A 56,408-nucleotide genomic window follows, 5' to 3' on the forward strand; every position below is an offset into this window, starting at 1 on the left:
CACCCGATCGAGCTGGCCCGCGGACTGGGGTTCAGTCTCTGGGGTGTCGCCCTTGGCGTGTTCGCCGTGGCCACCGCCTTCACCGATCAAAACACCGTCTTTATGTCCGGGCTCAAGACGCTGTTTTGCGTCGGCGCCGGCGCCCTGGCGGTGGACGCGCTGACCACCGGCCTGCGGCACATTGTCCATTACCGGCACAGCGTCCTGATGATTTCCGATCAGTACATCGCCACGCTCTCCGGCGCCGCCGGCATCGTCCGGGCCTACCCCCGAACCAGCTGCCACGTTCATGACCTTCGCTACTCCTGGCTGGGCAATCGGCTAAACTACGGGTTGCTAAGGATCGATGACCCGAACGGCCATCACCTGATTGGCCTGCCGGTTCGGAACCCGGACTATGCCTTGATGGTTGCCAACCCCGGCGAGCCGCAACCTGCGGAGGCACATGGATAGTGAGTGCGCACGAGTTGGACGTCATTATGACCATCGCCTCGAGCATCAACCAGGTGCTTGAGGAATATCGGGATGACCCACGCCTGAGTGCCATTCACGGTCGCAGTTGTGTGTACCGGGCCGCCCTCACCCGCGCTCTTCTGACCCGTCAGGGCATTACAAACACGTTCTGGTCCGGCGGTGTTCGCTGGGCCGCCACCGGCCAACCGCCTCGCTACCTTGATTGTTTCGAGCGCGATGCCGCAAAAGGTGATCTTGGTGGCCACGTCTGCAACCTGGCTCAACTGCGCGACGGCACCTGCTGGTTACTCGACATTACCATGGACCAGTTTCACCGGTGCGCAACCATACGCGATGGAGTTGACCTTCCCGCGATTCAGCCTCCGCAAATCTTACTGGCCCTCACACCCAACAAGCGATTTGAAGCCATTAAGAAATCAGGCTGGCTATTTTACAGGGCCTTCCCAGGCACCAATACCTGGTGCGAATACCGGTATGAGAGTCTGATCGGTTTTCGCCGGCTTCGTAAATTGTACAACCAGGGCCAGGAGACCGGGCTCAACGCCCAGCGGTGGCCGGATGTTTACCGGGATATCCTGACGAGACTGGATTTCCGGCTTCACACTCTGGCAACGTTACCCTCCGTCGCTGACACCGCAAATTACTAAGAGCTATCGCTAACTCCCGGCAAAACCGGTTCGGAGGAACATTGAAAACCCCACCACTGCTTGAGCCCTACGAAAAAGGCGCCAAACGGCTCTGGCTGACACGACCCCACCCGATTGTTCTGATTGCCTGCCTCTTCTATCTATCGATCACGATCGTCTGCGGATACGTAATCTTTGAGGCGGTCTCCGGCGGATCTCGAAATTTCATTACCGGGCTGATTGTCTTTTTCTTCGGCCTACTCGCTCTGCAGATGCTCGGCCTGGCCACGATGCGCGGGATTACCTATTACACCAGCTACTTGATGGTGACCAACCATTGCGTGATCGTTCAGCAAGGTATTGCCCGCCAGCTCTCAAAGCTTGACCATTCGGACATTGAAAGCACCGGGACCAGCGAGACTCTGCTGGGGCGCCTGCTGGGCTATGGTCGATTGCTGGTGGCGCCGGCCTCCGGCATCAACCTTCCCACCTTTCCCCTGCGCAACCAGAATGAACTGGAAGTTCTCGTGAATGATTGCCGTACAGCCAGGGCACAATAACACTGAGACGTTGCCGCAGATTGCCTGTGAGATGTTTTTGTTTTATCATAATTCGCATGTCGATTTGTTTTTCTACAACACTGAATTCACGGACGGGTTATGAGTGAGATGCCCTATGATGTGGCGAGGCCGGGTTCCAATCGGACCAGAGAGCTGTCGCTGACGGATGCCAAACGATTCTTTCTGGAATTGGCTCAGGCAACGTGGTCCCCGGATCTGGATACGTGTGCTGATTACGAAGACTTGACCCAACACCTTCTTTATATCATTTCCAGTTATCAGGAGAACAAGCACTCCCTCGCCAAAGAGCTGTTTCTGTGGAAGAACCAACAGGACTTTTCAATTACGGAGCGTCTGGCCAACTTGCGAGCCAAAGTCGAAGAACTCTGTCCGCCAGACACTGAGGAAGGCAAAGCGCTTCAGAAGGACATCCAGGCTCTGCACAGCCATCTCAAACTGATTCAAAGCGAGAAAAACTCGTTCTATCACCCATCCCGGTACCAGCTGACCTATTTCGAAAACGGCATCCCGGTACCGCTCAACCCCTTGCGCATTATCCAGGTTCTTGAAGGAAAGGAAGGCCTGGTGAACCTGCATATCAATCACAACAAGCGTCTCTAATCTGGGACGCCTGCGGCCTACCCGCCACAACAGCACACATTGACTTGAAAACTGATCTCCGCAGAGGTAACCTTGCAAGGTGTACTCTAATGGTGCTTACCCATGTCCGACAAGACTTCCGAAGGCGTTCCCAGCGAACTGATTGAACCGTTGCAAGCTGCCTGGCGTGAATACCAGATGGCTCGGGGTGCCGTTCGCAAAAATCTTGTCGACGATGAAAGGGCCGGTTATCAGGGCATGGCACTTGATGAAGATGGGGAACCGGCGAACCCGCACGAATTGGCATCTCAGCTTTACACTGACTGTGAGCGAGAGGAAGGCGATGATCCCAAGCGTTCAAACCATGCTTTCGGCGTCATCGTGGTTTCCACCAAAACCCAGACCTCATTTGAATACCTTAACCGAACCAAGGCCGATCTGATTGCTGTCCTTGATGACCTCAAAGGGCATCCAAAATATTCGCTCGAGTCCATAAAGGCTGCCGCCGGCCTTACCCGCATTCATTACTACAAGATCAAACGGCCGGTGAAAGGCCTCAGTGGAGAGCGACCGGAGAGTGTACGCCTATCCATTGAGCAGAAGATCGATGTGGGTAAGCGCAGTGTTGAAGAATGCATGGAGCTACTCGAGGAGTTCGACACCACGCAGATGCACATCCAGGTGCAGCTTGATGCGTTACGCCGTGTTCCCCGATCGGAACCACTGGCCTACGTCTTCGAGACCTCGAACATGCGCATTCTGGCCAACGTTTCGTTCCCGAAGGATCCCAATACCGGGCGCCGGCGGCACATGAAGCTCCGTAGCGTTATGCCTTTTTATGTGACGTCTCAAACCCCCGACTGGGCTCCCGCTATCAAGCTGCCCAGTGCAGTTCGCCTAGAAGAGAGAGTTGAGCGCAAAGAGAGAAAGGATCGGCGGATTGATCCAACGCCTTTCCTGCCAAGCATCCACGTCCATCGTTATATCGGTTGAACACGCTCCCAGGCTTTCTGGAGCATTCTCCACCTGTTTAACGTTCGCTGAGCACCCCCACTTTAAATCCCAAAGCACTCGCCTCACTCATAAATTCGTGCACCCGGGCGTTATAGACCTCCCTGAGCTTCTTGCAACTTTTTGCCTGCCCACCCGGGGCAACGTCGCGAATCCCGTCCTTCTCCAAGACGATAACTTTGCCATCACCTCGATTCGTGAACGTATCAGAAAGGGCTTGAAGCATCTCCCGCAACTCTTCGACTGACTCGTAGTAAAGACTCTCTACAAGAAACGCTGCATCAATCGGAACGGTTAAGGTCTCTTCACACTCGCAAAGGGCATAATAGAAAGAGGTCATTTCGTCAGAAACCACATCGAAGAATTCAAAATATCCATCAATGGGGAATTCGTTTTCATTATTGAGGTAGACTCCACCGAGGGTATGCTTTCTCCCACAGGTATCAACGATGACATAGTGCAGACCGAATGGATATAAGATCGGAGCGCCATACCTCTCTGCCATCCACTCTTCACCAAACCCCTCTTTCAGCTCATTTACCAGTTCGTCACGCTGCTCTTTTAAATCCGATTCCTCTTGATCCTTACTCCATGCTATACCTTCCTCCGTAACCCACTGGCGGTACTCCTCCCGACGCTCAGGAATGCTCTCCTCAAACTCCGCAAGCAAGGGTTTTGAATGAGCCTCCCAGGCTTCCTCCCACTGTATCTTGAGCTCGGCTTCGTAATCTGCCCTACTCACGTCCTCTATAAAGCAGGTGTGCTCAACCTCTTGGTCCTCATACATGTCTTCAAGAACACCTTTACCAAAGCTCACCCGATTAATCCTCAGTGATTCGGAGACCTGGATAACGGCATTGTGGCGCTCTGCTGCCCGCAATGAAGAGTTGAGCGATAGGATAGGTTCGATTGGCCTTGGTTCAAACAGCATTTCGAGAGGATCGTTCCAGAACTCTTGCTTCAACAGCCAGGCTTCAACCATCTTCTCCAGGGTTAATCGAACGCTGGGCATTCTGTAAATCCAAAGCAAAGCTGGGCCTGTAACTTCTTCAGGTACGGAATCGAAGCGCCCTTCAAAGACCAACTGCTTTAGAGTGGATAAGAATTCGGGATCTTCGAAAAGCTTTTTAATAACTCGCTCTACTCCATGGAATGCTTCATCAGAAACCGACTTCCAGATTGTCTCGGGTGCCTGGACCATGCGGTTGTCTTCGGGGCTAAGCCATGGAGATGGGATGACAGAAAAATTGATGCGGTTTTTAAGGGGGCGCCTCATGAATTCGCTCACGGATGAGCTCAGCCACGGGGTTATATCAACGAACTCGCCAGCCTCGTTATAGAGATCTCGACTCACAGCACTGCGGATAATGTTCGGGATGATCTCCGGGAGCCCGCTATCGTTCAGAGCGGATTCGATATGAGCGTATTGGTTGCTAAAAAGAGCAACAACTTCAGGAGAGTCCGCCTTATCTTCTACAGCTTTCCGGACAATCGCTTCAGCATCCAAATGTTCATGGTAGATGTTATTCAGCCCCAAGCGGGGTCGTTTGCGGGAGAGGGCGAAATCCTACGCTAAGGCTTTGGCCAACGATATTCTCCGGTAAGATTGATGTGTTCCCAGGGGATAGGAGAAGTCGCTTGATATCTAGTATGACGTCTGTCGCACCTGCTTGATCGCGGCCGCGATAGCTAGATCGCGTTGCTCCTCTTCTCCATCCGCGTTCCAAGCTGCGGAAAGGCACCCATAAGCGTACGCCTGGTCGAGCAGGCGACGCGGATCGACGTCCAGCGCACGAGAGAATGCGTCCGCCATCTGTGCAATGCGTCTAGGATCGAGACAAAGGTCGTCTCTGTCAGCCGGATCGTAGAACATATTGGCGGCGCCAAAGCCCACTTCACCGACCAGACCGACGGGATCTATCACCAGCCAGCCGCGACTGGAGAACATGATGTTTTCATGATGCAGATCGCCATGTAGCCCACGCAGTTCCGAGGCATTGCTCATCATTTGATCGGCTATAATCGCCGCGTGGACGTAGTCAGTTTGACAACCTGCGTTTTGATCATCGCGCGCCCGCTGAAACAAAGCTGCAAAGCGATCCCGGATCGGGAGAAGGGCAGAAGGCAGGGGTTCCTCAGATGCGGCATACAGCTTCGCCATTAGTTCCGCTGCAATTTCGGTCGCCTGGTAGTCGCCGTGCTCGGCAACGATGTGAGAGAGCATTCGCTCCCCGGCATATTCGAGCAACATCAGATTGTTCTCACGACCGAGCAACCGGACTGCTCCCCTCCCATTGCGCCATACCAGATAGTCGGCCCCGCGCAGTTCATCAGCAATGTCTTCTATAGGTTTCAATCCCTTGACGATTGCAGGAGTCCCGTCTGGCAATGAAACTTTCCAAACGAGGCTGGAAAAGGTGTCCGCAATGAGAACAGGTTGCGAAACGTGCCAATGAGCAGGAAAAACAGGCGGCATGAACATCAACCCCAAGTCAGAGGGTCCAATCGCAGATAGAAGGCAAGGCGTTCGCGGTCGGGGGCTTCGATCCCCAATACATTGAATAGGACAGCGAAGGCGCGCTCTGCTTCATCTGGCGCTGCCCAGTTCTCTTCGGCGTTAGCAATCATGAGTGCCAAATCGGCATAGCGATCTGCTGTTCCGAGCCGCCCAAGGTCGATCAGACCCGTGCATTGAAGAGTTTTAGGGTCCACCATGAAGTTCGGCATGCAGGGATCACCATGGCAAACAACCATATCGGTGCGCTCTTGGTCGAGCCGCACCGGTAGCTCTCGTTCGACACGAGCCAAAAGATCGAGCTGCGGCGTACTCTTGTCCTCGTCCGGTAAGAAGTCGGGATTGACGGCATTGCGGGACACCACATCAACGGCGCGTCCGAACATTCGCGACAGCCTGCGCTCAAACGGACATTGATCAACCGATAGGCTGTGAACAGCGCCAAGTTGCTGCCCCATTGACGGCCACGCTTTGAGCAAATCCGCTCCAGACAGATCAGCCGCCGGTACTCCCGGAATTGCCGTTATCACCAAGCATGCACCCTCCTGTTCCTCCTGCCAGTTGATCACCTCGGGGCAAGCCACACCTCGACCTTTGAGCCAAATGAGGCGGTCACGCTCTCCAGCGAGCTCACCGCGGCGGGAAGCAGGTGCGATTTTCGCGAAGGCATGCCCGTCACCACGTCGAAAAACAAAATCACCAGATTCTCCGCCTCTGACAGGCAACCAGTCAGAATGCGATTCACCAAAAAAAATATTAGTTCGATTCAATGGAGGTTCCTTCAGTTTTCTGATGAAGCGCGGAGGTGGCTCAACCTGCGAAAAGAAACGAGTTGCTACGTAAGTCCGAGAACATGCTTTCCATGGTCTCTGAGCTCGCCTTTGGGACCGACATATCGGTAGAGAGTGACGCGCTCGATGCCGAGTTCCTTGCAGAGATCGGAAACTGAAGTATCGCGCTGGGCCATGGCGGCTTGCGCGAGACGCACCTGAGCTTTGGTGAGCGCGAATTTTCGTCCGCCCTTGCGACCGCGCGCTCTCGCGGAGGCGAGACCCGCCATGGTGCGCTCTCGGATCAGATCCCGCTCGAACTCGGCCAAGGTGGCGAAGATTCCGAACACCATGCGACCGGACGCAGTCGTGGTGTCGATCTGAGCGCCCTTTCCAGTCAGAACCCGCAGGCCGATCTTGCGGTCTGACAGCTCCTTCACCGTGTTGACCAGATGGGCAAGCGATCGTCCGAGGCGATCGAGCTTCCAGACCACCAGCACATCGCCGTCACGCAATGACTTGAGGCAGGCAGTCAAGCCAGGGCGATCATCACGACCGCCGGAAGCAAGATCATCATAGATATTGTGGCTCTGTTGCAAAAATCGTGAAGCTTGAGCATGCTTGGCGGAGATTGGACGGACGGAACGATGACGGATTTCAAGTGGCGCCATTTCCAGGGTGATGTGATCCTGTGGGCGGTGCGCTGGTATTGTCGCTATCCGATCAGCTATCGCGACCTTGAGGAAATGCTGGCGGAACGCGGCATTTCGGTCGACCATACGACGATCTATCGCTGGGTCCAGTGCTACGCCCCGGAGATGGAGAAGCGGCTGCGCTGGTTCTGGCGGCGTGGCTTTGATCCGAGCTGGCGCCTGGATGAAACCTACGTCAAGGTGCGGGGCAAGTGGACCTACCTGTACCGGGCAGTCGACAAGCGGGGCGACACGATCGATTTCTACCTGTCGCCGACCCGCAGCGCCAAGGCAGCGAAGCGGTTCCTGGGCAAGGCCCTGCGAGGCCTGAAGCACTGGGAAAAGCCTGCCACGCTCAATACCGACAAAGCGCCGAGCTATGGTGCAGCGATCACCGAATTGAAGCGCGAAGGAAAGCTGGACCGGGAGACGGCCCACCGGCAGGTGAAGTATCTCAATAACGTGATCGAGGCCGATCACGGAAAGCTCAAGATACTGATCAAGCCGGTGCGCGGTTTCAAATCGATCCCCACGGCCTATGCCACGATCAAGGGATTCGAAGTCATGCGAGCCCTGCGCAAAGGACAGGCTCGCCCCTGGTGCCTGCAGCCCGGCATCAGGGGCGAGGTGCGCCTTGTGGAGAGAGCTTTTGGCATTGGGCCCTCGGCGCTGACGGAGGCCATGGGCATGCTCAACCACCATTTCGCAGCAGCCGCCTGATCGGCGCAGAGCGACAGCCTACCTCTGACTGCCGCCAATCTTTGCAACAGAGCCAGCCTGCGTAAGAACCCCGCTTCCGGCCTATGGCCAAGCTCAAGCCTATCCTGTGATACTTCAATTTCAAAGACCGGGATTCGAAAAAATCCAGTCACTGGAGGTGTGAATGCCAAAAAGGAACGGGCGCGGAGAAGGAATTGTCTTTGAGCTATGATTGTGTATTATTCTGAATGCTTTATTGCGAATGTGACGTAATGGTGAATTTCTCATGAAGCCTTGATGCCCCGGCAGAGGAGATATTTTCTAGTTCGTCGGTGATGGGGAGGGCATTTCTCCGCACCCAATAACGGTTGCCGCGGTTCGCAGAGCAGGGTGCAATCAGACCTTTGTTGTCATGCGATAGTTCAAACACAAAAAGGCCCGAAGGGCGGCAACCCTTCGGGCCTCGATAGTCGTGCCGATTCATGCAGGAACCGGAACCATCCAAATATAGCGAATATCGTGGCGAATTTACAGACCCATCGCGTGAGGAGCCAAGGCTTGCACCGTGCAAGGTTGTTTCAACCTTCCTCAGCCGCCAACGGGCGTAACAATCGACCTCGCCTTTCACCGTCTGGACGGCTGGTTCTGGATTTTGGGTCCACCGCGATTTAATCTTCACGCAGGGGCGGTACGCGCCGCCCCGGGGTGTGGAAACCCCTAACATGGCGGTTTGGTGCCCGCCGGCTTGGGCACCGCAATCCTTGATCCTGCGGGTCGGGGAGCCTGTGACGCATGTCCAGGCGCCTCGGTGCTAAAGGTCCAGGAGCCGTCCATGTTCGGCTTTCCAACTCCCCGACTGCGTGGATCGAGGCTCGTTTGCGGGGGCGTACCGCGGACACGGGCCTTCGGGGATGCGGCCGATGTGCCACGCGAGCGATCCTCGAGCGCAAGCTCATCAGAAGCTCGCTGAGTTGCGAGCAGTCTACGAAGCATCCTTGGTCAACCTCGCTCCTTCAGCCTGCGATAGATTGAAGCTTTGGACGAGAGCGTCACTCGGCCGGATACTCGACGTTTTAGGCGAACGTCCGCACGATCAAGCACAGAGTAAATCGGCTGGATCGAAGGTGTTAATCTGCTAGATATATGAAACGATGCTCCGGACAGTGGTCAAAATTCTGTCCGGAGCATCGGCCGGCAGAAAATTCTGCGGCTGGTGCCGTATAGGTTGCTATCTGTTGAGATCAAGATAGCAACGGATTATTACAGAAAGTAGTTGGTCGCGTTGGCGTTCCGGCTATGAAGTTGCCGATGCTATTGGAATTTCGACGCTCACAGCAGTGCTTCGATGCCCTTCCGGCGGATGACGTTCAGCAACGCCAGCGCTGGCCCTTTGGCCTGCTTGGTGCCGCGTTCGAGCTGTGAGACGTAACCAGTCGTTAGATTCAGATATTTGGCAAGCGCCGCTTGGCTAAGATGCGCTCCTTCACGCACGCTGCGGATTTCTTCCGGGCTGATCGGCGCAGCCGTGGCCAGTGTATTCGATCCCAGGTGGCGGGCGGTGATCTTCTCATAAGTGCCATCGCCCAACAGTCCGGCACCATGCAGGTCCTCCGCCGTTTCCAGCAGGGCCGTGGTCAGATTGCTAAGCTTCTTCGCCATTCTCAACCTCCTGTAGTTTGCCATCACGTACGGCTTCATCGAGGACGTGATCGCCCTGGGTCAGCAAGTCGGCGGCAATGTCTCTAAGGGTCTGCAATTCGTCGTCGTCGATGTTCTCACGTTCGTTCTTGGCAAAGCCGTAGAGAAAGAACGCCCGGTTCTCCGTTCGATAGGCCACGATCATACGAAACCCGCCTGATCGGCCTTGGCCTGGTCGAGCGACCCGTTGCTTGATGAGGCCACCACCCAGATCGGCGTCGATGATTCCGCGCTCGGCCCTTTCGATGGCTTCTTTCAAACTCGCGTCGTTGATCCGCTCGCGCCGGACAAACCGCGACACCCATTTGGTCTTGAAAATCCGCACAGCGTCATCCTATAGCACTAAATACTATAGCACATAGACGCATAGTTCAACCCCTATGGGCGCCTGCCGCTGCGCGGCACCGCGGCTCTAGTCGCTTCGCTCCCCGAGCCCGCAAGCGGTCTCGGCCTAACGGTGACGATCCGACTGGCGCGGGCGAGAACCGCTGCGCGGATCTCGCCCAGATCGATGCCGGCGCAGACGCGCCGGGGTGGGGGAAGGGGGTTCCGACCCCCTCCCCCCAGCAAGGGCGACCAGGTCGGCCGTGGCTCAGTCGCTTCGCTCCCTGCGCCCGCACCACCCGACCAGCTCGCCCTTGCCCCCCTCGCCCCCCGCTGTTCGCCACGAGGCAGGGTTGCAGGCGGGGCCTGCACCCGTGCAGCCAAGGAAGGACGCAACAATGACGAATGTCGCGCATGATGCGCTTGGTGGATTGCTGATCGACAAAGGCTTTGCCCCGAGCGACTTCGTTCTTGATCTCAATCGCAGCCTGACCGTGCCTCACAACATGGCGCTACCAGCCCCGTGGAATCTCCCGTCGCGGCTGTTCCGGTTCCCGATCGAGGTAAGCGAGGCTCGCGGTAAAGGACGACGCATCGGCCTTATGCACCCTCTGCTAGGCGAACACCCTTTCGTCCAACTCGTCGCGGCCGAGCTGGGCGCGGCGCTGGACCCGAATGGCGCCCCGAACGCCTATGGCTACAGCAAGCAACGGACGGCCCTATGGTGGCACGCCGTCGACCTCATCAGCGCAGGAAAATGGCGGGAGCTGTTGGAAACCAGGCGGTTCACCACTGACTACGATATCGCCGGCGCCGTCGTCTATGGCCTCGACTTCTCTCCGCACGATGCCGAGGCCCGTTGCGGTTATATCAGCATCACCGAGGCGCGTCAGATTATGCGCGCGATCGGCAGCGTCGAGCCCGGCGACCGTGCTGCGATCCTGCACAGCTTCTCCGCTCCAAACATCTGCCGGCAGGAGAGCGGCAAGGAACATTGGCCGATCAATTCGGCTGGGGCCTTAGACGTCGAGTCCCGTGCATGGGGGCGCATCCTTGGCATCGAGGCGGGATGGTTCAAGCACGATCGCGCCGGATTTCTAACGTGGACCGAGGCGGGCCGCGATCGATACGCAGCCGGCGAAGCGGCAACCTTCACCGAACGCAAGACCGGGCAAGTCGCCTTCGCCTTCTGAGCGAGCACGCGCGCCGATCGAATGCTACCGGAGTAAATAAAACTACATGTAGCCTTTACATCTATTGACAATTTCATTCTGCTAAGCTATTGTCCTCTCGTCGGTTTGAGGAACCGATCCGGTTCAGATGCGGCGGCAACCGCACCTAATCGGCTAACTCATGCAGGAGTTCGTCATATGCAGCTTTCCAGCCGCTTCGCTTCGCGCAGTCCCGCCCTCCGTTCTGCTCGCCCCCTCGCTGATGACGAGATCGCGCGCGTCGCGCCGTCGATCTTTGCCGTTGAACCTCATGGCAGCCGTTCGGAGCGCTACACCTATATTCCCACCATCGATGTGCTGCGGGGGTTACGCAAAGAAGGGTTTGAGCCCTTCATGGTTGTTCAGACCCGTGTTCGGAACGAGTCCAAGCGTGAACACACCAAGCACATGATCCGGTTGCGTCATGCGGACCAAATCATCGGCCGAGAGGCCAACGAAATCATCCTTCTCAATAGCCACGATGGCAGCAGCAGCTATCAGATGCTCGCCGGCATGTTTCGGTTCGTTTGTCAGAACGGTATGGTTTGCGGCGACACCCTCGCCGACTTCCGTGTCCCGCATAAGGGGGATGTGATCGGCCAGGTCATCGAAGGCGCCTTCACGGTCCTCGACAGCTTCGAGGCCGCGAACGAGCAGCGCGAGGGAATGCAGGCACTACGCCTGACCGATGGTGAGCAGGGCGCATTCGCCCGTGCGGCGCTGGCCCTCAAATACGATGCCGAGGAAGCCCCCGCTCCGATCAGCGACGCCCAGCTTTTGACGCCGCGCCGGATCGAGGATCGCGGTTCCGACCTCTGGACCACCTTCAACCGGGTTCAGGAGAACCTGACCAAGGGCGGCCTGATCGGTCGGACGCCACGCGGTCGTGCGACGCGCACCCGCCCCGTCAACGGGATCGACCAGAATGTGAAACTCAACCGCGCCTTGTGGGTGTTGGCTGATGAACTGCGCCGCCTGCGGGCCTAACCGTCTGCCGGGTGTGGCCTCGGCTACACCCGGTCCGAAGAATCAAACAGCCGATTTTAGGAGGCTATGGCGCGAAGGGGCGTGAGCCAAGGCTGTCATCTCGTCAACAATGGCGTATGCTTCGTTTACATCTCTTGACATAATCGAGAGTGAGCAAGGGATACGAATGGCGAGCGGTTCAAGCATGACAGCAGAGGAGTTCGACGCGCTGCGTCCGTTGGTGGGACGGCTCGCGCTCGATACCGTCGAGATCGCCCGTGCGGTCTTGGTGGACGGTATGAAGACCTCCGAAGCCGCGAACCGATACGGTATGACGAGGCAGCGCGTGCATGGGATCGTGCAGCGCTTCCGCGCTGCGGCCCAAGAGGTTCCGACAGGCTGGCGGCGCATCGAGATATGGTTGCCGCCCGAACTGGCGGTACAAGTCGAGGCGATGGCCGAAAAAGCGCGTGCCGATTACGCCGCCGGCGCTTCCAAGGGCAGCTCCGGATCGGCATAGACCCCGTTCGGACTTGGCCGCTGGTTTACCGGGAAATATCCGTAGAGCGTGGCCGGGCTGACCTTGAGTCGTCGCGCGGTTTCCGCGAATGACACCGGCGGATCGGCTGATAGCATCGCCCGCGCAACTACCAAATCCTTGTCCGTAAGCTTGCGTGGCCGCCCACCCTTTCTTCCTCGGGCACGTGCCGCCTCGAGGCCGGCTTTCGTCCGATCGCGGATAACGTCGCGCTCGAACTCGGCCAGTGCTCCGAATAGGTTGAATGTCAGCCGGCCCGCGCTTGTGGTCGTGTCGATCGTCTCGCTCAGCGAGCGTAATTCAATCCCGCGCTTGCGCAGACTCTCTGTCAATCGGCGTCCAAACGGGACCCACTATCGGCGTGCAAAAGGGTACCACCTGTCGCGATGGCGTGGCGTTGATATGGGGCGCGGATTTCGCGCTGGCGCTGGCGTAGGGAGGGCGTAGCCCGACCGGAGGCAGCGCCAGCGCGAAGCAAATTTTTGTCGGGGTTTGGGGCCGGGTCAGTTGCGGTGTTTGAAGCGCCAGCTGTCGTTGCCGGTCTCGATGATATCGCAATGATGTGTGGTGCGGTCGAGCAGCGCGGTGGTCATTTTGGGGTCACCGAACACCGTGGGCCACTCGCCGAATGCCAGGTTGGTGGTGATGATCACCGAGGTCGTTTCGTAAAGCTTGCTCATCAGGTGGAACAAGAGCTGGCCGCCGGAACGGGCGAACGGCAGGTAACCCAGTTCATCGAGTACGACGAGTTCGATGCGGCTCAACTGGGCAGCGAGAGCGCCGGCCTTGCCGATGCGCGCTTCATCCTCGAGCCGGGTGACCAGATCGACGGTGTTGAAGTAGCGGCCACGCGCGCCGGCGCGAACCACGTTGGCGGCAATGGCGATGGCGAGGTGCGTCTTGCCGGTTCCGGTGCCGCCGACCAGCACGATGTTGCGCCTGCCGGGCAGGAATGATCCGGCGTGCAACGCGCGGACCAGGTCCTCGTTGATCGGTGTGCCGTCGAACACGAAGGCATCGAGGTCCTTGATCACCGGCAGCTTGGCGGCGCTCATGCGGTAGCGGATCGAGGCGGCATGACGATGCGCGGCTTCGGCGCGCAACAGATCGGTGAGGATCTCTGGCGTGGTGCGCTGGCGTTGGATGCCGGTGGTCACCGCCTCGTCGAAGGCCCCCGCCATGCCCTTGAGACCCAGAGCCCGCATCGCATCGATCATCTCATGCCGCTGCATTGTGGCCTCGCACCGCTTCACCCTTCAACGTGTCATAGATCGCGCAATCGGCGCGGGGCGGATGCTTGAGCTTGAGATCGACCACGACACTCAGCGGCTGATCCGGTGGTGGTTCGCGGCGGCGCGCCAGGATGTTGAGGATCACTTCGTCGCTGGCAGCGCCGGTATCGAATGCTTCGTTGATCGCGGCCTCTACCGCGTCCAGTCCATCGGTGGATATGGCGGCCAGAACCCGCACAAACCGGCGATCGGCTTCGTCGCTGCTGCCCAGCTTGCGTCGCAATCGCGCCAGCGCAGGCGGCAGAACCCAGTCCTGGAATGGCGCGCCATTACGCAGTGCGCCCGGCTTGTGCACCAGCACCGGCAGATAGTGCCAGGGGTCGTAAATCGTGCGGTCGCGCCCGAAGTGGCGCGTGTGTTCGGCGACAACCTCGTCCCCCATCCGCACGACGATTCGGTCAGCATAGGCGCGCACTTGGACCGCGCACCGCGCCGCCTTGGCCATGACCGAATAGCGGTTGCGGTCAAAGCTGATCAGGCAGGTGCCGGTAACCGCATGGGTGGTCTCGTGGAAGCCGTCGAACGGCGCCAGCATCGGCTGCAGCGCGGGCCGCTCAGCCTCCAGCACCTGCGCAACGGTCATGTCCTTTTGCTCGGGGTGTGGGTGCATCGCCGCCCAGCGCAGGCACTCGGCCTCGAGCCACCCGTTCAGTTCCTCAACGCTGGCAAACTTCAGCCGGGGCTGGAAAAAGCGACCACGGATCGTCTGGACCTGGTTCTCGACCTGACCTTTCTCCCACCCGGCCGCTGGCGAACAAGCCGTGGGCTCGACCATGTAATGATCGGCCATGATCAGAAACCGGCGGTTGAACACCCGCTCCTTGCCGACGAACACCGTCGTCACCGCGGTCTTCATGTTGTCGTAGATGCCCCGCAGCGGCACCCCGCCAAAGAACGCAAATGCACGGGCATGCGCGTCGAACACCATCTCTTGCGTCTCGCGCGGATAGGCCCGGACATAGACCGCCCGCGACGCGCACAGCCGCATATGCGCCACCTTCACACGCATCGGCTTGCCGGCGATCTCCACGTCCTCGTGGCTCCAGTCGAACTGGTACGCCTCGCCGGGCTTGAACAGCAGCGGAATGAAGGCAGACATATCACCGCCAGGATCTTTGCGGCGGGCATCCGCCCAATGCCGTGCGTAGCGGCGCACCGCATCATACGAGCCCTCAAAACCTTCCCGACGCAGCAAATCGTGGATCCGCGTCATCCGAAGGCGGTCGCGCCGATGCCGCGCCTCGTTCTCGCTCAGCAGTATATCGAGCCGTTCCTGAAACGGGCCGAGCCGCGGCCGAGGCTGAACCGTGCGGTGATAGTCAAACGCTCCTTCAGGCGCATTGATCGCCTTGCGCACAACCTTGCGCGACAGCCGCAAATCCCGCGCAATCTCACGGATCCCCTTGCCGCCCGCATGCTCGCGCCTGATCCGCACAACTGTCTCCACAACCAACATCCCGATCTCGCCACCTGGAAAACCAGATCGCTGCCTAAACCATCGGAATGGTGGTTCCCTTTTGGACGCCGATCACCCCGCTATCCGGGCCCTTTTTGCACGCCGATCCACACTCTCGACCGTTTCGATGAGTTGGGTCAGTGAACGTGCGAGGCGATCCAACTTCCAAACGACGAGAGTGTCACCTTCGCGCATATAGTCGAGGGGGCTCTGTTGCAAAGATTGGCGGCAGTCAGAGGTAGGCTGTCGCTCTGCGCCGATCAGGCGGCTGCTGCGAAATGGTGGTTGAGCATGCCCATGGCCTCCGTCAGCGCCGAGGGCCCAATGCCAAAAGCTCTCTCCACAAGGCGCACCTCGCCCCTGATGCCGGGCTGCAGGCACCAGGGGCGAGCCTGTCCTTTGCGCAGGGCTCGCATGACTTCGAATCCCTTGATCGTGGCATAGGCCGTGGGGATCGATTTGAAACCGCGCACCGGCTTGATCAGTATCTTGAGCTTTCCGTGATCGGCCTCGATCACGTTATTGAGATACTTCACCTGCCGGTGGGCCGTCTCCCGGTCCAGCTTTCCTTCGCGCTTCAATTCGGTGATCGCTGCACCATAGCTCGGCGCTTTGTCGGTATTGAGCGTGGCAGGCTTTTCCCAGTGCTTCAGGCCTCGCAGGGCCTTGCCCAGGAACCGCTTCGCTGCCTTGGCGCTGCGGGTCGGCGACAGGTAGAAATCGATCGTGTCGCCCCGCTTGTCGACTGCCCGGTACAGGTAGGTCCACTTGCCCCGCACCTTGACGTAGGTTTCATCCAGGCGCCAGCTCGGATCAAAGCCACGCCGCCAGAACCAGCGCAGCCGCTTCTCCATCTCCGGGGCGTAGCACTGGACCCAGCGATAGATCGTCGTATGGTCGACCGAAATGCCGCGTTCCGCCAGCATTTCCTCAAGGTCGCGATAGCTGATCGGATAGCGACAATACCAGCGCACCGCCCACAGGATCACATCACCCTGGAAATGGCGCCACTTGAAATCCGTCATCGTTCCGTCCGTCCAATCTCCGCCAAGCATGCTCAAGCTTCACGATTTTTGCAACAGAGCCAGAATAGTAATTTCGTCGACTAAAAGGGTTAGCCGTTCAGAGGTGAGGCAAATGTGAAAGGGCGCGACTTTATCAAGATTAAAGATTAATCTTGTGGTAGCCGCTCGGGCGGCTGGCATATCAAGTGCTGTGGCAATGGCCCCAAGCCTGCTAGCACACTCGCGCATCTCACGAAATCGATCGATTTCCAGCAAGCCGAAGCGTTGGCTTTCAATGGCTTCGCGTCGCATGAGGACTAAATGCTTATGCGCGCCAGCGAGATAGGTAAGGGAGGCCAGCAGATGATGAACGTCGATCCGAATCATGTTCCTGCGGCCCGATTTATGAGGGTTGGCGTTCACACCCGCTCATCAAACGCTATGAGGATGCGCTGTCTCAGTGCAAGAAGGTAGACGGCTTGCACGGTGCAAGACGAAGTAAATAAATAGCATGGGCGCCTTTACAAACGTTGACATTTCGACGCCGTAGACTTAGTGTGACCGTGTCGGCTCAGGTGGGTCGGCCCGGCTTCATAGCGGCGGCAACCGCTGTGACGACGGTTAGTCCATGCAGGGACGTAATATGAAAACACTAGTAGTCATGAACGAGAAAGGCGGTGTCGGAAAGACCAATATCGTCGCTCATGCGGGATGGTATTTTTCTGAACACCTACGCACTCTAGTGATCGACCTCGACCAGCAAGCCAATCTCACGAGAACGCTAGGCGCGCATGTCGGCCGCATCGAAAGCGTCAGCTTGTTCGAAGAGCCCACGAAAATTCCAAGTGTCGGATCGCTGACCGTAACACGCTCGACTCGCGATCTCCTGGGCGTGGAGGGAGCTGGCCGCGACTGTATCGAAACGTTCCGTGATAGCTTGACGCTTAATGCCGACGATTACGATGTATGCGTGATCGACACGCCCCCAGCCCTTACCAATCGGACTTTCGGTGCCTTGCTCGCGGCAGATGCCGTGATCGCACCGATCGGCATGAACGATTATTCCATTCAAGGTGTGACCGAGCTTCTGCGTGCCATGAAGGGTGTTGCACAACACTATCGGCGCCCCGCACACCTCTTTCTTGGGCTCTTGCCGTCGATCTACGACCGCAAGAGCCGCCGTGAACGTGAGCTATTCGAGAGCCTAGCTGGAGAAGTCGGCAAGCTTCTTTTTCCAGGTGTTGTTGCCAAGCGCGATCTCTACTCCCGGTCAGCAGGAGAGAGTGAGCCCGTGTGGAACATGAAAGGAGCATCCGCGCGCGACGCGGGGGATGAAATCCGCGGTGTCTTTGCGACGATCGCGCATAAGATGGAGTTGGGCGAATGAGCAATCAACACAACAAGAGCGCGAAGCCACGCGCATCATTCGCAGCATCATCCTTCGGCAACCTACGTGCTGCCACCGGTGAGGGGCAAGGTGAAGCGCTCCGTATCCTTCTTGCCGATATAGACGAGGACCCGAACCAGCCGCGTAGGAGCTTCGATCAGGCGGAGCTTGAGAGCCTGGCTGAGTCTATCAAACTCAAAGGTGTGGTACAGCCTATCGTTGTCCGGCCTCCGGTGGATGGACGCTATATGCTGGCATTCGGTGCGCGCCGATATCGTGCTTCTAAGCTCGCAGGTGCTGCGGATATTCCAGCGATTGTCCGGGCCGCGAGCGATGATGATTATGCTGCTCAGGTGATCGAGAATCAGCAGCGTGCGAACCTGAGCAACAATGAACTTGCCACAGCCATCGAACAGCTTTCAGCGGCTGGCCACAACAACAAGCAGATCGGCACCATCTGCAACCTGAAAGATTATCAGGTCGCGGCGTTCAAACAGGTCGGCAAGTTCCCCGATGAGTTGCGCGAACGGCTCGATAACGCCGACATTCGGGCACTCTACGATCTATTCCGGCAGTGGGGTAAGACGCCCGCGGAGATCATTGACGCCCTGCCCGACGCTGAAACCTTCATCACCATCACCGAGGCGCGGCGGATCATCGGCAGCATCACGGGCAAGCCGACCGGCAGCATCGTTTTGGATCTAGTGATCCCAGCGCCGCCCCCTGCCCCGATTCCCTCCGCTGCTCTACCCCCAGTTCACGACGGTAAACCACAGGAGGTTGAAGAGCGCGCCCCTGCCCCGACGCGCCAGTCTTCGGAGCCTTTGCACCGTGCAAGCCCTCCCCCTGCCCCTCCGCAACGGTCAATCGAAGCGGAGTGGGATGCGCGCCGGGAGGCAGCGCAGGTTTCTACCTCGACCAAGATCGATACGCCCGTTTTTATTGTGAAGGTCGGCGATGGTGAGACTGGGCAGCTCGTGCTGGACCGTCGCAGCGAGCGCGAGGGGTGGGCGCTTGTCTCCTATACAACCGGCATCGAGGAGGTTGAGGCTTCCGAGCTGCGGATTGTCCGCATCGAGTAGCAGGAGGACGGACAGCTATGACCGATAGAGGATCTAGCTTGTCCATCCGCCGTCCCGCCGCTCTGGCGGGACGGTTTCTCTTCGGTGTGGTGCGGATATGCTGGGGGGTGATCTGCTTCCTGTTTTGGGGGCTCATTATCCTCACAATTCCGTTCGCGCGCCTGCTCATCCTCCTACCGCTCTCGTTCACGATCATCGGAAGCGCTGGCGCTGCGGTCTTCTTCGCCTGGCAGGGCGCATGGGCCGACGCCGGGTCGGCCGCGCTGATATCGTTCGTCGCAGCGCTCTTGTTCGGCGGCTACAGCTATTGCGCCGAAAAGATGGACCCCACCGTTGGCATGATGCCGCCGTTCGCGTTCTGGCGATCTGACTGGCGGTACGACTGATGCACGACGACGAGCTGGACGATCTGCGCGCGCGTGTCGATTGCCGAGCGGTCTTAGAGAAAGCCGGTTGGGAGCTGGATGCGGCCGAGAGCACCGCTCATGCCGTGAAGTATCGCGGCGGCTCCGCAGCGATTGTCATCGTAACCCATGAGGGCAAAGGCTGGTTCGATCCACTCAACGACACACGCGGCGACGTTCTTGCTCTCGCTCAGCGCCTGTGGGGTGGCACATTGGGCCACGCTCGCAAAGCACTTCGGCCCCTTGCCGGCCTTTCGCCCCAGATGCGACCGAGCCAACGGGAGAAGCGCCCGCCTACACCGCTCGACGCACCTAAGACATGGTCACGCGCCCATCAGCTCAAGCCAGGATCCCAGGGGTGGACGTATCTGACTGGTAAGCGCGGTCTACCAGCGGCGACAATCGAACGCGCGTTGAGTGCGGACCTGCTGCGCGAAGGCATCTATGGTACAGTGTGGGCGCTCCACCGCGATAGTGCAGGCTGTGCCTGTGGCTGGGAGATGCGCGGACCGCAGTACAAGGGGTTCGCGAAGGGCGGCGACAAGGCGTTGTTCTGGATCGGAGAGTTGGCAAGCGCCCAGCGGATTGCCGTGACCGAAAGCTGGATCGATGCATTGAGCCTCGCAACTTTGGAGACATGGCCAGACGGAACGGCCTATATCTCGACAGGCGGTGGCTTCGGGCCGGGCACCGCTGACGTGCTTCGTGAGCTGTTGCCGAGAACGGCGCGGCTGGTGGCGGCTACAGATCAAGGTAAGGGTGGAGAGTTGCTGTCCGATCGCCTGCACGAGCTGGCCGCAACCGTCTGCGCTGGCTTCGGTAGGTTGCGGCCGACGGCAAAGGATTGGAACGCCCAGCTCACCAAGAGCTGACAGGCAGTCTTGCACCGTGCAAGATCACCGAGCGCATAGCCCCTCCCCTCCTCTTGCCCACGAGGACCAAGGCGAAGAACGAAGTTCTTTGTCTTGGGACTAGGGCAGGATATGTTTGATGGGAGCAGTGTATTACAGTGGCCCCATGAGCGGACGGAACGGACAGGAGCTTTTATCAACGTGGGTGCCGGCGGACGTGGCTGCGGCCTTTAAAGCGCACGCCCGCGGAACGGACGGCGGCACGTCGGCCGCGTTGCGTCGCCTTGTTTACGAGGCGACGACGGGGCTCGCTCCAGCCGCGCCAAGAGGAGCTGGAACCGGCACGCAGGTTGGGGTTCGTTTAAAGCCTGAAGAACGCACCGCACTGGCCGAGGCGGCACGTTCGCGCGGGACGAGTCCGGCAAATTGGCTGCGTTCGTTGGCGATCGTTCATTTGATGCGACAACCACAGTGGAACACGGCCGAAATCGAGGAACTGCGGCTGCTGTTTCGTGAGGTTCGCGCGATCGGGAACAACGTCAACCAGATCGCGCATGCTCTCAACATTGCCGTTCAGACTGGCAAATATCCGCCCTATCAGGGGGCGGCAGCTCGAGAAGCGGCAGAGCTGTTGCGCCTCGAAATGCGTCGCATCGTGGCGGTGATGACGGGCAACTTCGAATATTGGGGAATGCCCGACAAGTAGACGGCCGACAGATTTAGTCGACAGGCGGGGCCGTAAGCTCAAGGAGCATCAATTGCTACGCGGAAACGGCTAATTTATGGCCGTGAAGAAAGGGTTGCTGTGTCAAGCTACGCTTTGCATCCCGCTTTCGCGAGATGAATGGTTTGCGCTTTCTTGTTGCCGCAGGGCTCGCATGGCCAACTCGATATGTTCGATCGCTTTGGCATATTGAGGTGACTCCAGTAAGGCCAGGACCTCCCGTAGCAAAGAGAACGCCACGGAGAGGTCATTTATTTCCGGTTCCATACCCTTCACTCATTTATCTATTCACGTCGGCAGCTACAGCTATTTTATGTAGACGCCATAACCCGTAGATAAAGCCTTTGTCGGCTGGCTTAACCTTCGACCGTGCGATCGAAAGTTCGACGCATCAATCCAAGGCCAACTGCGGCGATCAAGGCGCAACCCAACGCGAACGCACATACGCCCACCCAAGACCAAGACGCCCACATAAATCCCCCGGCGGCACTTCCAACGGCACCCCCCGCGAATGTGAACGCCATATAAACAGTGTTAACGCGACTGCGCACTTCCTCGCCAATAGCAAAAATTCGGGCTTGATTTGCGATCTGACCGGTCGAAAGAGAGAAGCTTACAAGATTAGCTCCGACGACCAAGGCGATATAACTGTCGCGAAGAGCTAATACGATGATGAATGAGAATGCAGTCAACGCTATCGAGAATGCATTCACCCTATCATAGCCAAACCGATCTATAAGTTGTCAATGGCCATTTATTTTGACCCACCTTTGGCCAATAAAATTGACCCACCTTTCATAGTCTAGCCTGTAACTTTCTGCTTCAGTCGATAGCTTTCTCCTCCCAACATAAAGATGTGTGAATGGTGGATAACCCGGTCAATGATCGGCACCGCCACGTTGTCGTCGTGGAAGAACTCGCCCCAACTGGTGAAGTCCTTGTTCGTGGTCAGGATGATGGACCGGTATTCGTACAGACTGTTGATCAACTGGAACAGGTTGTAGCGGGCCTGCCGGGTCATGGGCAGGTAGCCCAGCTCATCGATGATCAGCAGGTCGTACTTGGCCAACTGGCTGACCCGCTTTTTCAGTTCCCCTTTCATCTCGGCCAGTTCCAGTTCTTCCACCAGATCCAGGGCGTTGCGGAACAACACCCGGTAGCCGGCTTCCACGGCTTTGTAGCCAATGCCGATGGCCAGGTGGGTCTTGCCTACACCGGGCGGGCCGATGAACACCAGGTTGTTCCGTTCGTCGATGAACTGGAAGTCCAGCAAGGCATTTACCTGACGTTTGGTAATGGTGGTCTGGTGCCGGTAGTCGAAGCCCTCCAGGCGCTTATCGGCGGGGAACGCAGCCATCTTCCGGTTCCGGCGGATACGCTTGTCCTGGCGCTGGATCAGTTCGTGTTCGGCAAGCCGGTCCGCGAAGCTCAGATAGGACATCTCGTTGGCTTCAGCCTCGGCCAGCAGGTTGGTCAGTTCGTCGGCGGCCGCGCTCAGGCGCAGACTGCGGTAACGGGACACGGTCTGTTCAAGCTGGCTCATGGGTCACCCCCTGGCCACTGGAGTGGCCAATACGGCGATAAGCACTCAGATCCAGTGCTTGCTTGGGTTCTGGCAGCGGTTCCGGCTGCCGTTCCCGCAGCGTAGCTGCCTGGGCTGCTTCCAGATAACTTTGCAGCCGTGTGGCGGTCATGCCGGGACGCTCTGCGAGAGTCGTGAGCAACACCGGATCCACCGGCGCATGGCGCTTGAGCAGATCACGGGTAGCCACTAACTGATCCTTGTAGATCTTGGGCTCGGAACACTTGAGCTGCTGGCACAACCGTTGCCCGATTTCGCTACCGATCATCTCATTGATCTTGCTCTCAAGGGTGGTCACCCGCTGGGCATGATCGCGGTAGTGATGGGTGTTCTTGAACACTTTGCCCTTGTCTGAACACAGCGCATGGCTAGCGATGACGTCGCCTGTGTTCAGGTCGCTGATGTGGAGTTGGCCGCCGGACTCCAGAACACCCACTCGGGCCTGTTGCCAGGCCATGGGCACAGAGTACTTGTTGGCCTTCCAGGCGATCAGGCCGGTCTTGTCGGCCCGCCGTGTCTCGTGGGCTACAGGCTGCACGCAAGCTGGTGACAGGTAAGCCTCCAGATGTTCTCGCTCATCCCGTTCGAAGCGTTCCCGGGGTGGTTCGCCGGTAGTGCCATGGATCCGGACATTGGCCACGCTTTCAACCCAGTCCTGCACGTGCTGACGCACGTGTTCGTGATCCCGGAAGACCTCACCGTAGAGGCAATCCTGCTTGACGTACTTCACGCCGGCTTCCACCTTGCCCTTGCTCTCCGGGTCGTAGCCTTCGCAGGCATGGATCCGGAACCCGGCCGTGGTGGCATATCCATGGAACTGTTGGTTGAGGGTCAACTCCCGGTACTGTTCGTTGATTACCACCAGCTTGGTCTGATCGTAAACGCACTCCTCCGGCAGGCCACCGAAGTAACGCAGGGCTTCGTCATGGAGTTGGATAAAGGTCTGGGTGTCCAGTGGGCGGAAGGCCAGGCCCACGTACATCAACCGCGAGTAAGACAGCACGAACACCACAAAATGCAGCGTGCGTTCTTCGCCACCGATCAGCACGCCGCGCAACTCACCGGGGTCCACCTGGCACTGAACACCCGGCACATCGTCCAGAATGGGTTCGTAGTAGCGCATCTGGGCCGAGGCCACTTCCTCCTTGAGTGCTCGCACATAACGGCGAATGGAGCGATCTGAGGCCGGTAAGTCGCCGACCTTTGCCTGAAGCTTACGGGCAATCTTGACGGCGCTGAGCTTGGGAAATTGCTTGAGCAAATGCACCAGGTAATCCCGGTGATCGTCGAGGCGCTTGCTCCGCGAGGGATCTGCAAACCGTTCCGAAATCGCATCTACCTCCATCCGCAAATATTTACGAACGGTATTCCGGGACAAGCCCAGTTCCTGACTGATGGCGCGGATCGACAGCCCTTTGCCGTTATCGTGCAGTGCCTTGATCTTGTGTATCACAACCCACTCCTTCACTGACATGCCCCCGGCCATCGATAAAAGCGGGGGACAGTAGCTGGTTCTATGGCCTGACGGCCACTCGGAGGTGGGTCAAAATTAGGGTATACGGATTTAATGGTTGATTGGGCATCTTCACCCCACCAACCTGATACCACCCTCAGATGGTTGATAGATCGACCCCGTAGTTGAGTTCCTCTGCGAAGTCCGGCAGTCCGTAACCGATGGTTTTCTTGTGGAACGGAGAGACCTTTGCAGTCGGGGGCTTCTTCTTGTGCTTCGTGGTGTACAGCATTCGTGCCCGCATCACCTCGAAGGAGTAACCACGCCCTTCACGGTTCTTGTCCTTCGCCAGTCGGTTGATGGACTCCGTGTAAGCGTTGGTGACGGGCATGTCCGTCTCGAAGTAAGTCATGATCTCTTCGCGCCAGTTGCCTACAGCCCTGACCAGATCGCTCCAGACTTCCTTCTGGCCCTTCGGAATGGTGGCTATCCAGTCGTCCAGGGCGGCTTCTGCCTGTGGCCGTGTGGTGGCATTCCAGATGCCGTAGAAGCGCTCCTTGTGCTCGTAGGCGGCCAGCAGTTGCGGGAATGCGCCAGTCCAGGTCTCCATAATGAGGCGTTCCCGGTCTGATACTTCGTGAGCGCGTTTCAGCAGGAGTTTCCGGTCTCCCTTGAGAGTCCGGCTCTGGGAGGGTTTCAGCTCCTTTCTGAGGCCCTTGCGGACCTTTTCCAGGGCATCGTTCGCCATGCGCACCACATGGAACTTATCGACCACGATACGGGCCTGGGGCAGCACAGCCTTGACCGCTGCCCGGTAGGGGTTCCACATGTCCATGCTGACGATCTCGACCTTCTGCCGGTCTTTCAGCTTCATCAGGTAGTTGGTCACCACGTCCTGGCGGCGGGTGGCCAACAGGTCGAGCAGGGTTCGCTCCTCAATGTTGGTCAGAATGCAGCGGTAGCGCTTGTTCAGGTATAGCTCGTCGATGCCCAGAATGCGGGGCGTCTCGAAGCGGTGCCAGCGCCCCAGGAACTCGGCGCGGGCGTTGAAGATGTCGCGCACCGTCTTCTCGTCCAGGCCGGTCTGTGCCGCCACAAAGGTGTAGGGGTGGTTGAAGGATTCCTTCTCCACGTACTCATGCAGCCGCAGTGTCATACGGAATCCGTCCACCATCTCCGGTAGCTGGGGCCTGAATGTTGTCTTGCAGGCCCGGCAGGTGTATCGGCGGCGGACCACCCAGAGAGTGACCCGCTTACCGTGGATGGGCAGATCACGATAGGGAACGTCACGCTTGCCGAACCGTACGAACTCACCCTGCACGCCGCATTCCTCGCAGGCGATGGGATCGGGCGCGTCCACCTGGAAGTGCATTTCGTCGTCGGTGGATTTGCAGCCCAGCACCTGGTACTCAGGCAGGTGCAGGATGTTGTCGGGCATTTCGGTCATGCGGTGTTCTCCTCATGGTGGAAGCTCCATAGCTATTGCGACAGATTCCCATTAATCATCAGTGTGGCGCAGTACGGGTTTGGCAGACTGCGCCGTAAAGGGAAGAAGAACCGGTCAATGCAAGGGACTATCGCCAAGTGTGGAAACCTGTCCTTTCCTGGCGTTGACAAGTAAGGCCACGATGATGGCTGCGATGCCAAGAGCAACCCCGCTCGCCGCAAGTCCCAAGCCATAACCCTGAATCAGCGCATCACCGGCTGACTGCACCAGTTCGGCATCGCCGACTTCCCGACCGCGATACAGAGAAGCAAATGCCTCGGGCATCCGACTGGCCGTGACGGAGACAGAAATGCTCGAAAGGATAGCCAGCCCCAACGCAACACCAATCTGTTGCGACGCGTTGAACAACGCCGATGCGATGCCGGTCTCCTGTGCTTGCACACCCTTCACGGCCGTCAATGCCAGCGCAATGACCGCTCCCACGAAACCGAAGGCGGTGAGGAAGGCGGCTGGCATGAAGTGCCAGCTATAGTCGAGTTGTTGCCCGATGGTCGAAAGCCAGAACAATGCAGCGCTAGCGACCAGCGCAGCCGGAGCTGCGACCTCGCGCGGCGTAAAGCGCATGACAAGCTTTGAACTGACAACAGCACCAATGATGATACCCACCCCAAAGGGCAGAAACGCCATGGCGGTCAGGGTCGGGCTATAGCTGAGGATGTGCTGCAAATAGAGCGTCAGCAAATAGATCATGCCCATGGGGCCGAAGCCCAGCAGCAGCATGGCCAGGTACGAACCGGATCGGTTGCGATCCTTGAACAAGCGGAGCGGCAAAAGTGGATCACTGCTGCGCGACTGTAAAACCAAGAACAGCGGCAGCAGGATAGCCGTAGTGGCGAATGCAATGAGCGTAATGCCATCGGTCCAGCCATGTTCACCACCACGGGTAATTCCATAGACGAGTGCTGCCATGCCGATGATGCTGGAAAGCGCTCCCGTCAGGTCGGGGCGTCCCTTGTGCAATTCCGCTTCGACAAGTGTTCTCGAACCAGTGAGCACCGCCAAACCGATGGGTACATTGATGAAGAACGCCCAACGCCAGCCAAGCAGGCCTGTCAGAAATCCTCCAAGAATCAATCCAGCAATAATGCCAAGGCCAGACATTGCTCCGTAGACGGCCATGGCCTTGTTGCGCTCCTTGCCTTCCGGAAAGGTCGTGGCGATCAACGCCAGGGCATTGGGCGCTGTCAATGCTGCGCCGAACCCTTGGAGGCCGCGCGAGGCAATCATGCTCACGGTGTCCTGGGCCAGGCCAACGAGAAGCGATGCAACCGTAAAGATCGCCATGCCGACCTGCAACATACGCCGACGTCCATACAGATCGCCCAGCCTGCCACCGAACAGGAGCAATCCGCCAAAGGCGAGAATGTACGCATTGATCACCCAAGGCAGGTTCGCTGCCGAGATTCCGAGGTCATTCTGGAGTGTTGGCAACGCAATATTTGCGATCGTATCGTCAAGCACCACCATGAGCTGGGCGGTGGCGATAACGGCCAAGGCCAGACCGAGTGGGCGCTCTGGTCTGCCTGAGTGAGAAGGGGACTCTGTGGATATCGATTAACTCCTTTGTGTTTAGTGCGATTACCGAACACCGGTTGCGCTGACTTTTCACAAAAGGGTAATCGTTCCAATGGTTGGAAGGTCAAGGCTGCGTTTGCATGCCTTGCACAGAGAGACTGTCGGCATCGGCCAGGTCTTATCAATAGCCGTGCATTTGGCAGCCCGTCGGCACAGAGCACTCGACAAATCAAAGTCTGAGGCTCCGCAGTTGACCTTACCAGCGTTGGAAAGACTAGATTGGTCGCTGGGACGATCAGGTTCCTCAATTCTCTGATTCTGTGAAGGAGTTCGATATGTATCGATTCAACGTTAACGGCATGACCTGTGGCCACTGCACATCCGCCGTCGAAAAAGCCATTAAAAGTATCGACCCACAGGCGGAAGTATCTACAGATATAGAACACGCCGAGGTCACCGTGCGCAGCCAGGTCAATGAGGCGCGTATCAGTGATGCCATCCGCGAGGCTGGGTACGATAATCAGCACCTTGCCGGGTAATCATTCAGGTCAGGGCAAGGACGCCGCTTCTGAAGTAGACGCGTCAGCGCTTCTCTTTCCCGCGACGTTGCGTGCAATTGGGTTCAATCCCGATAGCCCCGAAGCGCGTGGAATTAAGTTCTCGCTCACCCTTAGGCGTTCCTTTCACTACGCCATCCCCGGCCAGACCGCTGATAATCGGGCAGTCCGGCCGAGCGTCGCCCTGGCAGTTTTCCGCCAGGTGCTTGAGTGCACGGCTCATTTCCTGGAGTTCGCGCGCCTTGAGCTCAAGCTCCGCGACATGCTCAAGCGCAAGACGTTTGACGTCGGCGCTCGCACGACCCCGGTCGCGCCAGAGCGCAACCAGTTTATTCATCTGCGCCACCGAAAACCCGAGATCCCGTGCGCGCCGGATGAAGCGCAGGGTTTGCACATCCTTGTCCGAGTAATCCCTGTATCCAGCTTCAGTTCGCAACGCTTCCGGAATCAAGCCGATCGATTCGTAGTAGCGGATCATCTTCGCCGATACACCCGATGCCTCCGCTGCCTTTCCAATATTCATAGCCATGCCTCTCCAGATAACATCAAGCCTGCACTGTGGCAGGCTCGGTTGTCCTTATTTCGCTTGTGCAAATTCCACCTGTCTCTGCGACACGTCGTTGTCGTCCGTCCCCATGGGTGAGCGGAAATGACGCAATCTCAGTGCATTGCCGAGTACAAACACCGACGACAGTGCCATGGCGCCGGCAGCGAAGACGGGCGAAAGCAGGATGTCGTAGGCCGGATAGAGCACACCTGCCGCGACCGGAATCAAAGCCGTGTTGTAGGCAAACGCCCAGAACAGATTTTGTCGGATGTTGTCGATGGTTGCCTTCGACAAGGCGATCGCCTTTGGCACACCTTGCAGGTTACCCGACATCAGCACCACATCAGCCGCTTCAATGGCAATGTCCGTACCTGTGCCAATGGCAAGACCTACATCCGCTTCGGCCAGAGCGGGAGCGTCGTTGATGCCATCACCGACGAACGCCACCTTGCCGTGCTCTCCCTTAAGGCGGCGCACCGCGTCGACCTTGCCGTCCGGTAGCACTTCCGCCACCACCTCGTCGATCCCGAGTCGCGCCGCGATGGCCTTGGCCGTGTGGGCGTTGTCGCCGGTGATCATCGCGACCTTGAGCCCGAGATCGTGCAGGGCCTTGATGGCAGCAGGCGTCGTTTCCTTGATCGGGTCGGCAACGGCGATAATCGCCGCAAGCTTGCCCTCTATCGCAGCATAGAGCGGAGACTTACCCTCGTCGCCGAGGCGTTTGGCGACCTTGGAGAACGCCGCCACGTCGTGACCGAGTTCGCTCATGTAGCGGTCAGCACCTATCTCGACCCGCTTGCCACCGGCCTCAGCCTTCACGCCAAAACCCGTCACCGATTCGAAGTTCGACACGTCCGGCAGTGAGATGTTCTCCGCGGCGGCGTTCACGATCGCACGGGCGATCGGGTGTTCGGACTTGGCCTCGACGGCCGCGATCAGACCCAGGACGTTTGCACGTTCGAATCCAGCAGCCAGTTCCAGGTCGGTCAAGGCGGGTTTGCCTTCCGTCAACGTGCCCGTCTTGTCAACGGCGACGACCTTGGCGTCCTTGAGCAGTTGCAGCGCTTCGCCCTTGCGGAAGAGCACGCCCAGCTCGGCACCGCGGCCGGTGCCCACCATGATCGAGGTCGGTGTGGCCAGCCCCATGGCGCAAGGGCAGGCGATGATCAGGACCGCAACGGCGTTGACCAGCGCGAAAGTGAGCGCGGGCGACGGGCCGAAATAAAGCCATGCAGCGAAGGTGAGCGCGGCCACGGCGAAGACCGCCGGCACGAAATACATCGTCACCTTGTCGACCAGCGCCTGAATCGGCAGCTTCGACCCCTGCGCTTCTTCCACCATGCGGATGATCTGCGACAGAACGGTGTTGCCGCCGACAGCCGTCGCACGGATGGCGAACGCGCCTTTCTGGTTCACCGTTCCGGCCACGACCTCGCTGCCGTTCGTCTTGGAGACGGGGATCGGCTCGCCGGTGATCATCGATTCATCGACATAGCTTTCGCCTTCGATGAGTTCGCCATCCACCGGGATGCGATCGCCGGGACGAACCTCGACGATATCTCCCGACAGGACGGAATCGATCGGCAACTCGACCGTCTTTCCGTCCCTGCGCACACGGGCCATCTTGGCCTGAAGGCCGACCAGGCGCTTGATCGCCTCGGAGGTGCGTCCCTTGGCGCGAGCCTCCAGCAACCGGCCGAGCAGGATGAGAGTGACGATAACAGCGGCGGCCTCAAAGTAGACGTTGACGGCTCCGTCGGGCAGGAACCCCGGCGCGAAGGTCGCCACGAGCGAATAGCCATAGGCTGCCATGGTGCCGACCGCGACCAGGGAGTTCATGTCGGGGGCAAGCCGCCCGAGGGCCGGAAACCCCTTGTGGTAAAAGCGGATGCCCGGCACGAACAGAACGATGGTTGTCAACACGAACTGGAGATACCAATTCGTCTCCATGCCGATCGTTGAGGCAATCAGGTCGTGCATGCCAGGAATGAGGTGTGAGCCCATCTCCAGAATGAAGACAGGCACGGTCAACACCGCTGCAATCGTGAAATCACGTGTCAGTCCACGGCGTTCCGCGTCCTTCTTCTCGGTGCGCTCATCGGTCTCGCCCCGACTGCTACCCGTAGCAGCCGCGATTACCCTGGCATCATATCCCGCGTTCTCGATAGCCGTCACCAAGGCGGTCGCATCGGCGCTGCCCTGGATCGTGGCTCTTTCAGTCGCAAGGTTGACAACGGCACTGGTGACGCCGGGCACAGCCTTGAGCGCCTTTTCGACGCGACCGACACAGGACGCGCAGGTCATACCTTCGATGGAAAGCTCTGTGGTCTCAGCAGGCACCGAATAGCCAGCTTTCTCGATAGCGTTGATGAGTGATCCGCGGTCGAGTGGCGAAGCGGACTGGATATCGGCACGTTCGGTCACCAGGTTCACCGTAACAGTGTCAACGCCCTCGACCTTCTTGAGTTCAGCCTCCACGCGCCCGACGCAGGAAGCGCAACTCATACCTTCGATGGGAAAGCTTGTCACCGTCACAGCCGACGGATTCAATTTGTCTTGAGTATGCATCATTCGTCTTCTCCACAAGCATCTCCTGATGATATTCCAGAAAGATAAACCTTCCTATTGTGGGAAGGTCAAGCGCTAAATTTCCTGATGCATAGTTACCACACCCAGTACTTACGGGAACATCGAATCCGGGTTTAGGTTGAAAACTCCATACGAGTGTTGTCAGCAGTCAGTGGCACATCGGACAAATTCGCGCTAAGGGAGCGTTCGAGGTAGACAGAAGGATGCGCGATGAATTCTCTAGTACCACAATCCTTACGCATTTGTTCCAGGCCTCGCCAACCAGTTTTTCCGTTGGGAAAGTGTAATTTGTGATTGCACGCCAAAGAGAAAATCAACCAGCTAATCCGAATACCCCAAAATATTAATGGCCAGTAGTGGGTCATTTTAATTGGCCACTAACATATAAGTCCGCCTGCCAAAAGGGAGGCTAGGCCGCCAATGCCGCCCCAAAGCGCAAACAGACCGGTTTCTGCTAAGTCGAAGTTGAAGGGGGCCTGCGCTAGTTTGAAGCTGATTGTCGTCCAGAATGCCGAAAACGCGGCAAAAACGACGGCACCCAAAAGACAAGAAAGGCGGAGGTCTCTTTCTCTACCGAACAAGTGCAAGAGCGACGAAATAAGTGAAAGATAAGGAATAGGTTTAATTGCTGACCTTCGTCGGGGTAATATAACCGGAAGGATAACCGCTGATATCACCATTAGGATTGAAGCGATGAGGTATACGTTCCGCCATCTCAGCGAATTGGCGCCTATGCCAGCGAGCATTCGGGAAAATAGGATGCCGAGTACGAGACCGGTCTGTACCGCTGCTATTACTCGTCCTCGTCTCTCAGGCCGGGTAAGACCGGCTGCAAGCGGTAACACGATTTGGGGTACACATGTACCCATACAGATCACGAAGCTCAGAGTGGCCAGGACACCAAGAGAGGGTGAGAACGAAGCGGCAAAGAGGGCTAGCGCGACACCAGCCAGGAGGTACCTAACCAGCGACCGTGGTTCATTTCGATCCCCGAGAGGAACAACTAGAACGATGCCCAGCGCGTAACCAAGCTGAGAAACCGTCGCAATTGATCCCGCTTCTTGAGGACTGGTTCCAAATTCTGCCGCTATGGCGGGTGACGTGCTCCCCTGAAATGTGACCGATTTTGAGTAGAGTCCGACGCGAAGGAGTCGGACGGATATGAAGCGGAGCAGGTTCAGCGAAGAGCAGATCATTGCGATCTTGAAGGAGCAGGAGGCTGGGATGGCGACGGCGGACGTGTGCCGCCGCCATGGGATCAGCTCGGCGACGTTCTACAAATGGAAGTCGAAGTATGGCGGCCTGGAGGTGTCCGAGGCACGGCGACTGCGCGCACTCGAGGACGAGAACGCGAAGCTGAAGAAGCTGCTGGCCGAGGCGATGCTGGACAACGTGGTGCTGAAGGATCTAGCCACAAAAAAATGGTAACGCCCGGCGCTAAGCGGGAAGCCGTCGCTCATGCTCGTGAACACCACGGGCTGAGCGAGCGTCGGGCGTGCAACCTGGTCGGTGTGAGCCGGCGGGTGATCCGGTATCGATCGTCGCGGCCGGACGATGGTCCGCTGCGGCAGCGTCTTCGCGAACTGGCGGCGGAGCGTCGCCGGTTCGGCTATCGGCGTCTGGGCTATCTGCTGGCGCGCGAGGGCATTACGCCCAACCACAAGAAGCTGTTGCGGGTATATCGCGAAGAGAACCTGCGGGTACGCCGCCGCGGTGGCCGCAAGCGCGCCTTGGGCACTAGGGCACCGATGGTGCTGCCGGATGGACCGAACCAGCGCTGGTCGCTCGACTTCGTCTCCGATACCCTGACCTGCAGCCGGCGGTTCCGCATCCTGTGCGTGGTCGACGACTACACGCGGGAATGCCTGGCGCTGGTGGCGGACACGTCGCTCTCGGGCGTGCGGGTCGCGCGGGAGCTGACGCGGCTGATCGGCATGCGCGGCAAGCCGCATACAGTTGTCAGCGACAACGGCACCGAGCTGACCTCGTCGGCCATCCTGCGTTGGTCGCAGGAGCGGCGGGTCGAGTGGCACTACATCGCCCCGGGCAAGCCAATGCAGAACGGCTTCGTCGAGAGCTTCAACGGGCGCTTGCGCGACGAATGCCTCAACGAGACGCTGTTCACGTCGCTGCCGCATGCCCGGTTCGTGCTTGATGCCTGGCGGCATGACTACAACCACGTAAGGCCGCACTCGAAATTGGGCGGGAGAACCCCCGCCGAGAAAGCCGGTAAACCTGTCTGGGAGCATGCCCCCAGACAGGTTGCCATCACCTCAACTAACCATCATGTAGGAGCCGGACTCTACCTCTGACTGGTAACAATCAGGGGAGCACGTCACGGGCAACATGGACTGGTTGAAGTACACGTTTGCCACAGTCAATGCGGACGCGACAGCCATTAGGCTTATCGCTAATCCGCTGAGCTGATCCTCGGACCTGATATTCATGCCTTGGCACCATCAGCGACCTGAGAGTGTGGCCCCAAGACTTGTGCCGCCGCCGAAATTGCGGCGATTGCTGTGGGAACACCTGCAACAATCGCTACCTGGGTAAGAACGCCGAAAATCTGGTCTCGGGTTGCACCCGCGCGTACCGCAGTGGGGACATGAAATTTGATGACATCAATTCCCGTTGCGCCCAACGCCGCGCCGGCTGCGATGATAACGAGTTCCCGGGTTTTCAAATCCAAATCGGTGCGGCTGTATACATCGCCGAAGACCCACTCAATCACATAGCGACCAAAATCAGGCGAGCTATCCTTAAATCCATCAAGGTATGCCTCCGTGGGAATGCCGGTGACTGCGGCGAATGTAGCAGATCCCCTGGCGAAACGGTCCTTTGAGACCTCAGCAGGCAAAGCGACGCTGGAATTTACGACTGACATGCTCTATCTCCTCGTTTGCACTGCACCGTGCAGTCTCCAAAATATACATTGCACAGTGCAGTGCAGTCAAGGGCTCTGTTGCAAAAATCGTGAAGCTTGAGCATGCTTGGCGGAGATTGGACGGACGGAACGATGACGGATTTCAAGTGGCGCCATTTCCAGGGTGATGTGATCCTGTGGGCGGTGCGCTGGTATTGTCGCTATCCGATCAGCTATCGCGACCTTGAGGAAATGCTGGCGGAACGCGGCATTTCGGTCGACCATACGACGATCTATCGCTGGGTCCAGTGCTACGCCCCGGAGATGGAGAAGCGGCTGCGCTGGTTCTGGCGGCGTGGCTTTGATCCGAGCTGGCGCCTGGATGAAACCTACGTCAAGGTGCGGGGCAAGTGGACCTACCTGTACCGGGCAGTCGACAAGCGGGGCGACACGATCGATTTCTACCTGTCGCCGACCCGCAGCGCCAAGGCAGCGAAGCGGTTCCTGGGCAAGGCCCTGCGAGGCCTGAAGCACTGGGAAAAGCCTGCCACGCTCAATACCGACAAAGCGCCGAGCTATGGTGCAGCGATCACCGAATTGAAGCGCGAAGGAAAGCTGGACCGGGAGACGGCCCACCGGCAGGTGAAGTATCTCAATAACGTGATCGAGGCCGATCACGGAAAGCTCAAGATACTGATCAAGCCGGTGCGCGGTTTCAAATCGATCCCCACGGCCTATGCCACGATCAAGGGATTCGAAGTCATGCGAGCCCTGCGCAAAGGACAGGCTCGCCCCTGGTGCCTGCAGCCCGGCATCAGGGGCGAGGTGCGCCTTGTGGAGAGAGCTTTTGGCATTGGGCCCTCGGCGCTGACGGAGGCCATGGGCATGCTCAACCACCATTTCGCAGCAGCCGCCTGATCGGCGCAGAGCGACAGCCTACCTCTGACTGCCGCCAATCTTTGCAACAGAGCCGATATTGTCCCGTTCGACACCTGCGGCGCGCAAGGCGTCGTGCTGCAGGTCGAGAGACTGCGAGCCATCGGCTTTGGAGACGCGGGCATATCCGATCAGCATGTATCACAAACGTTGGTTTGAGGCGGCGCTTCGGCCACGATTGCATTGACCTCTGGAAATGTATCTCAACCAGCTTCATAAACAAAGCGTCTTGAACGCTATCAGATTTTGAAAAAGGAACATGTATGCCGCGTCGCGTCACTCTAACCGATCGGCAGAAAGACGCGCTGTTGCGCTTGCCGACTTCACAGACGGATTTGCTCAAGCACTATACGCTGAGTGATGAAGACCTTGGGCATATCAGGCTGCGTCGGCGCGCTCACAACAGGTTCGGCTTCGCCCTGCAATTGTGTGTCCTGCGCTATCCCGGCCGGGTGCTGGCTCCAGGCGAACTGATCCCTGCAGAGGTCATCGAATTTATCGGAGCGCAGCTTGGCCTGGGTGCCGACGATCTCGTAGACTATGCTGCCCGCGAGGAAACACGGCACGAGCATCTTGCCGAGTTACGGGGGCTCTACGGCTTCCGCACCTTCTCCGGACGTGGTGCGAGCGAGCTGAAGGAATGGTTGTTCCGAGAAGCCGAGATGGCGGTGTCGAACGAGGATATCGCCCGTCGCTTCGTAGCCGAGTGCCGACGCACCCGCACTGTCCTTCCCGCGACATCCACGATCGAGCGGCTTTGTGCCGCGGCTCTCGTCGATGCCGAGCGACGCATCGAGACGAGGATCGCCAGTCGGCTGCCTATGTCGATCCGAGAACAGTTGCTGGCATTGCTCGAGGAGACGGCTGATGATCGGGTGACCCGTTTTGTGTGGCTGCGCCAGTTCGAGCCTGGCTCGAACTCTTCGTCGGCCAACCGGCTGCTCGACCGGCTCGAATATCTGCAACGCATCGATCTCCCCGAGGATCTGCTTGCCGGCGTTCCTGCCCATCGGGTGACTCGTCTGCGCAGGCAGGGTGAACGGTATTATGCCGACGGCATGCGCGATCTCCCGGAGGACAGGCGGCTTGCGATCTTGGCTGTTTGCGTCTCGGAATGGCAGGCGATGTTGGCCGACGCAGTGGTCGAAACCCACGACCGGATCGTCGGCCGTCTCTACCGTGCTTCGGAGCGTATTTGCCATGCAAAGGTCGCAGACGAAGCGGGGGTGGTGCGTGACACCCTGAAATCCTTCGCCGAGATCGGGGGCGCCCTGGTCGATGCACAGGATGATGGCCAGCCGCTGGGCGATGTCATCGCGAGTGGGTCAGGGTGGGACGGCTTAAAAACCCTTGTTGCAATGGCAACCAGGCTGACCGCCACCATGGCCGACGATCCGCTCAATCATGTGCTCGACGGTTATCACCGCTTCCGCCGATACGCTCCACGCATGTTGCGCCTGCTCGATCTGCGAGCTGCGCCCGTTGCACTGCCGCTTCTGGAAGCGGTGACGGCCCTTCGTACCGGTTTGAACGATGCCGCGATGACCAGCTTCTTGCGGCCCAGCTCGAAATGGCATCGCCACCTTCGGGCCCAGAGGGCTGGCGACGCTCGCCTATGGGAGATCGCGGTGCTGTTCCATCTGCGCGATGCGTTCCGCTCCGGAGATGTCTGGCTTACTAGGTCCCGGCGCTATGGCGATCTGAAACACGCACTCGTTCCGGCACAATCCATCGCGGAAGGCGGTCGTCTCGCTGTGCCATTGCGGCCGGAGGAATGGCTGGCAGACCGGCAAGCTCGCCTCGACATGCGGTTGCGCGAGCTTGGCCGTGCCGCTCGCGCAGGCACGATCCCGGGCGGGTCGATTGAAAACGGCGTTCTGCATATCGAGAAACTCGAAGCCGCCGCGCCGACAGGCGCCGAAGATCTGGTGCTCGATCTCTACAAGCAGATCCCGCCCACGCGCATCACCGATCTCCTGCTGGAGGTGGATGCGGCGACCGGCTTCACCGAAGCGTTCACCCATCTGCGCACAGGAGCACCCTGCGCTGACCGGATCGGGCTAATGAACGTTATCTTGGCGGAAGGGATCAACCTCGGCTTGCGCAAAATGGCGGATGCGACAAACACCCACACCTTCTGGGAATTGATCCGCATTGGACGGTGGCATGTCGAGGGCGAAGCCTATGACCGGGCGCTGGCCATGGTGGTCGAGGCACAGGCAGCGTTACCCATGGCCCGGTTCTGGGGCATGGGCACGTCGGCTTCGAGCGACGGACAGTTCTTCGTCGCTACAGAGCAAGGTGAGGCCATGAACCTGGTCAACGCGAAATATGGCAATACCCCGGGCCTGAAAGCCTATAGCCACGTCTCCGACCAATATGCGCCGTTCGCAACCCAGGTGATTCCTGCAACGGCAAGCGAAGCGCCTTACATCCTCGATGGCCTGCTGATGAACGATGCTGGACGCCATATCCGCGAGCAGTTCACCGACACGGGCGGCTTCACCGATCACGTCTTTGCCGCATGTGCCATTCTCGGCTACCGGTTCGCTCCGCGCATCCGCGACCTGCCATCCAAACGGCTCTACGCGTTCAATCCGTCGGCCGCCCCGGCGCACCTGCGAGCGTTGATCGGCGGAAAGGTCAACCAAGCCATGATCGAGCGCAATTGGCCCGACATCCTGCGCATCGCCGCCACCATTGCTGCCGGGACCGTCGCGCCAAGCCAGATTCTGCGGAAACTCGCCTCCTATCCGCGGCAGAACGAGCTCGCGACAGCCCTGCGGGAAGTCGGTCGCGTCGAGCGCACCCTGTTCATGATCGACTGGATTCTGGATGCCGAACTCCAACGGCGTGCCCAGATCGGGCTCAACAAAGGCGAAGCTCATCATGCGCTGAAGCGGGCAATCAGCTTCCACCGCCGCGGTGAAATCCGCGACCGTTCCGCCGAAGGCCAGCATTACCGCATCGCCGGCATGAATCTGCTCGCCGCCATCATCATCTTCTGGAACACCATGAAGCTCGGCGAGGTCGTTGCAAACCAGAAACGCGATGGAAAGCTGCTATCGCCCGATCTCTTGGCCCATGTTTCGCCGCTCGGATGGGAACACATCAATCTCACCGGAGAATATCGCTGGCCAAAGCCTTAGCGTAGGATTCCGCCCCCTCCCGCAAACGACCCCTCCTATCCGCGGCAGAACGAGCTCGCGACAGCCCTGCGGGAAGTCGGTCGCGTCGAGCGCACCCTGTTCATGATCGACTGGATTCTGGATGCCGAACTCCAACGGCGTGCCCAGATCGGGCTCAACAAAGGCGAAGCTCATCATGCGCTGAAGCGGGCAATCAGCTTCCACCGCCGCGGTGAAATCCGCGACCGTTCCGCCGAAGGCCAGCATTACCGCATCGCCGGCATGAATCTGCTCGCCGCCATCATCATCTTCTGGAACACCATGAAGCTCGGCGAGGTCGTTGCAAACCAGAAACGCGATGGAAAGCTGCTATCGCCCGATCTCTTGGCCCATGTTTCGCCGCTCGGATGGGAACACATCAATCTCACCGGAGAATATCGCTGGCCAAAGCCTTAGCGTAGGATTCCGCCCCCTCCCGCAAACGACCCCCAAGCGCCCAGCCGCCAGCCCGGCCAGGTGCGCCAATGAATCATAAGGGGCAATCCAACCTCCTTTGCCATCAGGCGACAATTTGACTAGCGCTTTATTGTCGTGGTTTCGGAAATAGCTCGCTGGTTCCTCGTAATGTCTGTCAGGCACTTGAAATCGCTCTTCCAGAGATCGGATCTTCTGGAGGGCAGAGGAATCAGAGAGCAGGATTTGAAGTTCATCGGCCGTAAATTGTGTGCCTTTTGGCCATGGCAGAAAGCACAGTGGCTTTGCGTATTCAATGCGGTGCTCTTCACTCAGTAGTTGGCTGAGTTTGACGTCAAATTTGGGGATTAAAGGCTGGGGCAGTGAAGCGATGAGGCCATTGGAAGATCTGTGGTTAAGGGCCCTGGCGACAATTTCTCGTACGGAGCTTAGCTTAATGCTATTGCCGGAAGTAGCGACGACATCCTCTCGGATGGCTTTTACGAGTGCATTGAAGTCACTCTTGGAGTGAATCAGCATAGAATTCTCCTCGCAGTATTGGCCCCCGCTTAAACCACTGCGCTGAGAATAGGGATGCGTGCTCAACAAGCCGTGGCGATCAGTGTCTACAAGTCAGAAATTCGAGTCGAGGGAACTCGGGCTGGTTCTGTATGCCCTGTCACCGCAATGACAGAACCATGTTCACCCAGGCAGGCTTTAAAGTCTAGTTTTGGAAAGGAAGAGATAATTCTGCGGAAAATAAAAAGGACACAAGAAAAGGGGCTGTTGAAACAGCCCCCTGAAACGTACTGAAGCGATTGGTTAGCCGGCCGCTGCGACTTCTTCTTCAGCACCCTCACCGCCAACAGCCCTGACCTCGTGCAGAGGCGGGAAGTCGTCAGTGACAGCTGAGTACACACCGTGGGATACCCGCTGAATGACCACCGAGAAGTTCAGCTTGCTCCGAATGTTGTACCGGTCAGTTTCCCGCTCTTTGATAGCGGCCATGATATCGCTGTCCCGGGATTCTGGATTCTTTTTCAGGAACTCCCAGATGCGGTATTCCATACTGACTTTCATGGTCTGCTTTGGATCAAGCTTGATTGCACGCTCGAAGATCTCTGGGTTCTTCGTCGGCTTGCAAATGCCTTTTTCCACACCGATCTGAGCAATGGCTTCGGGCGGAATATCCACTTCATTCTTCATGGCCTTGCGCGACCGGGCAATCTTGGAGTGCAGCCAGCGCATGTTGCACTTCTTTCGCACGGAGAAAATCCGGCGCAGGCGAAGTTCAACAGGGTTGCGCCCGGCTTTCTTCAGCAGGAAGAAGCCGTTTCCACGTTCGTCATCAGCCCCGGTTAGCCATACGAAATCTGGCTGCGCTTCCAGGGCAGCAACCACCAATCGGGTCTGGTTCGACGCCAGTTTATGGCCGATCGCGACCTCTTGAGTGATCTTGTTGACGGTGCTGGCGCCCAGGGTTGTCACTTCTTCCCGGGCCTTTTTTACAATGTCTTTGACCACGTTGGGGCTGGTCGTTTTAACAACAAATCGGCGCTTGCCCTCTTTGATAACTTCAACGCCGACCTGGACCGTCAGCTGCTCCAGCATATACAGGAGAGCTTCGATGTCGATGTCTTTCTTGTCGGTGCACCCTTCCATATAAAGGATGTGTTGCGCGTCCTCTTCGCTACAAGGAGCACAGGCTTCCAGGAAGTGCCCTGCATACACGGCCGACTTCAATGATTCGAAGGCGCTTTCATCGGTTCTGATCAGGTCGTTAATCCGGTCAAGACCTTTGATGGACCGCTGACGTACGGCCTCTTTGGTCACCCCAAAATCTTTAGCAATGTCTTCGAGTTTTTCCCGGGGTTTGCAGTTGAACCCGTTGTGACGCAGCATCACTTCTTTGGTTGTTTCGTCAATGCCTTCCGTACGGTCGAGCAACTGCTCCAGCTCGGTCTCGATTGGCGAAAATGTTTCAGTCATTCGATCCTACTCTTAATTAGCGGTGCGCTGCGTTACTTCTTTTTTCTTCTCCGCCGCGACACGATTTTTTTTGCTGTGCCTCGCTTTTAAATACTTTCTCACACGAATTATTATAGTTTTAGGTTTCAATTTTTCTAAGTTTTCAAGCGTAGTTTACTATATTTGAAACTTGCCTCGTAGCTTTTTTTATTTTCTTTCGTAAATTCCTAACTTTCGGTCACACCTCCTAAGCCCGCTCCCCATGCGGCCTTAGGGGTATTCCACAGAACCGCCAATTCGTTTTGACTTGTCGCATTACATAAGTTAACTTATCAGCTCACCTTTAAATGATATTTCTACTATGGCGACGAAAACTATCAACCCGCAGCTAAGCGCCTACTATGAGCAGCTGCGCCATCCGATGCCCGACTTCTTGAATGATATTGGCATTCACAACATCCATGACCGCGCAAACATCCGTTACAACGAGCGTCTGTGGCAGAAGGTCAAGGAACTGAACGAAGGCAACCAGGAACCGACCATCTCAGAATTCCGCCATATTGCTGCGGAAATTCGTCGCCAAATTGACATTGAACTCTACGAATGTGATGACCCTGACCGCTTGTCGATTGAGGATATTTGTCATCGCATTTGGGATGCCCAGATCGGCATTTCACCCGTTAGTATGCCTTCAGAAGCTACAGTAGCAGATAGTGACAGCGAACAGGGAGATGAAAGTGGTGATTACAACCTCGCCATAAGCATTTCCATCAGCGTGCGGGGACTGTCACGGCGGGAAGCAAAGTGGATAGAGTACTGTTTCCGGGATCACAACCCGGACCTTTCAGCCGGGGACCACACCATTGCGCTTCTCTCGACAATGGGAGTGGATAGCATTGAGCGGATTGATCGATGGCTGCCCAAGAGAATCCGCACGCAACTTCTCGGCCACATCAGCAGCAGCGCCCAGACCGATGAGAACGACCTGACGCTCCCCCTTAAATATCGAATGAAGTTATTTCTTCGACAAATTCTTTAACGGCACCGGTCGCAGTTTAATCTGCGGTCGGCCGGCAGACTTCCGCAATGCCTCCACACCCATCCAAAGAGCTACGACCCCCAGGACCGCAGCTCCAGCAATCAAAAAAGTTACCATAGTCAGTTCCTCACACTTCCCCGTGCTTCCAACATACGCATGATGGTCGAAACCGGGTTTTCTCGTGGGTAGCCGTCAACACGAAGGCCATTGGCCGCCATCAGTGTTGGCGTGCTTGTTACCGCCAGCCCGTTCTCCTGAGCCACGGCGATGTCTCGAATATTCTGCAAATAACCATTTCCACACGTCGGCGCTTCCTCCAGGCGTTCACCAGCGTAGGCCCGATCGAGCAGAGTGCGACGTTCATCCATGGTGGGCGCACACAGTACTTTGCTCATTACCTCGGCTTCGGCCGCCTCCATTCCGCGGCGAGGGAACAACGCAGCCCTGATGGTCACACCTTGTTTTTGGAACTCCTCGTAATCTCCATGGTTCCTCTTGCACACAGGACAGGTGATGTCACTGAACACAGTCAATTGGTGCTTTTCCTCGCCTTGAGCCGGATACACCACGGTCATTTCATCCGGAATGATGTCGTTTGCCAGGATCGCGAGAGCGACATTCAACTTCGCGGTGTCCTGTTTCAACATCATTGCGGACGACTCAGGTTCGGGCACAGAACTGGCCGGAGCAGTTTGCGGGACCGGCTCAGGAGTGCGCTGGGCGACCGTGGGCGGCTCTGACGGCTGCGTAGCGGCCACTTCCGGGAACTCACCCCCAGACGCACCTTGCAAAGCTCTCAGGGCCTTCACTGTCTTTTGAGTCAGGTTCTCGCCCGTCTCAATATCGATCAGGTCGCCGCGAATAACAAGATCTCCCAGAACGTAGCGGAGTTTCCCGTCGTGATAGACCTCTACAAGCCCCGGATACAGATCACTGGCACGAACCTGATTCAGAGTGAGCTGAGGCTCGACGATCCGGATTTTGTCGTAAGCGGCTTTTTCGAGGGCCTGGTCGCTCATACCATCAACGATTCCGTTGGCAGATGTGTTCGTTTGACTCACCGGTGACTGCCATTGAACCAAGAAAGCAATAAGAGCTGCCGTAGCTAAGCCACCTATCAAGCCTATAACTAAATCTCTTCCCGGAATTCCACTAGCGTTCATACTTAGTTCTACCCTTTTCTACCTATGCGTAATGTTCATTGGTGCATGTGCTCAGGCTGGTCGGAACCTTCCCTGATCCCGCTTCCACCTTAAACCTTTCGTGGGGTGATTCTTCTAACACCCGCCTCCCTTGCAGAACCAGAGACCGAACGCCATCGTGGCGGCCAGGGTGATGACAACAATCACCAACCCCACATCCACTCTCGATAGCTTTCCCTTGTCCTCATTCATTCGCTCTCTCCATTAGGCGGCAATGCTGGATTTGAGTCCGTTACGGCAGACTGCCTTCAGTTCACAGGTGTTACAGGCCTTGTTCTGGTCAACCGGATCAATGTCTACGGAACCGACGAGGATCTTTCCGCTGATCTCCCTGAGGGATTCGTTCCAGCCCTCTTTCATGTCGTCCATGTCCTGAGGAGTCACCGTCCGCAGGGCGTCTTCGTCTCCACTGTGAGAAACATACCCGAACAGAGAGGCTTTATCCCTGTTCAGGGCGCCCAGTGCAACACCGGTCACGGGATTTCCGGACTTCCGAGTCAGGGCCCCAATGGGTACCTGTGGCTCATAGAGGGTATCCGGATTCCAGCCAGACAGGCTTGGCGCGTTCTCTTTGTAGTCGATAACGACTTCACCGCCCCCGTCGACCAGATCCACACGGTCACGCTTGATGGTAACGGTGACCCCATGCACGTCGACATCGGTACCCTCTTCCATTTCAACAACCGTGAACGGCGCTCGCTTGGCATCGATGTTCAGCCAGTTCAGGGCCATCAGGCACAGCCGGCGACGTTCAAGGCGCTTTACTGCGTTGGACAGCAGATCGGCCCGCTCATAGTTCTCAACCGCATGCTCGGCCGTGCGCTCCAGCAGGTCCTGCAAGTCATCCGGGCGCTCCATCAGCTCAAGCAGGGTTTTCTGGTCTTTCAGCTCTTTCCAGATGAAGTACATCATGGCGTGGCTCAACTGACCGCGAACGCTGTGACTAATTCCCTCTTCGGGCTCTTCCAGCGGTTTAATCCCGAGACGATGCTTGGAGAAGCCGCGGAACGGACACAGGGCGTAATCCTTGAACAAGCCAACACCACCTTTCATGTTCGGCAACTGTGGCGGTGCGTTGGTTTCCATTTCAGTGACCAGCTTGCCACCGGTACCGGAGGTCCAGAAGTCTCCATTGGAGGTATAGCCTTCAATGACGGCTGTGCGATCAACCTGCGGGTGCCGGGCAACCAGAGAGGACGGCGAAAGCTCATTGTCGCGGTCGCTTTGTGGGTAGCTGAAGATCACCTGATAGCCAGCCTGGCTGTAGCGGTCAGTCAGTGACCGGGCGAACTGCAATTCCCGTTCTGGTGAGGCGTTGGGCATGTTCTTGGCCCGCTGCAACATCACAGGGATAAACGGCGTCGGGGTTGGTGATGCCGGCCAGCGGTCATCACGCATACCCATGACCCAGACATAATCAAAGTTCAGGCCGGCGCCTTCCAGGGCACCGAGAATCTGCACTGGTGAATCCTTGGTCTCCGGCTGGAACGGCGTTGTACGGACCAGGCGTCCCAGCACTGAGATCGCTTTGGACAGTGGGATACTCTCCAGAACCGCGTCATTACCCGCCAGCTCATGCAGGACCCGGTGAAACGCACGCACGACCTGATATTCAATAGAGTTCAGACCAATGTCACCCGGCCAGCCAATCGCTTCGAGCTGATCGCCGATGTCCTTGGCCCACTCGCTGGGCAACTTCACGCTGTCAGGCTCCGGAATGGCGTGCAACGCCGCTACCAACCCATCTTTGAGACCTTCGCAGTCGGCTAAGCCTTTCAGCCATTCACTGCGCTTGAGCTTGCGTGCGCGTGCCTCAGAGAGCTTCCTCCAGACCCTTGCGCGTTGCTTTGACTCGTGAACACCACCCCCAATCAGAGGCGAGAGCATGACCCGCTTGATGGTATCGGCGTCCACATCCTGGCGGTTCAGGGCCAGTACATCCATGGCGGCAGCCACCAGCGGCTGAGTAAACAGAGGCTGGCCGGCAGAGATGTTAAACACCGGAGCGTAGTCGTTTACGTCGACACGCAGATGATGCGGATCCAGCACTTCGGAAAACACGCGGTGCACTTCGTCCCGACGTTGGCCGAGATCCGGAACAATGATGCCTACAGTCTTCTCTCCCTGGCTGACAATGCTCTGAGCCCACATGGCGGCAAGACGCACTTCGTCACGTTCATCACGGGCAGCTACCAGGGAGGCTTTACCTTCCGGTACCGGGCGCACTTCCTCACGAACCTGGCTCTTAGCCGCCAGCGCAAAGATCGCCTCGTATACGGGAGGGACATCATCAAAGCCAACCAGAGTGATTTCGTCTACCGGGGCGAGCAGGCCCTGCTCATAGGATTCCAGCAGTACGGACGGAACCTTGGCTGCAGGGAGAACATTCAGCAGGTGGCACACAGACTCGAAGTTCTGGACCCAGCCGGCAAAGGCTTCGGTGGCCTCGGTATCCTTGAAGGTCTGGGGGTCCACTTCTTCCTGCCACAGGCACATGGTCTTATAGGCCTTGGCAGCTTGTTCGGCTGCGGCCCGGGGACTCAGGATGCCGGACTGGGCCTGCGTGGCGGAAATCACCTGCTCCCAGATAGAGATCTCCTGATCGCCAGACAATGTAGTGGTTGGCTGCTCGGACTCGAGACTCTGATACACGGCCTCTTCGAACTGCGACTGCACCCAGCCTTCCAGCGAATGCACGTTGGGCGTGTTCCATGCAGAGGTGGAGGTGCTTTTGCTCTGGGCGAAGCTTTGCAGCATCTTGGCCCGGATACGCCGGTTTGGCGTGAGGATCAGCCCCCCCTTCTCCAGCTTGTCGGCGTACCCCGAAATATCAAACAGTGAAATCGACATGGTGCTCTCTCCTAATTCCTAACCTAACCCCAATGATACATTAACTTTGAGCATCAGACAAGTTGTATTGAAGATGCCTTTTGCTCTCGGAGGGTTACCTATTGTTGGAATCAGGGTTCATCTCATGCTCACAAAAATCTCGCTTCCTGCTTGACGGGATGACTACATTATTATATCTTCAAGTTGTCAATGAGGTTTCATTGATTTAAATGTGTCACGTTTAGCTTGTAATTCTCCTGTATTGGGTTTTCTTCGCCGGCGCTCCCGCCGGCTTTTTTTCGTCTGCACAAAAGTCGACTGCCAAAAACCCGAGTGGGTACCAATTTTTAGCAGCCACTCTGCCCTTTCGATGGCTTTTCATCCCTGAAAATAATTCCTGCCGATTGCGCGAGGTAATCGGCCTTTATTTATTGGCATGAAATAGGAGCTAACAATGCAGTTCAATTCACCACTGGGCATGGTTCGACAGTTCATTGCGGATAACACCGCGGTTATGTGCGGGTACCGGGAATCTGGCAGGACGATCCTGATTGCGGCATGCGGGGAGGCGATCGCCTGTAGCGATATGAACGCGCTTCAAGTCGCGGAGATTCCGGACGATTCGGATCAGGGCGATTACTTTGAGATTGCCCGGGGGCTGGCACGGTCTGTGGGCGCCGCACTCACTGAGGAGGAATTCGACTGGTTTGCAGAGCGTCTTTTCTGAATCTCCCGCCCCGCCTGATGCGAGGCACTTCCCGTACACCTTGAGTGGTGATCTTTTTTTGATAGACTTCCGTGTGTAGCGTGTGTAGTTTTACTGCTTTCTACTTCGGGAGTGAGATTTGTCGATCCATCATTACGGCCCGGGCGATCTGTCCAGCGGGTTCGTTGGTTTCCGCGTGGTTGTCGCCTTTGACAAGAAGCATCGTCAGTCGTGGTTTTCGACCAAAGAGGCGAAAGTCCAAGACGAGTCTGATTTTGTCTATAAACGAGCGCATCTTCAGGCGCAGATCCGTGAAGCAGAGCTGCTGGCAGAATCGGCCCTCCATCATTACCAGACTTTCGTGACGACGAACCACCCGAGCCTTGCTCCCGAAAGAGGGCTCGGCGTAAATGCCCTTACCCTCCAGATTCGCCGAGATAATGGTCGACCAGGCTGTTCTGAACCCCGGTTCGAGCCGGGCTTTCTGGTTACCTACAAAGGGGATGAACGAGGGAGCAACAAGCTTTTCACGTTTTTTAACCAGAGCTATTCGACTGCCTGGCGCGAGGCGGTGATTTTCTGGGGAGAGCAACACGAAATCCTGCAGGAAGACATCGACCGGTTGCTGGCCAATCCGCCAGCCCCGGAGCGCTTCAAAGAGTTACGGCGCTATTTGAACGAAAAGGCAGGCAATGAATTGGCAGACCTGATCCCTGTTGAGGCATTGGAGCCCGTTTTCAGAGAGCAGCGTGCCCAATTGGCCTCAAAGCGTGCGGCGCAGAAATATAGACTGGGCCAGAGTGACAAGGATGCGACCGAAAGCGAAATTGCGCTCTGGTTCGAAAAAGAGTCCGCCAAGGCGGGATAAACGCTTTTTCAGTTTTTCCGCCTTTTTTTCAATTTCTCATAGTCTTTTTTCACCGATTCCGGTGCGTTTTTCACTTTTTCTCTGACGGTGGCAGCAACTGCCTCTTCGTGCTGTTCCGGTGTGGTGACCTCTTCGATATTAATTCCGATCGCCTCAAAGAGAGGGCCGTATACCTCTCGGCCTGATTTCGTGTAGGTGATTCGGCCCTCTGAGTCCTTGGTGTACCAGATCGAACTTAAATCATCGAGCATCAAAATCTCCTGAGTTTCCGCGTGGACCTGCCCCTTGGCTGGCATTTTCCGCAAGACTTTTCATTTTTGATAATATAATATTGTCATTCAGAAAAATGGAACAAACAGCCGTTATCTATTATCAAATCGTCATTGATTAATAGACTCTGCGAAACTCACACTGGTACGATCCCGCATGAGATCCACTGTCCTCGAAACCGACTACAACCCCCAACGCTTTTTCTGGAACAATCTGACCGGTATTCCCCGGGCCCCAATGGTTTATCAGTTGCTCAACGAAGACGGTAGCTGGCTTGACCCAAAGATCCATAATAACCCCTGGGCGCCCGCCAGCCTCAACCTGATCATGACTCAGCTCGTTACCCAGTACCCGGGGGATGCGTCTGTTTCTGAGGGCGGCGATCCACGACGCTTTCTTGTGGGTACAAGCGCCGAATTGGTCGCTTATTGCGGGGAAATCGGCATTCTTTCCACGACTCATGCTTTTCTGTCCGGCCCGGTGGATATCGCCACCACCCATCAGCGGAACCCTTTTCAGGCCCTGGATATCCCCTTCAATGTTCAGGACTGGGTGGAGGAGATTTCTGACTTCCCTATGGCCTACCCGTTCTCGATGTTCTTCCTGCGGCCGGAGCGGGATGTGGTACACATTCATGGATTCACACCCCTGACTCGGGAAACTCAGCCCGATGGCAGCGTCTGGTACCAATCGCCCTATCCAGGCGAAGAAATCCTGTCACCTCACACCGTCAGCCGGGCTCCCTGCCGCGTCATCGCGGAAATCGATACACGGATGGCATAACCAAACTGGTAGTTTAATCTTCGTAGACAGACAACCTTCCGGAGACTTATGGCCAAATTCAAAGCACTGACCGACACCCACCTTGCAATTGCTCGACATCTGGAGTTTTTGAGCCGCTCTCCGGCCTATAAGGGCTACGACATCATCACCTGGGCAACCGGCGGACAGGACAACATCCTTGCTGCAGCCGACCTCTCCGACCGGGGCTTTATGGGCGTTGAAACCAACCACTACTGTCACCAGCCGTTGGCTACCATCTCGATCGCCCGCTACCGAATCCCTGAACTTATGGCGTTTGTTGAGCAAAGCATGCCCAAGGCTGCCTGAGTTCACGACGGCGCCCTCATTCATCCGGTGCACCATACCTGCACTCATTTTCTTACAGGACCGTTCCATGAAACACAGCTTCAAATTCTTCTCCGCCAGCACAATGCTTGGCGCACTCCTCGCGTCTAACGCCCTGGCCAATCCGGTTGAAGACCTCCGCAAGCAGATTGAAGCGGATCTTGACCAGATGGTGGAAACTAGCTCAGACGAGGTGTATCACAATCCGATCGTTGACTCAGACCACGCCTTCAAGAAACAACTTGATGCTGAGCTTCAACCTGTAGGCTTGCCTGGCGATATGGGATGGGTATCACCATCTCCGTACCTCCGATATGCGTTCGCTGCGGGTGAACTGGTGGACGTGGAAGAGTTCATTAAGAACCACCATTACCAATATGCCAAGGCCCAGAGTGCTTTTGACAAGCAAGACATAATGAGCACTGAGGCGCCTCGCCTATCAGAGGTTAAGAGCGAGCTCGAAGCCAGCTCTACCATCCTGTTTTCTGCCCGAGTCGACGAGCATAACGCCTCATACAATTTCGACACAGGAGCCTTTGACGTCCTCAACCAAGAGTTATATTTCGACGGTTGCGGTGAGTTTCGCCTGAACGTGGACGGCTCCTGCAGGCGCCTTAAGGGGACTTTCTCCGCAAGCGAAGGGTATTCGGGTGCAAACATGCTCCCGGTTCGACTCAATCACCCTCTGAGTTTTCCCGTTCCGAAATCTCAGGCTCGTGACGTTGATGCCGTCATGAGGGACTTCCACAGCGTGTCTGTCTTCGTTGTTGCTGACGTCGCAAGCGCCGGCATGGAGAAAACCCTGACTGCTGATGGCGAGCGCAGCGCGAAAATGTCCGGCGACTATGAGCGCATGGCCTTGGCAATGAAACAGATGAATATGCCCGGCATGGTTACCCAGGAGCCCATCCTATCCCTGAACCTCAAAAAGGCCATTCTGGTGGACTGGGCCAATAATGATTTCTACGTCAGAGAATTCAAATAACCTCCACTGACCTGACCATCGGGGTGATGCCTCTGCTGCGCTAAGAGGCATCTTCCCCAGAAACCACTACAACTCCAACACCTTCCCCACCTCAACACTGTATTAATTAACAGGTATGCGCCTTTTCATCACACCGCTATAGTAAGCGAAATCCGCACACTTGCAGTTGAGGCGTCGAATGGAATTTGGTCTCCAGAAAATCGTATTGATTGATAGCTACGTCGAGGGAAGAGCCTCAGAAATAGACGTTTCCGGCCATACCAACATCAGTGGTGATAACGGCATCGGAAAAACGAGTTTTCTGAAGCTGGTACCCATCTTCTACGGCGAACAGCCACGGCGACTGATCATGGAGAGCGCCAACGGGAACGAAGGGTTTAATCAGTTCTACCTGCCGCGCACAGGCTCCTATCTTGTATTTGAATACCTCAGCCATGGCCAGCCCCGCATGGTGGTGTTCTGCAACCAGCGGGAGCGCACCAGGCACCGGCACGTTTTCATCGATTCCCCATACCGTGAAGACGTCTTTATCGATGTCGAGAACAAGGAAATCCTCCCCGCCCATGCGATACTGACGCGCCTCAACGCCATGGGTCTTCAGTACCTCAACGTCGACACGACGCAACAGTACCGGAAGATCCTTCTGGATGGCACGGTTCCCAAGGCGTACCACTTCAGCATGTGCCCAAGAAACAGTCGAATGTCGAAGCTCACGCCGCTGTTTACCGGCATGTTCAAACGGGACGTTCAGATCACCGACCTTTCCAGGGTTATCCAAGAGTACGCCATGGACAAGTTGGATGAGGATGCACGGCAAATACTTGAAAACTTCTCAGTCCACCGTGACCACCTGACTACCACCCTTACCCAGTATGACGCCTATCAGGCGCTGGAAAAGGCCCGGCCGGAATCGGACGACCTGAGCCGACTGCTCGATGAATACACCCTTGCCAACCGCAAGCTATCGGCCCTCGTGGTTGCCGCTAAAAGCAAGGTCACCGATCTGGATATCGAAGTCCGGGCGTGCGATGAGGCTATTGGCGAGACCAATATCACCATTGTACGGGAAGGAGACGAGCATGAAGAAGCGCTGGACAGGCTGGACCGGGAAAAGCGAGGTGTTGACCAAAGGCGCGGCCCCGTTGCAACCGCGATTGATGACCTGAAGCGCAACAAGTCGTCCTACGATGAGAAGGACATGCCCGGGTGGCAGCGCAAACTCGAAGGCATTGGCCAGCTTGAGGGCCGGCACGAGAGCTACCGGAAGCAGCTGACCGCTCTGGAGGAAAAATCAGCGTCAATCCGCCAGCCCATCGAACGGGAGATGGCCGCGGCAAAAGAAACAGCTCAGAACGAGCTGGAAAGACTCAATGAGGAATACAGAAAGGCGACGGAGAATCACAAGCACGAGCGTAAACGGATCACTGACCGTCATACCGTCGAGATCCGTGAGCAGGCTCAACAGCAGCAAAGAGAAGCGGCGGCTATCCAATCCGACCTTGGCAAGCTCAACGCCAATATCAGCACTCTGGAGGAGCGGGTAAACAATCCCCAGGCCTCAGCGGACCTTATCCGGCAGTTCGAAATCGCAGAGACCGCCAAAGACAAGGCGCAAGATCTCTCGGACAAGGCCCACGACGCACTGAGAGATGCCGAAGACAGGCACAAGTCAGCCAGTGACCGTTACCGAACGGCCGATGAGCGGTTTGGTAACGCACGCACTGAATGCGAAAAAGTTGAAGACCAATACAACGAGGTTCTGAGCCTGGTTAACGGGCAGGAATCTTCTCTCATTTACTTCCTGAACAACAACAAACCGGGCTGGCAGAATACGCTTGGCCGGGTACTGACACCGGACATCCTGCGCGAGAACAACCTCTCTCCTGCCCTTGATGAACAGGCCCCGGACAGCACGAGCTTGTGCGGTGTTCAGATCGATTTCTCCCGACTTCCCGAGCAGGAACTAACCCCGGCTGCCCTGCAGGCCCGCCTTGAAGAGCTTGGGGGGGAGTTGGCGGCCGCCGAATCCGAAGAGCAAGACTCTGAGAAAGCACTCAACCGGGCAAACGCTGATCGCGAGAGCGCGAAAACACATGAAAACGCCTGTCGCGAGACCTACAAGCGGGCTTTCAGAGAGCTCAGCGACGCCCGGGATACCCTCAAGAAGATCAAGGCCGAAAAAGAGCAATCAGAGCAGGACAACAAGGCTGCCACTGAACTTGAACTGAAGGGTTTGTACGAGCAACAAGATTCTCTGACTGAGAAGTTTGACCAGCTCCAGGCGATGCATGATGAACAAGCGCGGGAACTGGAGCATGTACACACAGCCAAGCTTGAGGAATTTGAAAGTGCCCATGAGAGCGCCCTCGAGCAAATTGAGCAGTCGCGAACTGACGCCATCAATACTCGCAAAAACGATCTTGATCGCTTGCAGAAGCATCTGGATCAGTCGCTGGCTGGCCACCAGATTGACCCTGAGGAGATTGCCAATCTCGCCAAGCAGGTCGATGAACTTGCTAAAGAAATTAAGTCGATTCGTGAGAAAGAAGTGCTGATCAGCAGCTTCCGCCGATTCATGGACGAGGAGTATGCCCAGCTACCTGACTATGAAGCGAAGCTCGAAAAAATGGACAAAGAGCTTCTTGGGATCCGCCAGCAACGGAAAGACGAAATCAAGCGCTGGGAGGGCCGTAAAAAGGAATTGACCGCCAAGGCCGATGAAATGCAGAAAGCAATGAGCCAGGCCAGCTCGGACGCGAATACGCTCAGGATCAGCATTGTCCAGAACTCCGGTGATCGAGACCTGTTTGTACGTGAGGAAGACGAGAGCCTGGCTTTGTACCGGGAGATGAAGGCCGGCCACCTTATCCGGGACTACCAATCACTGTTGCAGACAGAAAGCGCGAAGCTCAGCGACCTGAAGAAACTCAGCAGCCGGTTCGCCACCATTTTCGAGAAGTACAGTGGCACCCCCAGCACCCAGTACTGGCAGGAAACTGTTATGGACTGGGACGGCACTGACGAACAAATCATTACCCGGGCCCGGGCGATTCTGGAGTACTTCAACGGGGGCAAGCATGACCTTGTGCGGGAAACCCTCGCGTCCGGATTCAGCAACCTTGACCAGATCGACATCTACCGGAGCGCGATGGAAGGCTTCGACAAGCGGATACGTCGCTTTAACCGGGAACTGTCCGGACACATTCACGAGAACCTGAACTTCCCGGCCATTGAGCGGGTGGAGCCGACGATCACCTTTGAGCTGGAAGAACTGGACTACTGGAAAGACATTAAGGCAGTCGCCGATGGGGTTCGCGCCTGGCGAGAGAATTCCCCGCTCAACAGTCTTCCTGATGAGGATCTGGTGTTGTCACTGCGCAACTATCTGGACACTTTTGAGGAGTCCCGGGCCAATGTCTCGGTGAAGGAGCTGTGGCGCCTTATTCGGTTCCGGTTCTCGATCATTGAGAATGGCCACCACAAGGTCGGTTCAAGCTCCAAGGATCTGGCCAGCAGTGAAGGCCTCTCCTCGAATGGCTTGTCATACATCGTTCTGATTGTTCTGTTCCTCGGGTTTATCGACATGCACCGAAGCGGGCAACCGGTTCATCTGTCCTGGGCCCTTGATGAGCTGCGGGCCTTCAGTAACAAGAACAAGCGGGTACTGCTGGACATGCTCACCGAGCACAACATCAGTCTGGTGACCGCCTGCCCGGACATGGAAGATCGGGAGCTGGGCATCTTCAATCAGGTCTACATGATGGACCGCACCGATGGTGACCGCCGGTTTATCCATTGGAACGTGCCTGAGCCGGGCGCAGTGGCGGCAAACAACCCGTTCAAGGACATTGAGCCGGCCGCAGCGGGCCAGCAGGGAGACGTATGATGACCGATACCCTTTCCCCCAACGACTCGCAATCGACAACCTCAGAGGCTTACCGCACCCTCCTGACACAACTGATGTCCGGACAGGTCATCTGCCAATGGTCTGCCCCGTCACTTGCCCGACTCCTCGAGCGCGAGGATGTGAAGAACCGGGTAAACCGCTGGGCGTCCGAAATCGGCATGCAGTTGGCCTCGACCAGTTCCGGCGCCGGGCACTATCTGGTGTACGAGGGGTTCGACAGCAATGCCAAGGCGGTATCCCGGGAACTGTTTACTCGCCTGATGAAGAGCCTTCGCTTTTACGTGCAGACGCTTGAGATGCTGATGAATGCGCTGCACCCGGAGATGACCTTGGTCCCCGGTGAAGAGTTGCGCTTCCATAACCTTCTGCACCAGGTTGGCCAGAGCCCCAGCCTTCAGACCCAGCTGGGCAACCTCCCGTCATCAAAGCGGCATACGGCCTACAAAGAGCAGCTGGACAGTCTGTTCTCGGTTCTACTGAAGGAAGGGCTTCTGGTGGAGGCCAATGCCAAGCACTCGATCTATCAGGTGACCTCCCGCATTGAGTTGATACAGGACCTGATCATTTTCATTCAGGAGAATGAAGAACTACCGGAGCCTGAGATTGATAATCCCGGGCCCCGGCAGGGGCAGCTGACATGACCATGGAGAACAACCACCACCCGCTACTGGACCTGATCCAGCAACTCTACAATGCCAGGGAGTTGGTGGTTAGCGCCTACGAGCGTTCCGGGGTGGATCTGGATGAAAAGTCGCTGCGCTTACTTGAGCCTTTGATGAAAACGCATCTGGTGCGCACAGAAGGGGCATCGGGCATCCGCCTGAACCAGAAGCTGCAGAAAGTTTTCGACTCCGCCCTGCGCAAGGACCGGATTGCTGCGATCAACACCGACCTCAATTCAGAACTGCAGGCCGCGGAGCTGGCCATGCGTCAGCTTCAGGATGTGAAAGGGCGTGGCCGGTACGATGAGATGCTGGCCGCCCGGGACGACGTGGAGCAGCACTTGTTGTCGATCTACGACATTCTCGACGATAGCAGCACGACCATCTTTAACCGAGTCACCAGCAGCTACGGGATTCGGAGCAATCCGGAATTCCGGGTTCGTGAAAACGAGATGTACAACCGCCAGCTCTCGAATCTGGTGGAAAGCTACAACCAGATGCGATCGGGCCTGAAGGACGAGCCCTTTTCGCTGGATGCGGATATCAGCGCCTTCATCGGCAACCTCGATGTCCGATGCATGGAAGTGGTCGATCGGATCCGGCTGACCCAGAACACCATCCGAGACAACCTGTTCCGCGTCCGGGCCCTTGAGGAGCGGGCACGTAAAATCCGGGCGGTGGCCGATCACCTGCGACTGAACCCGGGGTTTGAAGCCGAAAAAACACAGGATGCTCTCGGCAAGCACCCGTACTTCTCCAGCATTACCCCATTGGCCGTGCAGGCCGCTCCTGACCTTAGCGATATTGGTGCGGAAGAAGGGTGTGCGGAGCTGGTTGCCCGACTCAGCCACTCGCTCAAATATGAAGTACCCAAGGTTAAGCGGGAAGACTCCAAGTTCCGGTCTGCTGACAATGAAGAACGCACTATCGAGGTTTCAGCACGGGACAAGATGGTGAAGCGAATGCTGGCTGCCTGCATTGACCAGGGCACACCCGTCTCTGCCCTTTCCTTCTGGCACAGCCAGGAGCGCGAACCGGAAATCGTAGACCTTGAAGACCGGGAATGGCTCTACGCGGTTGCCATCTACATGGACAGCGACCCGGTACTTCCGAACGGCCGGAAGACCTCGGGCTTTGTTCGAATGCACATCCATGCCGTACCCACACACGCTTTGTCAGGCACCTTTTCATTGGTGGACCTGTACCTGTATCCGGCAGGCACCCGCATTGAGACGGTAAAGCGAATGGCCGCCGGCCAGTCAGAACCCACAGCCGATGAGGATGTCAGTGCGTGAAACCCAGTCGGCGTGAAATTCAGCAGGCCCTGAAAGTCGTTCAGTCCGCCAGCAGCAACTTTACGGTCAACCAGACCCTCAGAGAACTGCAACAGCGGGGGTTTGGTTACTGTGTGGGTAAGGAATACCGGATTGAGCGTCTGCAAAAGCGACTGCTCAAGGACTGGCTGAGGCAGCATGGCATCAACTGGCAAACACCATGGTCTGCGTTCAGCGGGGACCGGGTGCAGACGGCGGCCTCGGCGATCGATGAAAAGCTCTCGAAGAGAACGGATGAGGGAAAGCGGATACTCATGGGAGCCTTGGGGTGCCCGGCCATTAATGGGCAGCAGATTCCCCAACTGCCTGGCGGGTACCTGTCGATGCCGCAGGAGGCAATTACCTGGATCGAATGCGACTATCTGGTTCTGGTCGAGAACTACCCGGCCTTCACCCGCTTGAGCGAGACCTCCGGTCACTTCAAGGGACTGCGACTGCTTGCGGTGTACCGGGGGGACCCGGAACGCCCGAACGGTCAGGTCTGGGCCCGGGAGATGGCGGGCCGTACCGGCATACCCCTGGCCGCTTACGCTGATTTCGACCCCGCCGGTTTGTGCATTGCCTTCCAGTCTGGTGCGCAACACCTGATCCTCCCGGAACTGGAAAGTCTTTCAGTCGTACAGGGTTCAGCCGAGGATTTCACTAATCAGCATATCCAGTGGGAACACCTGAGAAACATGGTTATGCCGGCCTCCCTGCAACCGTATTTTCGCTTCCTTGAGCAACGGCGGGAAGGGTTCACTCAGGAACGGCAGATTGCACAGCATACCACTCTGAAACTGGTGTCCATGGCACCTGCCCGTGGGGGCCACCACTCATGAATAGCCGTGCTGATTTCTGGGACTTCTCCCGCGAAGACCGGTACCGGGCCATGGAGGTCCTGCTGCAGTGGGAAGGCGCCTGCAATGCTTCTCGGTTGAGTGAGCTCTTTCGTGTCCGGCGGGAGAACGTGACGCGGCACATCCAGGAGTATCGGGCGGAGTTTCCCGGGCAAATGGATTACGACGCAATCGGCAAGGTGTTTCGCCCTACCCCGGCCTTCGAGCCCCGGTACAGCCGTGGTGTAATCAGCGAATACCTGACCCTGGCCCGGCGATTTTACACCGGTGATGGCAACCATTCATGGCTGGATTGCGGCCCCTCGCCTCACATAGAGCCGGATCCGGCCGTTTTCCGGGGCATGGCACAAGCGATAAAAGACCAGTACCCGGTACTTACACGGTACCGTTCATGGAACCACCCGCAGGGCGTTGTACGACGGATTCACCCCCATTCGTTGGCTTATTCAGGTCTTCGCTGGCACTGCCGGGGGTTTGATGAGCGAACCGAAAGCTACCGGGACTTTCATCTAGGCCGGATCGACAAACTGGTTCCGGATGGGCCTCCGGGCACCGGCACCGCCCGAGATAATGACCGGGACTGGAACGAATACATAATTCTTACCATGGGCCCTAACCCAGGGTTATCACCGGAAGAGCAGAGTCTGGTCTGTGCGG

54 protein-coding genes and 3 pseudogenes (2 of these 57 only partly in view) are annotated in these 56,408 nt (G+C 57.3%); 31 read left to right on the plus strand and 26 right to left on the minus strand.

The window, feature by feature from the left end; all coding sequences use genetic code 11:
- The 5 genes from AC5JQH_RS21725 to AC5JQH_RS21745 form a co-directional block, all read left to right on the plus strand.
- On the plus strand, positions 1-453 hold the 3' portion of the coding sequence (locus AC5JQH_RS21725) for a hypothetical protein (protein WP_493806017.1). It extends 66 nt beyond the left edge of the window; 453 of the gene's 519 nt are visible here — the last part of the coding sequence; its start codon lies beyond the left edge, outside the window; its stop codon occupies positions 451-453.
- Positions 454-479: 26 nt separating this feature from the next.
- A complete protein-coding gene (locus tag AC5JQH_RS21730; protein WP_493806018.1) occupies positions 480-1,121 on the plus strand; it encodes a hypothetical protein in 642 nt (213 codons plus the stop codon).
- Positions 1,122-1,162: 41 nt separating this feature from the next.
- Positions 1,163-1,660, plus strand: a complete 498-nt coding sequence (locus AC5JQH_RS21735) for a PH domain-containing protein (RefSeq protein WP_482901629.1) — start codon at positions 1,163-1,165, stop codon at positions 1,658-1,660.
- A 99-nt stretch (positions 1,661-1,759) separates the two neighbouring features.
- The gene (locus tag AC5JQH_RS21740) at positions 1,760-2,281 is read left to right on the plus strand and encodes a hypothetical protein (protein WP_136630999.1); all 522 of its coding nucleotides are present in this window, start codon (positions 1,760-1,762) and stop codon (positions 2,279-2,281) included.
- A 102-nt stretch (positions 2,282-2,383) separates the two neighbouring features.
- A complete protein-coding gene (locus AC5JQH_RS21745) occupies positions 2,384-3,253 on the plus strand; it encodes a hypothetical protein (protein WP_136630998.1) in 870 nt (289 codons plus the stop codon).
- 37 nt (positions 3,254-3,290) lie between these two features.
- On the opposite strand, the gene AC5JQH_RS21750 is transcribed toward AC5JQH_RS21745, so the two are convergent.
- The 4 genes from AC5JQH_RS21750 to AC5JQH_RS21765 all read right to left on the minus strand — a co-directional run bounded on the left by AC5JQH_RS21750 (position 3,291) and on the right by AC5JQH_RS21765 (position 7,155).
- A complete protein-coding gene (locus AC5JQH_RS21750) occupies positions 3,291-4,808 on the minus strand; it encodes a hypothetical protein (protein ID WP_493806019.1) in 1,518 nt (505 codons plus the stop codon).
- 108 nt (positions 4,809-4,916) lie between these two features.
- Positions 4,917-5,753 (minus strand): aminoglycoside O-phosphotransferase APH(6)-Id, encoded by an 837-nt coding sequence (locus tag AC5JQH_RS21755; protein WP_000480968.1) that lies wholly within the window; start codon positions 5,751-5,753, stop codon positions 4,917-4,919.
- The gene (gene aph(3'')-Ib, locus AC5JQH_RS21760) at positions 5,753-6,556 is read right to left on the minus strand and encodes an aminoglycoside O-phosphotransferase APH(3'')-Ib (protein ID WP_001082319.1); all 804 of its coding nucleotides are present in this window, start codon (positions 6,554-6,556) and stop codon (positions 5,753-5,755) included. The genes AC5JQH_RS21755 and aph(3'')-Ib overlap by 1 nt, the downstream gene beginning before the upstream one ends.
- 65 nt (positions 6,557-6,621) lie before the next feature.
- A complete protein-coding gene (locus AC5JQH_RS21765) occupies positions 6,622-7,155 on the minus strand; it encodes a recombinase family protein (RefSeq protein WP_080338127.1) in 534 nt (177 codons plus the stop codon).
- Positions 7,156-7,203: 48 nt separating this feature from the next.
- Here AC5JQH_RS21765 and AC5JQH_RS21770 point away from each other — a divergent pair, with 48 nt between their 5' ends.
- Positions 7,204-7,968, plus strand: a complete 765-nt coding sequence (locus AC5JQH_RS21770) for an IS6-like element IS6100 family transposase (RefSeq protein WP_001389365.1) — start codon at positions 7,204-7,206, stop codon at positions 7,966-7,968.
- Positions 7,969-9,276: 1,308 nt separating this feature from the next.
- Here AC5JQH_RS21770 and AC5JQH_RS21775 read toward each other — a convergent pair.
- Together AC5JQH_RS21775 and AC5JQH_RS21780 are read right to left on the minus strand one after the other, a co-directional pair.
- Positions 9,277-9,606: a helix-turn-helix domain-containing protein gene (locus tag AC5JQH_RS21775; protein ID WP_060733921.1), complete on the minus strand. Its 330-nt coding sequence runs from the start codon at positions 9,604-9,606 to the stop codon at positions 9,277-9,279.
- A complete protein-coding gene (locus tag AC5JQH_RS21780) occupies positions 9,590-9,970 on the minus strand; it encodes a type II toxin-antitoxin system RelE/ParE family toxin (RefSeq protein ID WP_060733920.1) in 381 nt (126 codons plus the stop codon). The genes AC5JQH_RS21775 and AC5JQH_RS21780 overlap by 17 nt, the downstream gene beginning before the upstream one ends.
- 397 nt (positions 9,971-10,367) lie before the next feature.
- On the opposite strand from AC5JQH_RS21780, the gene AC5JQH_RS21785 reads away from it, so the two are divergent.
- The 3 genes from AC5JQH_RS21785 (at position 10,368) to AC5JQH_RS21795 (ending at position 12,666) form a co-directional block, all read left to right on the plus strand.
- Positions 10,368-11,162, plus strand: coding sequence for a hypothetical protein (locus AC5JQH_RS21785; RefSeq protein ID WP_060734065.1), 795 nt, complete (start codon positions 10,368-10,370; stop codon positions 11,160-11,162).
- Positions 11,163-11,339: 177 nt separating this feature from the next.
- Positions 11,340-12,167 (plus strand): DUF932 domain-containing protein, encoded by an 828-nt coding sequence (locus tag AC5JQH_RS21790; protein WP_060733919.1) that lies wholly within the window; start codon positions 11,340-11,342, stop codon positions 12,165-12,167.
- Between the two features lie 184 nt (positions 12,168-12,351).
- Entirely contained in the window at positions 12,352-12,666 is a 315-nt protein-coding gene (locus tag AC5JQH_RS21795; RefSeq protein WP_063812564.1) for a TrfB-related DNA-binding protein, read from the plus strand.
- Here AC5JQH_RS21795 and AC5JQH_RS21800 read toward each other — a convergent pair.
- The 6 genes from AC5JQH_RS21800 to AC5JQH_RS21825 form a co-directional block, all read right to left on the minus strand.
- Positions 12,624-13,016, minus strand: a complete 393-nt coding sequence (locus tag AC5JQH_RS21800; protein ID WP_411246027.1) for a recombinase family protein — start codon at positions 13,014-13,016, stop codon at positions 12,624-12,626. The genes AC5JQH_RS21795 and AC5JQH_RS21800 overlap by 43 nt on opposite strands.
- 171 nt (positions 13,017-13,187) lie before the next feature.
- Positions 13,188-13,916, minus strand: coding sequence for an IS21-like element helper ATPase IstB (gene istB / locus AC5JQH_RS21805; protein ID WP_028657746.1), 729 nt, complete (start codon positions 13,914-13,916; stop codon positions 13,188-13,190).
- On the minus strand, positions 13,903-15,432 hold the full coding sequence (gene istA / locus AC5JQH_RS21810; protein WP_028657747.1) for an IS21 family transposase: 1,530 nt from the start codon (positions 15,430-15,432) through the stop codon (positions 13,903-13,905). Before istA (AC5JQH_RS21810) ends, istB (AC5JQH_RS21805) begins: the two co-directional genes overlap by 14 nt.
- A 72-nt stretch (positions 15,433-15,504) precedes the next feature.
- A complete protein-coding gene (locus AC5JQH_RS21815; protein WP_411246028.1) occupies positions 15,505-15,651 on the minus strand; it encodes a recombinase family protein in 147 nt (48 codons plus the stop codon).
- Positions 15,652-15,692: 41 nt separating this feature from the next.
- The gene (locus AC5JQH_RS21820) at positions 15,693-16,457 is read right to left on the minus strand and encodes an IS6-like element IS6100 family transposase (protein ID WP_001389365.1); all 765 of its coding nucleotides are present in this window, start codon (positions 16,455-16,457) and stop codon (positions 15,693-15,695) included.
- A 39-nt stretch (positions 16,458-16,496) separates the two neighbouring features.
- Entirely contained in the window at positions 16,497-16,859 is a 363-nt protein-coding gene (locus AC5JQH_RS21825) for a hypothetical protein (protein WP_333911836.1), read from the minus strand.
- Between the two features lie 220 nt (positions 16,860-17,079).
- Between AC5JQH_RS21825 and AC5JQH_RS21830 the strand changes: the two genes are divergently transcribed.
- The 5 genes from AC5JQH_RS21830 to AC5JQH_RS21850 all read left to right on the plus strand — a co-directional run bounded on the left by AC5JQH_RS21830 (position 17,080) and on the right by AC5JQH_RS21850 (position 20,866).
- Complete coding sequence (locus AC5JQH_RS21830) at positions 17,080-17,823, plus strand: ParA family protein (protein WP_063812563.1); 744 nt, start codon at positions 17,080-17,082, stop codon at positions 17,821-17,823.
- A complete protein-coding gene (locus tag AC5JQH_RS21835; protein ID WP_060733916.1) occupies positions 17,820-18,905 on the plus strand; it encodes a ParB/RepB/Spo0J family partition protein in 1,086 nt (361 codons plus the stop codon). The genes AC5JQH_RS21830 and AC5JQH_RS21835 overlap by 4 nt, the downstream gene beginning before the upstream one ends.
- Before the next feature lie 38 nt (positions 18,906-18,943).
- Entirely contained in the window at positions 18,944-19,291 is a 348-nt protein-coding gene (locus AC5JQH_RS21840) for a hypothetical protein (RefSeq protein ID WP_150126603.1), read from the plus strand.
- Entirely contained in the window at positions 19,291-20,181 is an 891-nt protein-coding gene (locus AC5JQH_RS21845; RefSeq protein WP_060733914.1) for a DUF3991 and TOPRIM domain-containing protein, read from the plus strand. Before AC5JQH_RS21840 ends, AC5JQH_RS21845 begins: the two co-directional genes overlap by 1 nt.
- 145 nt (positions 20,182-20,326) lie before the next feature.
- Complete coding sequence (locus tag AC5JQH_RS21850) at positions 20,327-20,866, plus strand: MobC family plasmid mobilization relaxosome protein (RefSeq protein ID WP_493806020.1); 540 nt, start codon at positions 20,327-20,329, stop codon at positions 20,864-20,866.
- A gap of 374 nt (positions 20,867-21,240) precedes the next feature.
- Here AC5JQH_RS21850 and AC5JQH_RS21855 read toward each other — a convergent pair whose 3' ends face one another.
- The 5 genes from AC5JQH_RS21855 to AC5JQH_RS21875 form a co-directional block, all read right to left on the minus strand.
- Positions 21,241-21,621, minus strand: a complete 381-nt coding sequence (locus tag AC5JQH_RS21855; RefSeq protein ID WP_493806230.1) for an MFS transporter — start codon at positions 21,619-21,621, stop codon at positions 21,241-21,243.
- A 65-nt stretch (positions 21,622-21,686) separates the two neighbouring features.
- Positions 21,687-22,427 (minus strand): IS21-like element helper ATPase IstB, encoded by a 741-nt coding sequence (istB, locus tag AC5JQH_RS21860; protein WP_493806021.1) that lies wholly within the window; start codon positions 22,425-22,427, stop codon positions 21,687-21,689.
- Positions 22,414-23,919, minus strand: coding sequence for an IS21 family transposase (gene istA / locus AC5JQH_RS21865; RefSeq protein WP_493806022.1), 1,506 nt, complete (start codon positions 23,917-23,919; stop codon positions 22,414-22,416). The genes istB (AC5JQH_RS21860) and istA (AC5JQH_RS21865) overlap by 14 nt, the downstream gene beginning before the upstream one ends.
- Positions 23,920-24,076: 157 nt before the next feature.
- The gene (locus AC5JQH_RS21870) at positions 24,077-25,366 is read right to left on the minus strand and encodes an ISL3 family transposase (protein ID WP_286255801.1); all 1,290 of its coding nucleotides are present in this window, start codon (positions 25,364-25,366) and stop codon (positions 24,077-24,079) included.
- Positions 25,367-25,480: 114 nt separating this feature from the next.
- Positions 25,481-26,920 (minus strand): MFS transporter, encoded by a 1,440-nt coding sequence (locus AC5JQH_RS21875; protein ID WP_333973341.1) that lies wholly within the window; start codon positions 26,918-26,920, stop codon positions 25,481-25,483.
- 356 nt (positions 26,921-27,276) lie between these two features.
- Between AC5JQH_RS21875 and AC5JQH_RS21880 the strand changes: the two genes are divergently transcribed.
- Positions 27,277-27,480, plus strand: coding sequence for a heavy-metal-associated domain-containing protein (locus tag AC5JQH_RS21880; RefSeq protein ID WP_063977589.1), 204 nt, complete (start codon positions 27,277-27,279; stop codon positions 27,478-27,480).
- Between the two features lie 160 nt (positions 27,481-27,640).
- Here the strand turns inward: AC5JQH_RS21880 and cueR are convergent.
- The 3 genes and pseudogenes from cueR to AC5JQH_RS21895 all read right to left on the minus strand — a co-directional run.
- Positions 27,641-28,021 (minus strand): annotated as a pseudogene (cueR, locus tag AC5JQH_RS21885) (Cu(I)-responsive transcriptional regulator); the annotation flags it as partial.
- Positions 28,022-28,075: 54 nt separating this feature from the next.
- On the minus strand, positions 28,076-30,616 hold the full coding sequence (locus AC5JQH_RS21890; RefSeq protein ID WP_198517597.1) for a heavy metal translocating P-type ATPase: 2,541 nt from the start codon (positions 30,614-30,616) through the stop codon (positions 28,076-28,078).
- Positions 30,617-31,011: 395 nt separating this feature from the next.
- Positions 31,012-31,830, minus strand: coding sequence for an MFS transporter (locus tag AC5JQH_RS21895; RefSeq protein ID WP_493806023.1), 819 nt, complete (start codon positions 31,828-31,830; stop codon positions 31,012-31,014).
- 28 nt (positions 31,831-31,858) lie between these two features.
- Here AC5JQH_RS21895 and AC5JQH_RS21900 point away from each other — a divergent pair.
- Together AC5JQH_RS21900 and AC5JQH_RS21905 are read left to right on the plus strand one after the other, a co-directional pair.
- Positions 31,859-31,948, plus strand: a pseudogene (locus tag AC5JQH_RS21900) (transposase); the annotation flags it as partial.
- A complete protein-coding gene (locus AC5JQH_RS21905) occupies positions 31,915-32,946 on the plus strand; it encodes an IS3 family transposase (protein ID WP_011347539.1) in 1,032 nt (343 codons plus the stop codon). The pseudogene AC5JQH_RS21900 and the gene AC5JQH_RS21905, both read left to right, overlap by 34 nt.
- 131 nt (positions 32,947-33,077) lie before the next feature.
- On the opposite strand, the gene AC5JQH_RS21910 is transcribed toward AC5JQH_RS21905, so the two are convergent.
- Positions 33,078-33,518, minus strand: a complete 441-nt coding sequence (locus tag AC5JQH_RS21910) for a carboxymuconolactone decarboxylase family protein (RefSeq protein WP_008786759.1) — start codon at positions 33,516-33,518, stop codon at positions 33,078-33,080.
- 132 nt (positions 33,519-33,650) lie between these two features.
- Here AC5JQH_RS21910 and AC5JQH_RS21915 point away from each other — a divergent pair, with 132 nt between their 5' ends.
- Positions 33,651-34,415, plus strand: coding sequence for an IS6-like element IS6100 family transposase (locus tag AC5JQH_RS21915; RefSeq protein ID WP_001389365.1), 765 nt, complete (start codon positions 33,651-33,653; stop codon positions 34,413-34,415).
- An 18-nt stretch (positions 34,416-34,433) separates the two neighbouring features.
- On the opposite strand, the gene AC5JQH_RS21920 is transcribed toward AC5JQH_RS21915, so the two are convergent.
- Entirely contained in the window at positions 34,434-34,571 is a 138-nt protein-coding gene (locus AC5JQH_RS21920) for a recombinase family protein (RefSeq protein WP_395034770.1), read from the minus strand.
- 125 nt (positions 34,572-34,696) lie between these two features.
- Between AC5JQH_RS21920 and AC5JQH_RS21925 the strand changes: the two genes are divergently transcribed.
- Both AC5JQH_RS21925 and AC5JQH_RS21930 read left to right on the plus strand, forming a co-directional pair.
- Positions 34,697-37,582 (plus strand): Tn3 family transposase, encoded by a 2,886-nt coding sequence (locus AC5JQH_RS21925; RefSeq protein ID WP_001138082.1) that lies wholly within the window; start codon positions 34,697-34,699, stop codon positions 37,580-37,582.
- 33 nt (positions 37,583-37,615) lie between these two features.
- Positions 37,616-38,017: pseudogene (locus AC5JQH_RS21930) on the plus strand (Tn3 family transposase); the annotation flags it as partial.
- A gap of 819 nt (positions 38,018-38,836) precedes the next feature.
- Here the strand turns inward: AC5JQH_RS21930 and AC5JQH_RS21935 are convergent.
- The gene (locus AC5JQH_RS21935; protein WP_136631018.1) at positions 38,837-40,003 is read right to left on the minus strand and encodes a hypothetical protein; all 1,167 of its coding nucleotides are present in this window, start codon (positions 40,001-40,003) and stop codon (positions 38,837-38,839) included.
- 340 nt (positions 40,004-40,343) lie between these two features.
- Here AC5JQH_RS21935 and AC5JQH_RS21940 point away from each other — a divergent pair, with 340 nt between their 5' ends.
- Positions 40,344-41,021 (plus strand): hypothetical protein, encoded by a 678-nt coding sequence (locus AC5JQH_RS21940; RefSeq protein WP_493806024.1) that lies wholly within the window; start codon positions 40,344-40,346, stop codon positions 41,019-41,021.
- A gap of 119 nt (positions 41,022-41,140) precedes the next feature.
- Here the strand turns inward: AC5JQH_RS21940 and AC5JQH_RS21945 are convergent, their stop codons facing one another.
- Complete coding sequence (locus tag AC5JQH_RS21945; RefSeq protein ID WP_493806025.1) at positions 41,141-42,040, minus strand: thioredoxin fold domain-containing protein; 900 nt, start codon at positions 42,038-42,040, stop codon at positions 41,141-41,143.
- Positions 42,041-42,427: 387 nt separating this feature from the next.
- Positions 42,428-45,073 carry a PD-(D/E)XK nuclease family protein gene (locus AC5JQH_RS21950; protein WP_493806026.1) on the minus strand — a complete coding sequence of 882 codons (2,646 nt, stop codon included), beginning with the start codon at positions 45,071-45,073 and terminating at the stop codon, positions 42,428-42,430.
- 433 nt (positions 45,074-45,506) lie between these two features.
- Between AC5JQH_RS21950 and AC5JQH_RS21955 the strand changes: the two genes are divergently transcribed.
- Positions 45,507-45,779 (plus strand): hypothetical protein, encoded by a 273-nt coding sequence (locus tag AC5JQH_RS21955; protein ID WP_493806027.1) that lies wholly within the window; start codon positions 45,507-45,509, stop codon positions 45,777-45,779.
- A gap of 118 nt (positions 45,780-45,897) precedes the next feature.
- Complete coding sequence (locus AC5JQH_RS21960; RefSeq protein WP_493806028.1) at positions 45,898-46,626, plus strand: hypothetical protein; 729 nt, start codon at positions 45,898-45,900, stop codon at positions 46,624-46,626.
- Between the two features lie 8 nt (positions 46,627-46,634).
- Here the strand turns inward: AC5JQH_RS21960 and AC5JQH_RS21965 are convergent, their stop codons facing one another.
- Positions 46,635-46,877 carry a hypothetical protein gene (locus AC5JQH_RS21965; protein ID WP_493806029.1) on the minus strand — a complete coding sequence of 81 codons (243 nt, stop codon included), beginning with the start codon at positions 46,875-46,877 and terminating at the stop codon, positions 46,635-46,637.
- A gap of 175 nt (positions 46,878-47,052) precedes the next feature.
- Here AC5JQH_RS21965 and AC5JQH_RS21970 point away from each other — a divergent pair, with 175 nt between their 5' ends.
- From AC5JQH_RS21970 to AC5JQH_RS22005, 8 genes are all read left to right on the plus strand, one after another.
- A complete protein-coding gene (locus tag AC5JQH_RS21970) occupies positions 47,053-47,679 on the plus strand; it encodes a hypothetical protein (protein WP_493806030.1) in 627 nt (208 codons plus the stop codon).
- A 48-nt stretch (positions 47,680-47,727) separates the two neighbouring features.
- Positions 47,728-48,006 carry a hypothetical protein gene (locus AC5JQH_RS21975; protein ID WP_493806031.1) on the plus strand — a complete coding sequence of 93 codons (279 nt, stop codon included), beginning with the start codon at positions 47,728-47,730 and terminating at the stop codon, positions 48,004-48,006.
- 67 nt (positions 48,007-48,073) lie between these two features.
- Positions 48,074-49,009, plus strand: coding sequence for a hypothetical protein (locus AC5JQH_RS21980; protein WP_493806032.1), 936 nt, complete (start codon positions 48,074-48,076; stop codon positions 49,007-49,009).
- A gap of 178 nt (positions 49,010-49,187) precedes the next feature.
- Positions 49,188-52,895: an ATP-binding protein gene (locus AC5JQH_RS21985; RefSeq protein WP_493806033.1), complete on the plus strand. Its 3,708-nt coding sequence runs from the start codon at positions 49,188-49,190 to the stop codon at positions 52,893-52,895.
- Positions 52,895-53,557: a hypothetical protein gene (locus tag AC5JQH_RS21990; protein WP_493806034.1), complete on the plus strand. Its 663-nt coding sequence runs from the start codon at positions 52,895-52,897 to the stop codon at positions 53,555-53,557. Before AC5JQH_RS21985 ends, AC5JQH_RS21990 begins: the two co-directional genes overlap by 1 nt.
- Positions 53,554-54,873: a hypothetical protein gene (locus AC5JQH_RS21995; RefSeq protein ID WP_482901616.1), complete on the plus strand. Its 1,320-nt coding sequence runs from the start codon at positions 53,554-53,556 to the stop codon at positions 54,871-54,873. Before AC5JQH_RS21990 ends, AC5JQH_RS21995 begins: the two co-directional genes overlap by 4 nt.
- On the plus strand, positions 54,870-55,733 hold the full coding sequence (locus AC5JQH_RS22000; protein WP_482901615.1) for a DUF7281 domain-containing protein: 864 nt from the start codon (positions 54,870-54,872) through the stop codon (positions 55,731-55,733). The genes AC5JQH_RS21995 and AC5JQH_RS22000 overlap by 4 nt, the downstream gene beginning before the upstream one ends.
- Positions 55,730-56,408, plus strand: partial view of a BrxR family transcriptional regulator gene (locus AC5JQH_RS22005; protein WP_493806035.1) — the 5' portion only. It continues 173 nt past the right edge of the window; 679 of the gene's 852 nt are visible here — the first part of the coding sequence; its start codon is at positions 55,730-55,732; the stop codon falls past the right edge of the window. The genes AC5JQH_RS22000 and AC5JQH_RS22005 overlap by 4 nt, the downstream gene beginning before the upstream one ends.

The sequence above is a fragment of the Marinobacter sp. H13 genome (assembly GCF_059072335.1).

What these genes read in the sequence shown, in the direction of transcription:
- AC5JQH_RS21730 (WP_493806018.1), top strand. Translation starts at nt 480, where the DNA reads ATGACCATCGCCTCGAGCATCAACCAGGTGCTTGAGGAATATCGGGAT.
- AC5JQH_RS21740 (WP_136630999.1), top strand. Translation starts at nt 1,760, where the DNA reads ATGAGTGAGATGCCCTATGATGTGGCGAGGCCGGGTTCCAATCGGACC.
- AC5JQH_RS21745 (WP_136630998.1), top strand. Translation starts at nt 2,384, where the DNA reads ATGTCCGACAAGACTTCCGAAGGCGTTCCCAGCGAACTGATTGAACCG.
- AC5JQH_RS21755 (WP_000480968.1), bottom strand. Translation starts at nt 5,753, where the DNA reads ATGTTCATGCCGCCTGTTTTTCCTGCTCATTGGCACGTTTCGCAACCT.
- AC5JQH_RS21770 (WP_001389365.1), top strand. Translation starts at nt 7,204, where the DNA reads ATGACGGATTTCAAGTGGCGCCATTTCCAGGGTGATGTGATCCTGTGG.
- AC5JQH_RS21775 (WP_060733921.1), bottom strand. Translation starts at nt 9,606, where the DNA reads ATGGCGAAGAAGCTTAGCAATCTGACCACGGCCCTGCTGGAAACGGCG.
- AC5JQH_RS21785 (WP_060734065.1), top strand. Translation starts at nt 10,368, where the DNA reads ATGACGAATGTCGCGCATGATGCGCTTGGTGGATTGCTGATCGACAAA.
- AC5JQH_RS21790 (WP_060733919.1), top strand. Translation starts at nt 11,340, where the DNA reads ATGCAGCTTTCCAGCCGCTTCGCTTCGCGCAGTCCCGCCCTCCGTTCT.
- AC5JQH_RS21795 (WP_063812564.1), top strand. Translation starts at nt 12,352, where the DNA reads ATGACAGCAGAGGAGTTCGACGCGCTGCGTCCGTTGGTGGGACGGCTC.
- istB (WP_028657746.1), bottom strand. Translation starts at nt 13,916, where the DNA reads ATGCAGCGGCATGAGATGATCGATGCGATGCGGGCTCTGGGTCTCAAG.
- istA (WP_028657747.1), bottom strand. Translation starts at nt 15,432, where the DNA reads ATGTTGGTTGTGGAGACAGTTGTGCGGATCAGGCGCGAGCATGCGGGC.
- AC5JQH_RS21820 (WP_001389365.1), bottom strand. Translation starts at nt 16,457, where the DNA reads ATGACGGATTTCAAGTGGCGCCATTTCCAGGGTGATGTGATCCTGTGG.
- AC5JQH_RS21830 (WP_063812563.1), top strand. Translation starts at nt 17,080, where the DNA reads ATGAAAACACTAGTAGTCATGAACGAGAAAGGCGGTGTCGGAAAGACC.
- AC5JQH_RS21835 (WP_060733916.1), top strand. Translation starts at nt 17,820, where the DNA reads ATGAGCAATCAACACAACAAGAGCGCGAAGCCACGCGCATCATTCGCA.
- AC5JQH_RS21845 (WP_060733914.1), top strand. Translation starts at nt 19,291, where the DNA reads ATGCACGACGACGAGCTGGACGATCTGCGCGCGCGTGTCGATTGCCGA.
- AC5JQH_RS21850 (WP_493806020.1), top strand. Translation starts at nt 20,327, where the DNA reads ATGAGCGGACGGAACGGACAGGAGCTTTTATCAACGTGGGTGCCGGCG.
- istB (WP_493806021.1), bottom strand. Translation starts at nt 22,427, where the DNA reads ATGAGCCAGCTTGAACAGACCGTGTCCCGTTACCGCAGTCTGCGCCTG.
- AC5JQH_RS21870 (WP_286255801.1), bottom strand. Translation starts at nt 25,366, where the DNA reads ATGACCGAAATGCCCGACAACATCCTGCACCTGCCTGAGTACCAGGTG.
- AC5JQH_RS21880 (WP_063977589.1), top strand. Translation starts at nt 27,277, where the DNA reads ATGTATCGATTCAACGTTAACGGCATGACCTGTGGCCACTGCACATCC.
- AC5JQH_RS21890 (WP_198517597.1), bottom strand. Translation starts at nt 30,616, where the DNA reads ATGATGCATACTCAAGACAAATTGAATCCGTCGGCTGTGACGGTGACA.
- AC5JQH_RS21895 (WP_493806023.1), bottom strand. Translation starts at nt 31,830, where the DNA reads ATGATCTGCTCTTCGCTGAACCTGCTCCGCTTCATATCCGTCCGACTC.
- AC5JQH_RS21905 (WP_011347539.1), top strand. Translation starts at nt 31,915, where the DNA reads ATGGAAGTCGAAGTATGGCGGCCTGGAGGTGTCCGAGGCACGGCGACT.
- AC5JQH_RS21910 (WP_008786759.1), bottom strand. Translation starts at nt 33,518, where the DNA reads ATGTCAGTCGTAAATTCCAGCGTCGCTTTGCCTGCTGAGGTCTCAAAG.
- AC5JQH_RS21915 (WP_001389365.1), top strand. Translation starts at nt 33,651, where the DNA reads ATGACGGATTTCAAGTGGCGCCATTTCCAGGGTGATGTGATCCTGTGG.
- AC5JQH_RS21920 (WP_395034770.1), bottom strand. Translation starts at nt 34,571, where the DNA reads ATGCTGATCGGATATGCCCGCGTCTCCAAAGCCGATGGCTCGCAGTCT.
- AC5JQH_RS21925 (WP_001138082.1), top strand. Translation starts at nt 34,697, where the DNA reads ATGCCGCGTCGCGTCACTCTAACCGATCGGCAGAAAGACGCGCTGTTG.
- AC5JQH_RS21935 (WP_136631018.1), bottom strand. Translation starts at nt 40,003, where the DNA reads ATGACTGAAACATTTTCGCCAATCGAGACCGAGCTGGAGCAGTTGCTC.
- AC5JQH_RS21940 (WP_493806024.1), top strand. Translation starts at nt 40,344, where the DNA reads ATGGCGACGAAAACTATCAACCCGCAGCTAAGCGCCTACTATGAGCAG.
- AC5JQH_RS21945 (WP_493806025.1), bottom strand. Translation starts at nt 42,040, where the DNA reads ATGAGCGACCAGGCCCTCGAAAAAGCCGCTTACGACAAAATCCGGATC.
- AC5JQH_RS21950 (WP_493806026.1), bottom strand. Translation starts at nt 45,073, where the DNA reads ATGTCGATTTCACTGTTTGATATTTCGGGGTACGCCGACAAGCTGGAG.
- AC5JQH_RS21955 (WP_493806027.1), top strand. Translation starts at nt 45,507, where the DNA reads ATGCAGTTCAATTCACCACTGGGCATGGTTCGACAGTTCATTGCGGAT.
- AC5JQH_RS21965 (WP_493806029.1), bottom strand. Translation starts at nt 46,877, where the DNA reads ATGCTCGATGATTTAAGTTCGATCTGGTACACCAAGGACTCAGAGGGC.
- AC5JQH_RS21970 (WP_493806030.1), top strand. Translation starts at nt 47,053, where the DNA reads ATGAGATCCACTGTCCTCGAAACCGACTACAACCCCCAACGCTTTTTC.
- AC5JQH_RS21975 (WP_493806031.1), top strand. Translation starts at nt 47,728, where the DNA reads ATGGCCAAATTCAAAGCACTGACCGACACCCACCTTGCAATTGCTCGA.
- AC5JQH_RS21980 (WP_493806032.1), top strand. Translation starts at nt 48,074, where the DNA reads ATGAAACACAGCTTCAAATTCTTCTCCGCCAGCACAATGCTTGGCGCA.
- AC5JQH_RS21985 (WP_493806033.1), top strand. Translation starts at nt 49,188, where the DNA reads ATGGAATTTGGTCTCCAGAAAATCGTATTGATTGATAGCTACGTCGAG.
- AC5JQH_RS21990 (WP_493806034.1), top strand. Translation starts at nt 52,895, where the DNA reads ATGACCGATACCCTTTCCCCCAACGACTCGCAATCGACAACCTCAGAG.
- AC5JQH_RS21995 (WP_482901616.1), top strand. Translation starts at nt 53,554, where the DNA reads ATGACCATGGAGAACAACCACCACCCGCTACTGGACCTGATCCAGCAA.